At 56.4% G+C, this 56,627-nt stretch carries 56 protein-coding genes (2 of these 56 cut by a window edge); 41 read left to right on the plus strand and 15 right to left on the minus strand.

All coding sequences use genetic code 11. The annotated features are described in order from the left end of the window. The 7 genes from ACR0D8_RS21075 to urtE form a co-directional block, all read left to right on the plus strand. Positions 1-33, plus strand: partial view of a peroxiredoxin family protein gene (locus ACR0D8_RS21075; protein WP_480649498.1) — the final stretch only. The gene continues 846 nt to the left of window position 1, outside the view; only the last 33 of its 879 coding nucleotides appear in the window; the start codon falls outside the window, past its left edge; it ends in the stop codon at positions 31-33. Between the two features lie 653 nt (positions 34-686). After that, positions 687-1,073: a hypothetical protein gene (locus ACR0D8_RS21080; RefSeq protein WP_480649499.1), complete on the plus strand. Its 387-nt coding sequence runs from the start codon at positions 687-689 to the stop codon at positions 1,071-1,073. 286 nt (positions 1,074-1,359) lie between these two features. Beyond that, on the plus strand, positions 1,360-2,634 hold the full coding sequence (gene urtA, locus ACR0D8_RS21085; RefSeq protein ID WP_480649500.1) for an urea ABC transporter substrate-binding protein: 1,275 nt from the start codon (positions 1,360-1,362) through the stop codon (positions 2,632-2,634). Between the two features lie 67 nt (positions 2,635-2,701). Then, complete coding sequence (gene urtB / locus ACR0D8_RS21090; protein ID WP_480649501.1) at positions 2,702-4,657, plus strand: urea ABC transporter permease subunit UrtB; 1,956 nt, start codon at positions 2,702-2,704, stop codon at positions 4,655-4,657. A gap of 10 nt (positions 4,658-4,667) precedes the next feature. After that, positions 4,668-5,921: an urea ABC transporter permease subunit UrtC gene (urtC, locus tag ACR0D8_RS21095; protein ID WP_480649502.1), complete on the plus strand. Its 1,254-nt coding sequence runs from the start codon at positions 4,668-4,670 to the stop codon at positions 5,919-5,921. Then, complete coding sequence (gene urtD, locus ACR0D8_RS21100; protein WP_480649503.1) at positions 5,918-6,658, plus strand: urea ABC transporter ATP-binding protein UrtD; 741 nt, start codon at positions 5,918-5,920, stop codon at positions 6,656-6,658. The genes urtC and urtD overlap by 4 nt, the downstream gene beginning before the upstream one ends. Beyond that, entirely contained in the window at positions 6,648-7,355 is a 708-nt protein-coding gene (urtE, locus tag ACR0D8_RS21105) for an urea ABC transporter ATP-binding subunit UrtE (protein ID WP_480649504.1), read from the plus strand. Before urtD ends, urtE begins: the two co-directional genes overlap by 11 nt. 91 nt (positions 7,356-7,446) lie before the next feature. Here urtE and ACR0D8_RS21110 read toward each other — a convergent pair whose 3' ends face one another. Continuing rightward, the gene (locus ACR0D8_RS21110) at positions 7,447-7,641 is read right to left on the minus strand and encodes a hypothetical protein (RefSeq protein ID WP_480649505.1); all 195 of its coding nucleotides are present in this window, start codon (positions 7,639-7,641) and stop codon (positions 7,447-7,449) included. A gap of 923 nt (positions 7,642-8,564) precedes the next feature. Here ACR0D8_RS21110 and ACR0D8_RS21115 point away from each other — a divergent pair. Next, positions 8,565-9,002, plus strand: coding sequence for a DMT family transporter (locus ACR0D8_RS21115; RefSeq protein ID WP_480649506.1), 438 nt, complete (start codon positions 8,565-8,567; stop codon positions 9,000-9,002). A gap of 132 nt (positions 9,003-9,134) precedes the next feature. Beyond that, complete coding sequence (locus ACR0D8_RS21120; protein WP_093037018.1) at positions 9,135-9,767, plus strand: tyrosine-type recombinase/integrase; 633 nt, start codon at positions 9,135-9,137, stop codon at positions 9,765-9,767. Between the two features lie 171 nt (positions 9,768-9,938). Here ACR0D8_RS21120 and ACR0D8_RS21125 read toward each other — a convergent pair whose 3' ends face one another. The 3 genes from ACR0D8_RS21125 to ACR0D8_RS21135 form a co-directional block, all read right to left on the minus strand. Further along, positions 9,939-10,697 (minus strand): hypothetical protein, encoded by a 759-nt coding sequence (locus tag ACR0D8_RS21125; RefSeq protein WP_480649507.1) that lies wholly within the window; start codon positions 10,695-10,697, stop codon positions 9,939-9,941. Then, the gene (locus tag ACR0D8_RS21130; protein WP_480649508.1) at positions 10,697-11,383 is read right to left on the minus strand and encodes a hypothetical protein; all 687 of its coding nucleotides are present in this window, start codon (positions 11,381-11,383) and stop codon (positions 10,697-10,699) included. Before ACR0D8_RS21130 ends, ACR0D8_RS21125 begins: the two co-directional genes overlap by 1 nt. Before the next feature lie 961 nt (positions 11,384-12,344). Further along, positions 12,345-13,220, minus strand: coding sequence for a LysR family transcriptional regulator (locus ACR0D8_RS21135; protein ID WP_480649509.1), 876 nt, complete (start codon positions 13,218-13,220; stop codon positions 12,345-12,347). A gap of 151 nt (positions 13,221-13,371) precedes the next feature. Between ACR0D8_RS21135 and ACR0D8_RS21140 the strand changes: the two genes are divergently transcribed. The 6 genes from ACR0D8_RS21140 to ACR0D8_RS21165 all read left to right on the plus strand — a co-directional run bounded on the left by ACR0D8_RS21140 (position 13,372) and on the right by ACR0D8_RS21165 (position 22,488). After that, positions 13,372-14,262: an NmrA family NAD(P)-binding protein gene (locus tag ACR0D8_RS21140; RefSeq protein ID WP_480649510.1), complete on the plus strand. Its 891-nt coding sequence runs from the start codon at positions 13,372-13,374 to the stop codon at positions 14,260-14,262. Positions 14,263-14,305: 43 nt separating this feature from the next. Further along, a complete protein-coding gene (locus ACR0D8_RS21145; protein WP_480649511.1) occupies positions 14,306-15,334 on the plus strand; it encodes an alpha/beta fold hydrolase in 1,029 nt (342 codons plus the stop codon). Positions 15,335-15,466: 132 nt separating this feature from the next. After that, positions 15,467-15,967, plus strand: coding sequence for a VOC family protein (locus tag ACR0D8_RS21150; protein WP_480649512.1), 501 nt, complete (start codon positions 15,467-15,469; stop codon positions 15,965-15,967). A gap of 1,067 nt (positions 15,968-17,034) precedes the next feature. Beyond that, complete coding sequence (locus ACR0D8_RS21155) at positions 17,035-17,931, plus strand: LysR family transcriptional regulator (RefSeq protein ID WP_480649513.1); 897 nt, start codon at positions 17,035-17,037, stop codon at positions 17,929-17,931. Positions 17,932-18,076: 145 nt separating this feature from the next. Further along, positions 18,077-19,276 (plus strand): efflux RND transporter periplasmic adaptor subunit, encoded by a 1,200-nt coding sequence (locus ACR0D8_RS21160; protein ID WP_480649514.1) that lies wholly within the window; start codon positions 18,077-18,079, stop codon positions 19,274-19,276. 32 nt (positions 19,277-19,308) lie between these two features. After that, complete coding sequence (locus ACR0D8_RS21165; RefSeq protein ID WP_480649515.1) at positions 19,309-22,488, plus strand: efflux RND transporter permease subunit; 3,180 nt, start codon at positions 19,309-19,311, stop codon at positions 22,486-22,488. Between the two features lie 242 nt (positions 22,489-22,730). Here ACR0D8_RS21165 and ACR0D8_RS21170 read toward each other — a convergent pair whose 3' ends face one another. After that, positions 22,731-23,234, minus strand: coding sequence for an Lrp/AsnC family transcriptional regulator (locus ACR0D8_RS21170; protein ID WP_480649516.1), 504 nt, complete (start codon positions 23,232-23,234; stop codon positions 22,731-22,733). 107 nt (positions 23,235-23,341) lie between these two features. Between ACR0D8_RS21170 and ACR0D8_RS21175 the strand changes: the two genes are divergently transcribed. Further along, positions 23,342-23,686 (plus strand): DMT family transporter, encoded by a 345-nt coding sequence (locus ACR0D8_RS21175; RefSeq protein WP_480649517.1) that lies wholly within the window; start codon positions 23,342-23,344, stop codon positions 23,684-23,686. Next, positions 23,686-24,885 (plus strand): SulP family inorganic anion transporter, encoded by a 1,200-nt coding sequence (locus ACR0D8_RS21180; RefSeq protein WP_480649518.1) that lies wholly within the window; start codon positions 23,686-23,688, stop codon positions 24,883-24,885. Before ACR0D8_RS21175 ends, ACR0D8_RS21180 begins: the two co-directional genes overlap by 1 nt. 166 nt (positions 24,886-25,051) lie before the next feature. Here the strand turns inward: ACR0D8_RS21180 and ACR0D8_RS21185 are convergent, their stop codons facing one another. From ACR0D8_RS21185 to repA, 4 genes are all read right to left on the minus strand, one after another. Then, positions 25,052-26,161 carry a DUF4172 domain-containing protein gene (locus ACR0D8_RS21185; protein WP_480649519.1) on the minus strand — a complete coding sequence of 370 codons (1,110 nt, stop codon included), beginning with the start codon at positions 26,159-26,161 and terminating at the stop codon, positions 25,052-25,054. Between the two features lie 153 nt (positions 26,162-26,314). After that, a complete protein-coding gene (locus tag ACR0D8_RS21190) occupies positions 26,315-27,370 on the minus strand; it encodes a helix-turn-helix domain-containing protein (RefSeq protein ID WP_480649520.1) in 1,056 nt (351 codons plus the stop codon). Positions 27,371-27,575: 205 nt separating this feature from the next. Continuing rightward, the gene (gene repB / locus ACR0D8_RS21195) at positions 27,576-28,550 is read right to left on the minus strand and encodes a plasmid partitioning protein RepB (protein ID WP_480649521.1); all 975 of its coding nucleotides are present in this window, start codon (positions 28,548-28,550) and stop codon (positions 27,576-27,578) included. Position 28,551: 1 nt separating this feature from the next. Further along, positions 28,552-29,733, minus strand: coding sequence for a plasmid partitioning protein RepA (gene repA, locus ACR0D8_RS21200; RefSeq protein ID WP_480649522.1), 1,182 nt, complete (start codon positions 29,731-29,733; stop codon positions 28,552-28,554). 958 nt (positions 29,734-30,691) lie between these two features. Here repA and ACR0D8_RS21205 point away from each other — a divergent pair. Both ACR0D8_RS21205 and ACR0D8_RS21210 read left to right on the plus strand, forming a co-directional pair. Then, positions 30,692-30,949 (plus strand): type II toxin-antitoxin system ParD family antitoxin, encoded by a 258-nt coding sequence (locus tag ACR0D8_RS21205; protein WP_480649523.1) that lies wholly within the window; start codon positions 30,692-30,694, stop codon positions 30,947-30,949. Next, positions 30,946-31,290 carry a type II toxin-antitoxin system RelE/ParE family toxin gene (locus ACR0D8_RS21210; protein WP_480649524.1) on the plus strand — a complete coding sequence of 115 codons (345 nt, stop codon included), beginning with the start codon at positions 30,946-30,948 and terminating at the stop codon, positions 31,288-31,290. Before ACR0D8_RS21205 ends, ACR0D8_RS21210 begins: the two co-directional genes overlap by 4 nt. Before the next feature lie 56 nt (positions 31,291-31,346). Here the strand turns inward: ACR0D8_RS21210 and ACR0D8_RS21215 are convergent, their stop codons facing one another. After that, a complete protein-coding gene (locus tag ACR0D8_RS21215) occupies positions 31,347-32,402 on the minus strand; it encodes a tyrosine-type recombinase/integrase (RefSeq protein WP_480649525.1) in 1,056 nt (351 codons plus the stop codon). Between the two features lie 208 nt (positions 32,403-32,610). On the opposite strand from ACR0D8_RS21215, the gene ACR0D8_RS21220 reads away from it, so the two are divergent. The 13 genes from ACR0D8_RS21220 (at position 32,611) to ACR0D8_RS21280 (ending at position 44,877) form a co-directional block, all read left to right on the plus strand. Further along, positions 32,611-33,537: a hypothetical protein gene (locus tag ACR0D8_RS21220; RefSeq protein ID WP_480649526.1), complete on the plus strand. Its 927-nt coding sequence runs from the start codon at positions 32,611-32,613 to the stop codon at positions 33,535-33,537. A gap of 84 nt (positions 33,538-33,621) precedes the next feature. Next, positions 33,622-34,578, plus strand: coding sequence for an AAA family ATPase (locus ACR0D8_RS21225; RefSeq protein ID WP_480649527.1), 957 nt, complete (start codon positions 33,622-33,624; stop codon positions 34,576-34,578). After that, the gene (locus tag ACR0D8_RS21230; protein ID WP_480649528.1) at positions 34,575-35,480 is read left to right on the plus strand and encodes a DUF58 domain-containing protein; all 906 of its coding nucleotides are present in this window, start codon (positions 34,575-34,577) and stop codon (positions 35,478-35,480) included. The genes ACR0D8_RS21225 and ACR0D8_RS21230 overlap by 4 nt, the downstream gene beginning before the upstream one ends. Further along, on the plus strand, positions 35,477-35,839 hold the full coding sequence (locus ACR0D8_RS21235) for a hypothetical protein (RefSeq protein ID WP_480649529.1): 363 nt from the start codon (positions 35,477-35,479) through the stop codon (positions 35,837-35,839). Before ACR0D8_RS21230 ends, ACR0D8_RS21235 begins: the two co-directional genes overlap by 4 nt. Next, entirely contained in the window at positions 35,832-36,794 is a 963-nt protein-coding gene (locus ACR0D8_RS21240; RefSeq protein ID WP_480649530.1) for a VWA domain-containing protein, read from the plus strand. Before ACR0D8_RS21235 ends, ACR0D8_RS21240 begins: the two co-directional genes overlap by 8 nt. Further along, positions 36,791-37,690 (plus strand): VWA domain-containing protein, encoded by a 900-nt coding sequence (locus ACR0D8_RS21245; protein WP_480649531.1) that lies wholly within the window; start codon positions 36,791-36,793, stop codon positions 37,688-37,690. Before ACR0D8_RS21240 ends, ACR0D8_RS21245 begins: the two co-directional genes overlap by 4 nt. Next, positions 37,687-38,361, plus strand: coding sequence for a hypothetical protein (locus ACR0D8_RS21250; protein WP_480649532.1), 675 nt, complete (start codon positions 37,687-37,689; stop codon positions 38,359-38,361). The genes ACR0D8_RS21245 and ACR0D8_RS21250 overlap by 4 nt, the downstream gene beginning before the upstream one ends. After that, positions 38,358-39,539 (plus strand): hypothetical protein, encoded by a 1,182-nt coding sequence (locus ACR0D8_RS21255; protein ID WP_480649533.1) that lies wholly within the window; start codon positions 38,358-38,360, stop codon positions 39,537-39,539. Before ACR0D8_RS21250 ends, ACR0D8_RS21255 begins: the two co-directional genes overlap by 4 nt. Before the next feature lie 109 nt (positions 39,540-39,648). Next, the gene (locus tag ACR0D8_RS21260) at positions 39,649-40,368 is read left to right on the plus strand and encodes a response regulator (RefSeq protein ID WP_480649534.1); all 720 of its coding nucleotides are present in this window, start codon (positions 39,649-39,651) and stop codon (positions 40,366-40,368) included. Positions 40,369-40,377: 9 nt separating this feature from the next. Beyond that, complete coding sequence (locus ACR0D8_RS21265) at positions 40,378-41,535, plus strand: FIST N-terminal domain-containing protein (protein WP_480649535.1); 1,158 nt, start codon at positions 40,378-40,380, stop codon at positions 41,533-41,535. 2 nt (positions 41,536-41,537) lie between these two features. Continuing rightward, positions 41,538-43,793 (plus strand): PAS domain-containing hybrid sensor histidine kinase/response regulator, encoded by a 2,256-nt coding sequence (locus ACR0D8_RS21270; RefSeq protein WP_480649536.1) that lies wholly within the window; start codon positions 41,538-41,540, stop codon positions 43,791-43,793. Between the two features lie 47 nt (positions 43,794-43,840). Continuing rightward, positions 43,841-44,515, plus strand: coding sequence for a hypothetical protein (locus ACR0D8_RS21275; protein ID WP_480649537.1), 675 nt, complete (start codon positions 43,841-43,843; stop codon positions 44,513-44,515). Then, positions 44,512-44,877 carry a hypothetical protein gene (locus ACR0D8_RS21280; RefSeq protein ID WP_480649538.1) on the plus strand — a complete coding sequence of 122 codons (366 nt, stop codon included), beginning with the start codon at positions 44,512-44,514 and terminating at the stop codon, positions 44,875-44,877. The genes ACR0D8_RS21275 and ACR0D8_RS21280 overlap by 4 nt, the downstream gene beginning before the upstream one ends. Before the next feature lie 18 nt (positions 44,878-44,895). On the opposite strand, the gene ACR0D8_RS21285 is transcribed toward ACR0D8_RS21280, so the two are convergent. Beyond that, positions 44,896-45,708: a quinoprotein dehydrogenase-associated SoxYZ-like carrier gene (locus tag ACR0D8_RS21285; protein ID WP_480649539.1), complete on the minus strand. Its 813-nt coding sequence runs from the start codon at positions 45,706-45,708 to the stop codon at positions 44,896-44,898. 122 nt (positions 45,709-45,830) lie between these two features. On the opposite strand from ACR0D8_RS21285, the gene ACR0D8_RS21290 reads away from it, so the two are divergent. Further along, the gene (locus ACR0D8_RS21290; RefSeq protein WP_480649540.1) at positions 45,831-46,862 is read left to right on the plus strand and encodes a quinoprotein relay system zinc metallohydrolase 2; all 1,032 of its coding nucleotides are present in this window, start codon (positions 45,831-45,833) and stop codon (positions 46,860-46,862) included. Between the two features lie 6 nt (positions 46,863-46,868). On the opposite strand, the gene ACR0D8_RS21295 is transcribed toward ACR0D8_RS21290, so the two are convergent. Continuing rightward, a complete protein-coding gene (locus tag ACR0D8_RS21295) occupies positions 46,869-47,477 on the minus strand; it encodes a hypothetical protein (RefSeq protein WP_480649541.1) in 609 nt (202 codons plus the stop codon). A gap of 164 nt (positions 47,478-47,641) precedes the next feature. On the opposite strand from ACR0D8_RS21295, the gene ACR0D8_RS21300 reads away from it, so the two are divergent. From ACR0D8_RS21300 to ACR0D8_RS21330, 7 genes are all read left to right on the plus strand, one after another. Further along, a complete protein-coding gene (locus ACR0D8_RS21300) occupies positions 47,642-48,754 on the plus strand; it encodes an S-(hydroxymethyl)glutathione dehydrogenase/class III alcohol dehydrogenase (protein WP_480649542.1) in 1,113 nt (370 codons plus the stop codon). 1 nt (position 48,755) lies between these two features. Beyond that, the gene (gene fghA, locus ACR0D8_RS21305) at positions 48,756-49,589 is read left to right on the plus strand and encodes an S-formylglutathione hydrolase (protein WP_480649543.1); all 834 of its coding nucleotides are present in this window, start codon (positions 48,756-48,758) and stop codon (positions 49,587-49,589) included. 55 nt (positions 49,590-49,644) lie between these two features. Continuing rightward, a complete protein-coding gene (locus ACR0D8_RS21310; protein ID WP_480649544.1) occupies positions 49,645-50,001 on the plus strand; it encodes a c-type cytochrome in 357 nt (118 codons plus the stop codon). Positions 50,002-50,133: 132 nt separating this feature from the next. Then, positions 50,134-51,936 (plus strand): lanthanide-dependent methanol dehydrogenase XoxF5, encoded by a 1,803-nt coding sequence (gene xoxF5, locus ACR0D8_RS21315; protein ID WP_480649545.1) that lies wholly within the window; start codon positions 50,134-50,136, stop codon positions 51,934-51,936. A gap of 64 nt (positions 51,937-52,000) precedes the next feature. Continuing rightward, the gene (locus tag ACR0D8_RS21320; RefSeq protein ID WP_480649546.1) at positions 52,001-52,504 is read left to right on the plus strand and encodes a c-type cytochrome, methanol metabolism-related; all 504 of its coding nucleotides are present in this window, start codon (positions 52,001-52,003) and stop codon (positions 52,502-52,504) included. Beyond that, positions 52,488-53,330, plus strand: coding sequence for a substrate-binding domain-containing protein (locus tag ACR0D8_RS21325; RefSeq protein WP_480649547.1), 843 nt, complete (start codon positions 52,488-52,490; stop codon positions 53,328-53,330). Before ACR0D8_RS21320 ends, ACR0D8_RS21325 begins: the two co-directional genes overlap by 17 nt. Further along, entirely contained in the window at positions 53,327-53,881 is a 555-nt protein-coding gene (locus ACR0D8_RS21330; RefSeq protein WP_480649548.1) for a PQQ-dependent catabolism-associated CXXCW motif protein, read from the plus strand. The genes ACR0D8_RS21325 and ACR0D8_RS21330 overlap by 4 nt, the downstream gene beginning before the upstream one ends. A 1-nt stretch (position 53,882) precedes the next feature. Here the strand turns inward: ACR0D8_RS21330 and ACR0D8_RS21335 are convergent, their stop codons facing one another. Genes ACR0D8_RS21335 through ACR0D8_RS21345 form a run of 3 tightly spaced genes read right to left on the minus strand, consistent with a single transcriptional unit; the run spans position 53,883 to position 56,168 of the window. Continuing rightward, positions 53,883-54,701, minus strand: a complete 819-nt coding sequence (locus tag ACR0D8_RS21335; protein WP_480649549.1) for a quinoprotein dehydrogenase-associated SoxYZ-like carrier — start codon at positions 54,699-54,701, stop codon at positions 53,883-53,885. Continuing rightward, on the minus strand, positions 54,698-55,663 hold the full coding sequence (locus ACR0D8_RS21340) for a beta-propeller fold lactonase family protein (protein ID WP_480649550.1): 966 nt from the start codon (positions 55,661-55,663) through the stop codon (positions 54,698-54,700). Before ACR0D8_RS21340 ends, ACR0D8_RS21335 begins: the two co-directional genes overlap by 4 nt. Continuing rightward, positions 55,629-56,168 carry an SRPBCC family protein gene (locus ACR0D8_RS21345; RefSeq protein WP_480649551.1) on the minus strand — a complete coding sequence of 180 codons (540 nt, stop codon included), beginning with the start codon at positions 56,166-56,168 and terminating at the stop codon, positions 55,629-55,631. Before ACR0D8_RS21345 ends, ACR0D8_RS21340 begins: the two co-directional genes overlap by 35 nt. A 306-nt stretch (positions 56,169-56,474) precedes the next feature. Between ACR0D8_RS21345 and ACR0D8_RS21350 the strand changes: the two genes are divergently transcribed. Next, positions 56,475-56,627, plus strand: the beginning of a protein-coding gene (locus ACR0D8_RS21350; protein ID WP_480649552.1) for an ABC transporter substrate-binding protein. 1,029 nt of this gene lie beyond the right edge of the window; the window shows 153 of its 1,182 coding nt (coding positions 1-153); it begins with the start codon at positions 56,475-56,477; its stop codon lies off the right edge, out of view.

Raw genomic sequence — 56,627 nt, forward strand, 5'->3', positions numbered from 1 at the left:
CAGGGCAGCGTCCGGGCCTTTTCAGCAGCGTAATTGTCACAATCTGTCGAAACCAAGTACCGCGCTCTCGTGCGGTACTTCAATCGTCCTCGACGACCCGAAGCAATGGTCCGTATTGGCAGACGTTCCCCCAACTTGCAGCAATGGTAAAAGGGGGCTCAATACTGACGTAGGCGCGATTGAGGCGTCTCTTTGACTGCCCCACTTCGCTCAGTTCTGGACGGCCCATTCCTGCCTTTCACCAACCGGTTAAATTGCTGCGGTCGCAGCCCGCTTAGCGGTCATTAGCTGCAAGCGCGAATTCCGAGCCTCGCCGAACTCACACATCGCGGGACAGAGCCGTCGTTAACTGCATTGCAGCACGCTTGGTTTGAGTGAACGACTGCTTGAACGTGCTCAATCTTGGTCTTGGTTAGCGGATAGAGAGTATCAAGCGGGTCTCAGTTCAGACTTTGAAACTTCGAACCAATGCGACGCTTTAGCTATTTGAAGCCGATAGTAAGCGTCAGCTCGTCCTCTTTAGCAGTTTGGGGCGAGCTCGGCCGTACATTGCGGAACCGGTATGATTAATCAAATCTGAGCTCGAAAAAGGCGGGAAATACTATTTCAAGTAAGCCCAAAACTGAACACAGTTAATTTCAGAGTGCTGCCTTGACGGGCATAATTCCATTGATGATGGTTAGTTTATGAGCGCTTTGAGAATAATTTTGCTTTCAAATCTGTGCATCCTGGCGACTTCTGGGTTGCTATATGCGGAAAGTGGCATCGTAAAGTCCTTTGCAGGTTGTGCAGGGCGCTTCTCGGCTGAAATGGAACATGCGTGGCTTTTGAACGATGCAAAAGCTCAGGACTATGAACTGCGGCGCGGCGGGTTTGTGTCTTTGCTGGAAGCGACGACCACAGCAGAAAATGCCGAATTTGTCCTAAGCCACAGGGTGAATTCCAAACTTGCGCATGCACGTTTGCTACAAACCGCGACCTTCGGTTCAGATGAAACGAAGGCAAGTGCGGCGCGCCGTACCGCCAAGCAGTATTTGGATCAGTGTAACCTGTTGATCCTGGGCGGTGCATAAGAGCCGCTTCGCTGCGCTGCCGCATTATTAAGCGAGGCATGCTGCGCTGCCGCAAAATTAGGCAATACCCTCAATCTGTCCAGGAACTCGGGTCATGAGACTCTGAGTGCTGCGGAGAACTGTCCTAGCACTATGGAGTGCCGCAAGACGGCTTGGAACATGTGCGAAGGTGCCCGGCCTAGGAACCTGAAGACGCCCTCGCACACCGCAATAATGCGTGGGGGGTATATGGGACGTTTCGGCGCCCCAAACAACCCTGCTGCGCATCGCATAAAAGGAAATGCTGATGCACACCAAACTTCTTACAACAACCGCCGCAGCCCTGTTGGCCAGTTCATTGCCTGCACTCGCCGATTGCCCGATCAAGGTTGGCGTTCTTCATTCGTTGTCCGGCACCATGGCGATTTCGGAAACCACGCTGAAAGACACGATGGAAATGCTGGTCGAACAGCAAAACGAAGCCGGTGGTCTTCTGGGGTGCGAGCTTGAAGCTGTCGTTGTAGACCCGGCCTCGGACTGGCCGCTGTTTGCCGAAAAGGCGCGTGAGTTGCTGACAGTGCACGAAGTTGACGTGATCTTTGGCAACTGGACATCGGTTTCCCGCAAATCCGTCCTGCCGGTGATCGAAGAACTGAACGGCCTGCTGTTCTATCCGGTTCAATACGAGGGCGAAGAAAGCTCGAAAAACGTATTCTACACAGGTGCTGCGCCGAACCAGCAGGCGATCCCGGCCACGGATTACTTCCTGGATGAGCTGGAAGTTGAGAAATTCGCGCTGCTGGGAACCGACTACGTCTATCCGCGGACCACGAACAATATCCTAGAAAGCTACCTGAAGCAGAAGGGCATCGCGGAAGAGGACATTTTCGTCAACTACACGCCGTTCGGTCATTCGGACTGGTCCAAGATCGTGGCCGACGTGGTCGCGCTTGGCGCGGATGGCAAGAAAGTCGGCGTGATTTCGACCATCAATGGCGACGCGAACGTCGGCTTCTACAAGGAACTTGCTGCCGCGGGCATCTCGGCTGATGACATTCCGGTTGTCGCCTTCTCGGTCGGTGAGGAAGAGCTTGCCGGTCTGGATACCACCAACCTTGTCGGTCACCTGGCGGCATGGAACTATTTCCAATCGGCCGAAAGCGATGCGAACGAGGCATGGGTCGAAGCGTGGAAAGTCCGCATGGGTGAAGACCGTGTGACCAATGACCCGATGGAGGCCCACTATATCGGCTTCAACATGTGGGTGAACGCGGCGACGGCTGCCGACACCACAGATGTCGATGCCGTTCGGACCGCCATGTACGGTCAGGAATTCCCGAACCTGACAGGCGGCACCGCTGTGATGCTGCCCAACCACCATCTGGCCAAGCCGGTCCTGATCGGTGAAATCCAGGAAGACGGTCAGTTCGACATCATCAGTCAGACCGAAGAAGTTCCGGGCGACGCCTGGACCGACTATCTGCCTGAATCCGCTGTTCTCGTGTCGGATTGGAAAGAGCTGGGTTGCGGTATGTACAACACCGAAACCGAGAGCTGCGTACAGATCAAGTCCAACTACTAAGGTCTTAACCTGAATTCCTCGGGGCGCTCGACTTGTGCCCCGAGGCTCAATACAAAGGTCTTCTTAAATGACGCTTCCGTTCAGGCGGGCAGTACTTGCCCTGCTGGTCCTTGTGGCCCCTACCCTTTTGCAAGCGCAATCCGCAGACACCCCGGTGCAGCAGGTTTTGCAGTCCCACGCGGAGGTGATCCAGAAATCCTCTCGCAAGACGATTGGCCCTGCGATCGACGCGCTGGCGCAAAGTAGGCTGCCGGAAGCGCAGACCGTTCTGGAGCGTTGGCAGGCCAAGGACATGTGGTTCAACAAAGAAACCGGTCTGTTTGTCTTTGCCTCAAAGGCAGACGGTGGGTTGCAGATTTTTGATGTATCTGACGGGACCGAGATCGGGGTTGTCGACAAAAAGGCATACAAACAACTCAAACCTAATTCTGGTATTCGCGGGTTGATCGCGTCTGCTCTGGTGCAGTTTCAGCTGAACGACCCCAATCCCAGAACCCGCGACGCTGCTTTGACAGCGATTGAGCGAGACGCCGAAGCGTCGCACCTGTCTGCCCTGCGGGGTTCCATCGAGGCTGAACAAGACGCCGACCTCAAGGCGCGCAAAGACCGGTTGGAACGCTTGCTCACCATTCGCTTTGATGAGGATGAGGCCGTGAGGCTTGCTGCAATCGAAAGCTTTGCCGGCGATCTCGGTGTTGATGTCAGGGCAACGCTCAATCCTCTGGTTTCATCCGAAATCAAGGCCGCAGATGAAATCCCGGACGGTGCGGTTGGCATTGAGGTCGGATCAGACGAGTTGACACAGGACCAGGCTTACAACCTTCTTGTCGCAAATGGGTTGGCCCCAGAACCGGTGGATGCCGCAGCGGTAAAGCAAACCCTGATCGCCAACATAAACGGCGATACCGTTGCGGGTGTACAAGTAGCCAGCCTTGACGAGGACGCCGTCCGAGAGGCCGCGTATCAGGTGTTGGCCCAGCAAGGTCTTGCGACCCCGCTGGTGACACAGGAAGATATTGCCGAAGCCGTTCAAAAGCATAAGTTTTTCAAGGTTTACGTCTCAGCCCCCTTGCCCATCGCTCTTGCTGCGCAGGCGGCTTTGGACAACATCGAAACGCAGGTTGCTTTGAACCAGACAGCGGATCTGGTGCTGGACGCGCTGTCTTTGGCCTCGATCTATTTCCTTGCGGCGATCGGTCTTGCGATCACCTTCGGGGTCATGGGCGTGATCAATATGGCGCATGGTGAGTTCATCATGATGGGCGCCTACACCGGCTATGTGGTGCAGTTGTTCATTCCTGACCTGACGCTTTCGATCCTTGTGGCCATTCCCTGCGCGTTTCTCGTGACCTTCGGGGCCGGTGTTCTGCTGGAGCGACTGGTCATTCGGTGGCTGTATCACCGCCCGCTAGAGACATTGCTGGCAACCTTCGGTGTTTCCATTGCCTTTCAGCAACTGGCCAAGAATATATTCGGCACGCAGGCGCGTCCTCTGACCGCTCCGGCTTGGTTGGACGGGTCGATGGTTCTGAACGACATCGTGTCGATCAGCTATATCCGCATTGCGATCTTCGTTCTGGCGCTGCTGTTTCTGGCACTGTTCCTTATCGTCATGAACCGAACCCGGCTGGGGCTTGAGGTGCGGGCTGTGACACAGAACCCGCGCATGGCGTCCTCGATGGGCATCAACCCGGACCGGATCAACATGCTGACATTTGGCCTGGGTTCGGGCATTGCTGGCATCGCCGGCGTGGCCATCGGGCTTTATGCCAAAGTCACGTCCGAGATGGGCTCTGACTACATCGTGCAAAGCTTTATGACGGTGGTCGTCGGCGGCGTTGGCAACATCTGGGGCACGCTGCTGGGCGCGACGATGGTCGGAACGCTGCAAAAGGGGATCGAGTGGTTCAACCCGTCCAATACGCTGGCGGCGCAGACCTACATGATCCTTTTCATCATCCTGTTCATTCAATTCCGACCGCGCGGCATCATCGCGCTCAAAGGTCGGGCGGCGGAAGCGTGATATGGTTTACATGACTTCTACAGCCGAGCCGATACGCAAGCCGCTGGTGCTGCGTTATCCCTCTGTCGCGATCTTTCTGGTCATCCTGTCCCTGTTTACGGCGATCATCACTGTTTTGGGCGAAGGGTTTGGCATCGGGCTGATTTCCACCAGCTTTATCAAAACCTTGGGCAAGACGTTGTGCCTGTGTCTTGCTGCGCTGGCGATGGATCTGGTGTGGGGATACACAGGTATCCTGTCGCTGGGGCATATGGCGTTCTTTGGCATTGGCGGCTACGCCATCGGCATGTGGCTGATGTACGCCCGTACCGAGATTATCGTGGTCGACAGCCTCGCGGCCTCTGCCTTGCCACCGACGGTTCAGGAAATCTCGGATGGCATTGCCACCCAGATTTTCGGCGTTGTCGGCGCGTCCGAGTTTCCCCCGATCTGGGCTTTTGCACATTCCCTGCCGCTGCAACTGGCGGCTGTCGTAATGGTGCCCGGTCTACTGGCGCTTATCTTTGGGTGGCTGGCGTTTCGCAGTCGGGTAACAGGTGTTTACCTGTCGATCTTGACGCAGGCGATGACGCTGGCGCTGTCCCTGTACCTTTTCCAGAACGACAGCGGGTTGCGCGGGAACAATGGTTTGTCGGGGCTGCAGAACCTGCCGGAACTTGACTCGGTGCCGCAATCAACAGTTTCGATCCTGTTCTTCTGGGCGTCCGCCTTAGCGCTTGGCCTTGGCTACCTTGTCTGCGCATGGGTGGTGTCCGGCAAATTCGGATCGGTCATTCGCGCCATCCGCGATGACGAAAGCCGGGTTCGGTTCCTTGGCTACTCGGTCGAGGCCTACAAGCTTTTCATCTTCACCTTCACCGCCGTAATCTGTGGTATCGCGGGCGCTTTGTACTATCCGCAGGCGGGCATCATTAACCCGGCCGAAATTGCGCCCATAGCGTCAATCTATCTAGCCGTTTGGGTGGCGATAGGCGGGCGAGGAAGGCTGTACGGAGCAGTGATTGGTGCAGCGTTTGTCTCATTGCTGTCGACATGGTTCACAGGAGGCCAGGCCCCAGACATCTCGCTAGGTTTCTACACGATCCAATGGGTCGACTGGTGGACCATCCTGCTTGGGTTCTCGTTTGTTGCGGTCACGCTGTTCGCGCCCCGTGGCATGGGGGGACTTATCGACAAGCTTACAGAACGCCGCGCACCGGATCGACACGGGGCCGACCTGGGACCAGACCTGGGATCGCTGCGCGAAAAGGAGGCGAATGAATGAGCACACTTCTGGAAGTCTCGGGCGTCTCCGTATCCTTTGACGGGTTCAAGGCGATCAACAACCTGACATTCCAAATCGGCCCGGCCGAAATGCGCGCTGTTATCGGCCCGAACGGGGCGGGAAAGACGACGTTCATGGACATTATCACGGGCAAGACCAAGCCGGATGATGGTCATGTTCTGTGGGGCACAAAGTCGGTCTCATTACTGTCAATGAGCGAAAGTCAGATCGCACAGGCCGGAGTCGGGCGAAAGTTCCAGAGACCAACTGTGTTCGAAGACCAAAGTGTCCGCGAAAACCTGATGCTTGCCCTGAAAAACAAACGCGGGCCGTTGGCCGTACTGCGGTTCCGGGCGCGTCAGCAAGATCACGAAAAAGTCGCATCGCTGGCCGACGAAATCGGTCTGCAGAGCGCCTTGGACCGCAAAGCCGGTGAACTTAGCCACGGGCAAAAGCAATGGCTCGAGATCGGGATGCTGTTGGCCCAGGATCCGCAATTGCTGCTGGTGGATGAGCCCGCGGCAGGGATGACCCCAGCAGAGCGCGAACATACGACCGACATCCTTGTTGAAGCGGCCAAAACCCGAGCCGTGGTCGTCGTAGAACACGATATGGAGTTCGTCAGCCGCCTCAACTGCAAAGTAACCGTTCTGCATGAGGGGTCGGTTCTGGCCGAAGGATCGTTGGACCATGTCACCCAGAACGAAAAAGTAATCGAGGTTTATCTTGGCCGCTGACCTTCTGAACATCTCCGATCTGACCCTGCACTATGGAGGCAGCCAAATCTTGAACGGTGTCGACATCACCGCGTGTCAAGGTCAGGTAACATGTGTCATGGGCACCAATGGCGTTGGAAAAACAAGCCTGTTGAAAGCTATATCCGGCACGCATCCCCGCAGCGGTGGCGACTATGAGCTGAACGGCGAAAAAATCGGCAATGTCACTTCCTTTGAGCTCGCCAGAAAAGGAGTGGCTTATGTTCCGCAAGGGCGCGAGATCTTTCCGTTTTTAACGGTTCGCGAAAACCTCGAAACAGGCTTCGCCTGCCTGCCCCGCAGCGATCACGCGATCCCCGGCTATATTTTCGAGCTTTTTCCGATTTTAAAAGAGTTCCTTTCTCGGCGTGGGGGCGACTTATCTGGAGGTCAGCAGCAACAGCTTGCAATTGCGCGTGCGTTGATTACGAAGCCAAAGATACTACTTTTGGACGAGCCGACCGAAGGTATTCAACCGAATATTATCAAACAGATCGGGGAAGTTGTTGGCCTGCTGCGCGATCAAGGCGAAATGGCCATAATTTTGGTCGAGCAGTTTTTTGAGTTTGCTTATTCGTTAGGCGATGAATTCTTGGTTCTCGAGCGGGGCACCCCTCTTCTATGCGGATCCAAATGCCAAATTGGCAAAGAACAACTATTGTCCGCGGTATCTGTTTAACGGCATTTTAGTGGTCCCCTTCTGCTCTGAGATGATTGACGCACCGCATTCAACACCTCCGATCGATGCATATACCGTCTCTTAACTCACTTTAGGTAACAAGTAGGATCTCGAGATCATCGGCCGCAATCATCTGATCTACGACTGCATCAATAAGATCGTCATTCTCGACCTCCACAGTCTCATGCTCCGCCTCAGTTTCTTGCGCACCGGCGGGAAAAGCAGTCGAAAATGCCGTGAACCAAAGGAATGACCAAATCGTCAACGCTCTCAGTGCTAGTCTCATCTGTCTCTCCCCTACTTCCTTAACGGATGAAGAAAGCACACACAGACGCGATAAATCCAGAATTATGTTGATGTTTGAATGTTTCTTTGTGACGTCGAACAAGAAACTCTGGAAATCCCGAAATAAGCGACATTGCCCAAGGCGAGTCGCATATCTCTTCTGACTATTAAATCGCTTCTTTTACAGTTTCCCTGTCGCGACCCGCTTGATGTACCAGCAGCCTCCTGGCGACGCCACTCACTTACGTCTCCAGGAGGCGACCAGAAAAGTCTGGCGAATGCGTAAGCAACAGAGGTAATTCAGTTTTGCCACGCGCGGGGATACTTGATTCCAAAATGCAACAAATCAACTATTTTTACGCGCGCAAAGAAGAATAGTCTCGTTGGATTGCAGTTAACTTGCGTATTCAAACCCAAAGGCGAGACACCAGAACGCGGCGACATATCTGCTTGGGTGTTTGGTCACCAGATTTAGCGCCGGTATCAAGAACTAGCATTCACACCACACTATTTGAATAAGTGTGCTTCTAGGCACGATCCAGATAGTCTGGGCAGTCCTGTATCCAGACTGTTGCCCGCGTCGTCAGCCATCCCAGACAAAGGTGGCGCGGGCATCAACAAATAGAAAGTGTTTCGACGAGTATTTACCGATTGACTATTTTGGGCTCACTGTAGACATCGGAACCGGCGCAGCAACTGGTCTCTGGTTTCGCCCGGCTCTGGTGAGGACGGCCCTGAGCTGCCTTTGGCCAGTAGGTGTCGATGCTGCGATGCAGCCCGTCAGAGGAGACATTCGCCGCGAGCGCGAAGACAAGTGCTAGTCGAACTCACGGTGTGCGGGACAGAGCCGCCATCGGGATTTGCGCTCGAACATCTGATCGAAGGTAAATAAGGTTGCCTCAACTCCAAAAATTTGAGGTGCTCATGTTCGAAACTCTCCTGATTGTTGGAATTGGTCTTGCAGGCGGCTTCGCTGTTGGCGCGCAGGCTCAAATCGCAGGCTCCATGGGCAATCGAATTGGTGGCGCTGCCGGAAGCTTCATAGTCCACCTCGGAGGGGTTGTTGCGTCGCTTGCGCTGTTGATTGCCCGTGGCGGAGAAAACATTAGCGAATGGAGGCACTTACCTTTGTATATGTTGGGAAGTGGCCTTTTCGGTTTGGTTCTTTACCTAACCCTCAGTCAAACAGTTCCAAAACTGGGGGCAACATCGGCGATTGCATTGGTTGTTGTCGGCCAACTTCTAGTAGGGCTGCTTATCGATCACTTCGGCTTATTTGATGCATCCGTCAGAAGCATCGATTTATCACGGATTGCGGCTGCCATCCTGCTACTAGCGGGTGCTTATCTGATGCTTCGCTAAATTGCAGTCGATCATCAGGGTTCAAATTGGGCTCAATCCGGACCTCAGAGGCAGCGCAGCAATCCTGTGATATGGTGCCTCGTCAACGTTGGGTTGTCGTTGTGGAGGGCATGGCGGATCGGAGGATCGGTCATGGAAACACCAAATCTACCAGCCATTCGCGCACTTCGCCCAGCGTGGAACAAGGGCCGGATTGTTGGCCAGAAACGCCCGTTGAAGCCTAAACACGTTTGGGCGATCCGAGTTCGACTGGAACTGGCCGAGAACCATCGCGACCTCGCGTTGTTCAACATGGCAATCGACAGCAAGCTGCGCGGCTGTGACCTAGTGAAGATGAAAGTCGTCGATGTCATGGCGTCTGGTCAGATCAAAGAACGGGCATCGGTGCTACAAAGCAAGACACAGAAACCTGTGCGATTTGAGATATCCGAAGGCACACGTGCCTCGGTCGAAAAGTGGATGGAAGACGAGCTTATGGTCGGCTCGGAGTACCTATGGCCGGGTCGGTTCCATGAACGTCTGCACATCTCGACACGCCAGTACGCCCGGATCGTCCGGGATTGGGTCACGTCGATCGGTCTGGAGGCCAGCGCGTACGGAACGCATTCGATGCGGAGGACCAAAGTCACTCAGATCTACAAGAAGACTGGCAACCTGAGGGCGGTCCAGCTGCTACTTGGGCACACCAAAATGGACAGCACCGTCAGATATCTGGGTGTTGAACTCGAAGACGCGCTGGCAATCGCCGAGGCCATTGAAATCTAACAACTAGGGCCGTCTTCGCAGGCGGCCCAGAGCCGACCTTGATCATGGTCAGAAGACGCTGCGGTTGCAGCACGCATTTCGGGCATTTGCCGCAAGTGCATCATTTTACGTTGGAGGAGTTCACGCGAAGCGCATCATGGCCAGATTTCTGGTTAAGGTGTCGGTCCTTGTCTATTTTCCAAGGAGGCCTTTCAGAATGCGTGGCGACGCCAAGCCGAAAATGACACTCGGAATAAATGTTGTCCAAGGCGACGCAATAAACCCAAATCCTTTGAAATTAGGAATTAGTTCGATACCAGAAAAAATGGACGCGATAGCAAGCACGACCAAGACAAAATTGATTAAAGCCAGCCTCCATGGCAGCCAACCTAAGTTCATCCAATCCCGCACATCACTTATCGCATCCGCATACGCGTAGTATGTGCGGCGAAAAAGTACCGCAACTGCAAACCCAAAGAGCCCCCAACTTGTTGCCGCGATAGAGTTTTCGACTTGGGTCCAGAAAAAGCCTGTATCGAGGTCGGACCCCCATTCCAGCTTGCGAAACATCACAAAGCCAATCGCGGTAACAACTGCCGTCAACAGTGTCCATGCCGCTTCCTGCACACCAAGCCAGAATGCTCTATTTCTTAGAGGTTTTTCATTCATCGCTTGTAGCTCGCTGCGGAGTTTTTCGAGTTTTGAAATTCCGTCAACCAACTCTGTGGTTCCATGTGAAATTGAATTCAGGATTTCACATGCGCTGCTCAGCTTCTCATCCGTCGACGCGTTGGCTGATTGTGGTGGGACAATCGCCATCATGTCTTTTGCAACATCCCAAGCCAACACGAGTTGAGCGCTCGGGGCAATCTGCCGGCCGTCCTCGTCTGGCGTCGTCGGAAAAGGAACATCCAGCGGCTTAATTTGATGGTTGGTGTATTCGAATGACATCAGAGATCCGGTGGTGTACCAATCACTTCCAAGTAAAACTGCGCAACCGGCGCCTCGTTAAGAAGCAAGACTATCGGCAGGTCACCTCGCGACAAAGGTCTTTCGTCCTGCGAAAACTCACCAAGGCTGCCCAGTTGTATAGTTTGTGAAACACCAATAAAGCCGGCCCCGATTGATGAAAGTTCTCCTTCAAAGGGCAAATTTGTCGACGCAATGTCCTCGAAGCCGAATTCGGCAAAGCCTGCTTCGCCGAACGAAACACCAAGCGCCGGAAAGAAAACCTCCGGAACTGGAGGACTGAAAGCCTGTGCAAAACCAACGTATCTTGAAACCGAAACATCCAGAGTGACCGGGTCGTAGCGAAGTACAACGTCCGCACGCACGCGCGCGCTATCGACTTCACCTTCCTTGCCGCCCTCAATAAAGTCGTTCCATTCCTCATCATTGGCTGGCATGTCGAACACAACTCCGGCAGACAAAACCAAGGGTTCGCCGAGTTCGCCAAGCTTCTCCGCAAAAGCTTGGCCGCTGGACAAGTCCAAAGTGGCGACAACCTGAGCCGGCACAACGCGTGGACCCCCGTGTTCAACGGCCTCAATAATCGTATTAACCTCAAAACCCTCATAACTGTCATATTCGCTTAGACGAAGATGGAGTGTACGCAATATGGGATCGTCAGCTGGCAATCCGATTGTGTCCCGGTGGCCCTTTACCTTGCCAGTTCTTCCGTCACTCGGTGGCCTGCCGAGCTTGTTTTCTAACAGCTTGTTCGGCTTTGGCCCATCCCACTTGAATTGCACAGACGAACCTCGCAGGTTCTCCAAGCAATAGTAAAACCTGCGAGTGTTCCCAAGTCTTGTGAAGCCTGATGTAACCCGTACATCGAAGTGCCCCTCGTCAACTCGATCATTTTCATGTCGCTCAAACCTAATGTCCCGACGTTCGGAACCATCTCGACCGATGCAATGGTGTTCTTGTGCGTAGCTACCAGAACCAACCAGAAGAACTCCCACGATAAATACAATTCTGAGCATAACTTAAATCCACTTCCAACAATGCAAACATTCCAAGGCGTATTTCTCCTGCTAACGCCGAGAAACCTCGCGATGCTCAACCTCGGCAGTCGGTGCATGTTTGAACGTTCTGAAAGCCCAACCTCACGTCGCCATAGTCGATTGGTTTGGCGCGCCCTTAGCCCTTGCCGACATAGCTCGATATGATTATGCCACAAACCATTGGGAAAATTCATATTTTTTTGCACGTCCTTTTGAACGTCCGGTTTCTCGGTTTTGCAATTTCATTGAAACTGGAATTCAGGCGCAGAAGCCTGAGCGGATGTATTCGTTTTTACCAGCCCAAAGCTGCCGTCCAATGGAATGCCCGAATGTTGCGCTTAAGTCCGTCGAACCTGCTGTTCGCTGCGAGAGCAAAGTCATCAATCAGGCGAATCCACAGTTCTCGCGACATTGCAGACATTTTTCATTCGCGCTTCGCTGTTGCGGCATTTGTTTTCCATTACAACACGGGTCTTTTCACGACATTGCACAGTTATCACTTGAGTCATTTGCATAGAGATTTTTTGAGGCAGAAGTCGCTACTCTTACGCCCCTATTTGGATTGTGCTTTCAATGAATGAGAAATCCAGTTTCAATGGATTACTTTTTTTAGCACCTCTCTCAACCATTGTTGCGCCGGATGCCGGTCAACGCGCGGGTGCCAGAGCATTTCGTGAGCCGTCACGAAGCTTTCAAAGGGCAACGACCGAACAACCAAACCGTGCTGCTCTGCAAACCTGTTCGCGATCCTCTTTGGCAGTGCCGCCACGAGATCCGAATGTGCCAAAACCATCGGTGCGGCCGCGAAGTGCGGAATGGTCATGGCAACACGCCTAGAAAGACCTTTCTCTCTCAGGATATCGTCGACGGCACCCGATGTGTCTCCAATGAGAGTGATCAAAAGGTGCGCGGCGTTTGCATAGCCTTCTAAAGACATAAGATCGTCAGACAACGGGTGCCCGCGGCGCATGACGCAGACAAAGCTCTCTTCGATCAACAGTTGCCGATGCAGCCTCTGAGGTGCGCGCGGAAACCATCCCAATGCCACATCAACCTGAGCCGTATCGACCATGCCGATCGCATCCACGTTGGAGTGGGGAAGGACGCGCAAATCTATTCCGGGCGCATCACGCGAAAAGAGCTGTGCAAGCCGCGGAACGTGCAGCGCAACGTCATAGTCGCTTGCCGCAATGGTGAAGGTGCGAACGGCGGTCGCAGGGTCGAATGCCGCCCCATCAAGGGCGGACCTCACATCTGACAAAGCCCGACGCACCGGCTCTGCTAATTCAAGCGCGCGCGGTGTAGGCAACATACCATCGGCCGAGCGGACAAAAAGCTCGTCATTCGTCGCTTCGCGCAGCCGTCTCAAGGCGCTGCTGGTTGCAGACTGACTCAGGTGCAGACGCTGCCCGGCCTGGGTGACGTTTCTCTCAATCAAGAGTGCTTCAAACACAAGAAGCAGGTTCATATCAAAGCGAGCTAAATTCACAGCATGGATTTAACTTATTCATAACTTGCGTTTCAAGAATAATCGTCAGCTCGCTACGTTTAGGCAAGGCAGCACGGAGCCGATGCGAATGCATTGTGCCGGTGCGCTGACAAAGAAAAGGAGAACCAAAATGTCCAATACACGTAACATCCTCGTAATCGGCGCAACTGGTCAGGTCGGCTCGGAAATCGTCCGCCTCCTGAGTGGGTCTGACGGCATTCACACTCTCGCAGCAGTGCGTCGCGACGATCAAAAGCAAAAGATGGAAGCTTTGGGTGCAGTGCCCGTCCATCTGGATCTCGACAATGTTCAAACGATTGAGCGCGCCGTCGTAGGTGTAAATGGTCTTGTTCTTATGACCGGATACACGGTCGACATGCTCAAGCAATCCAAGCGCGTGATTGATGCCGCAAAGCGAGCAGGCGTCGATCACATCGTCCACATCGGCGCTTCAGGATCAGACACTGCCGAGGTTGCCCATTGGGGTTGGCACCGGATGATCGAGGCTTACATCGAAGCCACAGGCATCCGCCACACGCACCTGCAACCAGAAGCCTACATGCAGAACCTTACCGGGTTTGGCTGGTTGAGCAAAGGCGCGTTGGTCAATCTGATTGGAGACGCGCGCTGGAGCTGGGTTGACGCCAAAGACGTGGCCGCCCTGGCTGCGGCAGCATTGATGAACCCAGACGCACATGCCGGACGCACATGGCGGCTAGGCTACGATGCAGCCACCATGGCTAACGTTGCTGCAAAGTTAAGCGAAGCGACCGGCGATGATATCGTTCTGGCCCCGCTTGATCCGCAGGTCATGTACGAAGGTGCAGTCGGTGCCGGCGCAGATCCGGCGTATATGGCCTGTATACGCGACCAGTTCCGGCTGAACGCCGCAGGTGCGATCCCAAATGCAGACCAAACCTTTGATGCAGCAGCCTTCGAACGAGCCACCGGTAGAAAGCCTACAACCTGGGCGGCGTTTATCGAGCGCGAAGCGCCCAAGCTGGCGACCGCTGTGACGTAATCTGCCGCGTAACGTCCCGCATACAGACCACAGGAGAAGCCTCATGCAACCCGCCTTTCATTCACAGCTTTCGACCATCGTTCGCACCACATTCATAGTGGCAGCGCTCGCCATCGCGCCCTTCACAGTGTCCGCACAAGTCACTGCCGAAACCGATACGCGGCCCCTGCCAAGACTGAACGTTCCATTCGACGAACAGGCCTTCGACGCAGAGTTCCAGTCTCACTTCACGCGTATTGACGGGTTGCGTATCCACTATGTCGTGGGCGGAGAAGGCCCCCCTTTGGTCTTACTGCACGGATGGCCTGAATCGTCCTATTCGTTCCGACAGATCATGCCCGAACTGGGCAAGCACTTCACGGTGATCGCCCCTGATTTGCGCGGGTTCGGCGACAGCGATCGACCACCGTCAAACGCAATGTCCAAAGCGGAGATCGCCGCGGATGTAACCGAGTTGGTGCAACGATTGGGCCACGATGAGGTGTCTATCGTTGGCCATGATTGGGGCGGTGTCATTGCGTATGAAATCGCTTGGAGAAATCCGGGTCTTGTGGATCAGCTGGTCTTTTTTGAGATGGTTTTGCCCGGGTTCAAGCTGGACGATCCCGCCTTTGTCGCAGGGTACTGGCAGTTCGGCTTCCACACATCACGCGACTTCCCCGAGATGCTGCTTGATGGCAAGGAGGCCGAATACATGCGTGCCATCATGCATTCGCCTAACATCTACAACCCGAATGCGTTCACGGCGGAAGACATAGCGGAGTATGAACGCATCTACACGAAACCCGGTTCGACACGGTCGTGGCTGCAGATCTATCGCCAAGCCGCCGCAGACGGTGAGCGTTACAAAGCCTGGGCGGCGGAACGCAAACTCGACATGCCCGTTCTCGCCCTGGGCGGAGAAACGTCCATGCGGTCCTGGACCGAAGAGGACATGCGGCAGGTCGCAACAGATGTGACCGGTGGCATCATTCCACAATTTGGCCACTTCATCGAAGAGAACCCTCAAGGAGCCCTGGATGCTCTGCTGCCCTTCCTTCTCGAAGGGATCGACGGCGCAACTTCAAAATAGCGCAAAGTCCGTGCTGCAACCTCGAAAGCCGCTTGGGCGCTTCACTCAAAGCATTCAAAAAAAAGGACCAAAGACATGAAACACACATTCATTGCAACCGCTCTGTCCCTTCTCACTCTCGGAGGCCCAGCTATGGCCCAGACCCCTGTGACCGTCACACCACCGACTACGTCGGGACCCGCAACACCATTGCCTTCAAAGCTTGGGCTCAACTACCACGCTCATCACGTCGCGTTGCGCGTTGCAGACTTGGAAGCCAGTGTGGATTGGTGGAAACGTGTGATGGGTGCTGTCGAAGTCCGACGCACAGACATGAGCGTCGTTAACGAAGGTGCGGAGATCGTGTTCCTGCATATCTCAGGAGGGTTCCATATCGAATTGGTTGGATCCGGTGATGTAGAAACGCCTCAGGGTTTACCACCGCAAGACATTATTGCGGACTATGGATTGTCCGGATGGAAGCATGTAGGGTTTTACGTCTCTGATTATGACGCAACAAAAGCTCACATGGCGGAGCAAGGGGTGGAAATCTATTCGGAGAATACCGTTCCCGCCTACGGTGTGCGCCTGTTCCTGGTAAAAGATCCGTCAGGCTATTTTGTAGAATTTTACGCCCCATTGGATGGAAACTAGGGCCGGACCGAACAGTCAGTCGCACGATCTCTGGACGATCTATGGAACGAAGGGGCCATTTCATCAGTTTTTAGTTTGAAACGAATGGTCTTTACGTGTGGCGGCTCCCTTTTGCCTAGTGCTAGGTGCCGCCACCTTAAGCGTATCGCGGCAACGCCAGTTCTTAGCGTGTCAACCGGCATCGCTGGCGTCCCAAAGCAGTCGCTAGATCGGCTATAAGCATGCTTCTTACTCAGCCTTTGTTTCCCGACATTATCGGCAGGTGCGAAATTCACAGGTCCTCGAATTCAAACAAGCGGCACCAAGCATCTTTTCGCTGGAGGTGAAACAGACTTCCTCTTCGAAGATACTTTTGGATGCGTCTCTTTGCACAGTCGAGATTGGCCACGCGAGTTACAGAGAACGTGAATCGGATCAGGCTAGCCAACATGAAACCCGCACTACGTCCTGTCAGGACGCAGTGTTAGTCCAAACGTATAGCTACTCAGAGCGACTGGCGGCCCCATATCTGGCTCAATAAGTAAGCAAGCAAGTAGTCATCGCTTAGGGTGAGGAAAATGAAACTCAAAAACCAATTCGTTCTAAAAAATTGGTATTGGCGCAGCCAATTTCGTCGTCGCTTGTCATCAATCCAAGCAGCGAGCACTCCCTATTGACGCCAATAGAGGACGAACAGCCCCATCACCTGAGACGCGATCTCTCAAAGCAGAAAGGCACATCATGTTCATACATTCAGGTTACCTAACAGAAGTTTCTGACCATGAAAAACGCGCGGCGCGGGCTTTGACCCACTTTGTACCTGTGCGCGACAACACCGCGCCCAATGCCGGTTCATGGCTACTAAACATGACGTTTGCCCGGAAAATTCTCGGCCTTAGGCTGAGGAGTTTCGCATCGCACTCGCTTTGCACAACATAAACATTTTTTGTTGCAGGTCTCGTGATCAGAATGCGCCCATTGACTTGTGCGAAAAGCTCAAATTGCATCTACGTTCCTCACTCGTTTCAACAAATGGCTACATCATCAAGCATTGACAAAGCTCGTGCTTTGCACGGCAACTACTGAGTATGGATAATCTATCGGACCTTAAGCTGTTTGTGCGGGTCGCTTTAACTGAGAGCTTCGCAGCAGCGGCGCGCGTTGAGGGTATGACGAGCTCTGCCGTCTCAAAAGCAGTGCAGCGTGTTGAAGCAGAAGTCGGCGCAAAACTGTTTTCCCGGACAACCCGTTCTGTGGCGCTGACAGTCGAGGGCGAAAGACTCTTGGACGGCGCGCGCAAACTGCTGGACGATGCGGAAAGCTTGAAAACCGAGTTTACAGACAGCTTGGAAGAGCCGAGAGGAAAACTGGTTGTTTCCGCATCCGCTGTGTTTGGGCGGATGTGGCTGACACAACGTGTCTTGTCCTTTATGTGCCGCTACAAAAATGTTGAGGTGGAACTCAGGTTTGAGGATCGGATTGTCGATCTCGCGTCAGAAGGAATTGATGTCGCCATACGCATCGGTGCACTGGGTGACAGTGCCAATCTGGTCGCACGGAAACTGTTCGATGATGTCATACACACTGTCGCGGCGCCGTCTTATGTAGAACGCTACGGGCATCCTCAGAGAATACCTGAACTGGACGCCCACCGAGGCATCCACTACCGCGCTCGCAATACAGGGCGGCTCTTTCCATTCATGTTTGAATGTGAGGGTAACGTCGTCCGACGCACACTTGACCCGGTCCTTATTGGGAACGACATCGATGCAATCCACCAAGCTGCAGAGGCCGGTCTGGGGATTGCACAACTCCCGACCTATCTGATCTTGGAATCAATGGAACGAGGGCGCCTGGTTGAGGTTATGGAAAACGTCCGATTGGACAAACTACCCTATTCCATCGTGTATCTCGATCGAAGGCTGGTCGCCCCGCGTGTCAGGGCGTTCGTGGATTTCCTGGTTTCAAACCCGCCAAGCTTCTGAATTACAATATTTATCAAGCGCCGCACTCGTATTGCGTCCCACCAGGAAAGAGTGATCGTCCCACCGGCGGGCTACAAGGTTGGGCCTGAAACGAGACATTCTACCCATAACCCCGGGCCTATTGCCCATTGGTGAGGATAGAATGATGCTCAATAAAGGTTCCCTGTTTTCCGGTGTCGCGATCGGCGCAGCTGTTGCTGGCGGTCTCTGGTACACGGTAAACAAAGTTGAAATTCCCAGTTTTGTTGGTGCAGCAGAGGCGTCAGCTCCGGCTGCAGCGCCAGTCGCCCCGACGGTCGAGGTCTTCCCTGCGGAGCAACGCAATGTCACAGATTGGGATGAATTCACCGGACGCTTCGAAGCGGTCGATGAGGTTCTGGTGCGTGCCCGTGTGTCAGGACACCTTGACGACGTCCACTTTACATCGGGTCAGATTGTCCAGAAAGGTGATCTGCTTTTCTCGATTGACCCGCGCCCCTATCAGGCGCTTCTGGCCGAAGCCGAAGCCCATCTGACTGAAGCACAGGCGGCGGCTGAGCTCAGCCAGTTTGAACTTGAACGTGCGGAAGCGCTGAGGGAGCAAGGCCATATAAGCCAGTCTGTTCTGGACACAAGGAGGCAGAACGCAGCGATTGCCGCGGCAAGTATCGCTTCGGCCCAGGCCGCGATTGATCGTGCCCGTCTGGACCTTGAGTTCACCCAAATTCACGCCCCGGTCACCGGACGGATTTCCGACGACTTTGTGAGTGAAGGCAATTTGGTTTCTGCCGGATCGGGTTCAGCACCCTTGACGACGATTGTCTCGATCGACCCGATCAACTTTGTGTTCGACGTGACCGAGCAGCAGTATCTCGAATACATGCGTCTGCACGACGAAACAGGGTTTCGCGGCGTCGCAGGTGACCTGCCAGTCGAGATCAAATTGACGGGTGGGTTGGACTTCGAACATCTCGGCAAAATTGACTTTGTCGATAACCGCCTGGATGTCGGCACAGGCACCCTCAGAGGTCACGCAATTCTGGACAATGACGACGGCCTGCTTGTGCCCGGAATGTTTGGAAGCATGCGTTTGGCCGCTGAGACAAACGAACAAGGCATCGTCATTCCGGAACGGGCAATCAACTCGGATCAGGCAACCAAATTTGTCTGGATCGTTGACACGGACAACACGATCACCCGTCGCGATGTCACCCTGCACGATCGCCATGACGGCCTGCGGGTGGTCGATGGGTTGAACGCTGGCGAGCAGGTCGTTGTTAGCGGGCTACATCTGGTGGCTGCCGGTGCACAAGTTCAGGTCCACAATACACAGAGTTCTGAAGCGACCGAAGTCGCGCTGCGGTAAGTGCAGCATTTATTTTAGGTGAGGAAAATCCAATGAAACTTCCCCATTTCTTTATTGATCGACCGATATTTGCGATCGTGATTTCCGCATTTATCACAATTGTCGGCGCACTGAGCTATTTCACATTGCCTGTCGCGCAATACCCAGAGGTCGCGCCCCCTACAGTGCAGGTAACTGCGCAATATCCAGGTGCCTCAGCCGAGACAATCGCACAGACTGTGGCGACGCCACTGGAGCAACAGATCAACGGTGTTGAAGGAATGCTGTACCTGTCGTCCCAAGCAACAGGGGACGGCAATCTGACAATCACTGTCACGTTTGAGCTGGGCACTGATCTGGATGCGGCTCAGGTTCTGGTTCAGAACCGAGTTGCCATTGCTGAACCCCGCCTGCCGGAAACGGTAAGGCGTCTCGGTGTTGTTACTCAAAAGGCGTCTCCTGATCTGCTGCTGGTGGTCCATATGTTCTCGCCGGACGCATCTCGCGACGCGCTTTACATCACCAACGCGGCGCAGCGGGTGCGTGACGAACTGACACGTCTTGGTGGTGTCGGCGACGTGACCCTTTTTGGCGCGCGGGACTATTCAATGCGTATTTGGTTGAACCCTGAACGTATTGCATCGCTTGATATGACCCCTGGTGAGGTGATCTCGGCTCTGCGCAGCCAGAACGCACAGGTTGCGTCTGGACTTTTGAACCAACAGCCTACCCCTGAAGCCACCGATTTCGAGATTTCGGTACAGACGGCAGGTCGTTTGACGGACGTGTCCGAGTTCGAGCGGATCATCGTGAAACGCGGTGACGACGGGAGGATCGTGCGTTTGTCCGACATCGCACGGGTCGAGCTGGGAGCCGCAATCTATACAACACGCGCCTATCTCAACAAAGATGCTGCCGTAGCGATGGTCGTGAACCAGCGTCCTGGAACCAATGCGCTGGAAACGGCTGGAAACGTTCTTGAGACGGTCGAGCGCTTGAGCAAGGATTTCCCTGAAGGTTTGGCTTATGACGTGATCTACAACCCGACCGAGTACATTCAGGCGTCGATTGATGCCGTGGTCAAAACCATGATCGAAGCCGTAGTTCTGGTGGTCGCGGTAATCTTGCTGTTCCTTGGCACATGGCGTGCCGCCGTGACACCAATTCTTGCAATCCCGGTTTCGCTTGTCGGCACGTTCGCAGTCATGTCCGCATTGGGGTATTCGATCAACAACCTGTCGCTGTTCGGCCTTGTCCTTGCGGTTGGCATCGTTGTCGATGACGCCATCATCGTGGTCGAAGGGATCGAGAAACACATCCGCAACGGCGCGTCGCCGCGCGACGCAGCACGTAAGACGATGACGGAAGTCTCGGGTGCACTGATTGCCACCTCTCTGGTTTTGGCAGCAGTGTTTATCCCTACGGCGGCCGTTGCCGGTATTTCGGGTGAGTTCTATCGCCAGTTCGCCGTCACCATCACCGCTGCCACTGCGATTTCACTGTTGGTTTCACTTACACTTTCGCCGTCACTGGCCGCGATGCTGCTAAAACCGCATGGCGAACAAAAGCCCGGCCTTCTGATGCGCCCGGTAACTTTTGCATTGTCAAAATTTGATGCTGGCTTTGATCGCGCGTCAAACAGCTATGCCTGGGCCACCCGCCGCCTGGTTCGTGTTCCGGCCATCATGCTGAGCTTGTTTGCAGGCCTGCTGCTGCTGACGGATGCCCAATTCTCGAAAGTTCCGGGTGGCTTCGTTCCTGAGCAGGACCAGGGGTACTACATCACTGTCGTGCAACTGCCTCCCGGTGCATCTTTGGAACGTACAGACAAGGTGGTTCGTCATGCTGTTGATGAATTGCTTGAGATCAAGGGCGTCGAAAACGCCGCCGTCTTCTCGGGCTTCAACGGTGCTACGTTTACAACCGAGTCCAACACCGGCGTGATCTTCTTTACCACGACACCGTTCGAGGATCGAAAGGCGAAGGGTGTCAAGGCCGATGAGGTTTTGGCTGAAGCACGCCAGCGTATGGCTACTATCGACGATGCCGCGATCTTTGTTATCGCGCCCCCGCCAGTGCGCGGAATCGGGACCGGTGGCGGATTCAAGATGATGCTGCAAGACACGGGCAATGTTGGTCCGGTTGCGCTGGAACAAGCCGCGCGTGCCTTGTCTGCTGAGGCCAACGCCGACCCCGGACTGGTTGCTGTTTTCTCGCTCTACTCCACCGGCACCCCGCGTGTCTGGGCCGAGATTGACCGTGAACGCGCCGAGATGCTCAACGTACCGGTTGCCAATATCAACGAAGCGCTGGAGGCCTATCTTGGGTCGTCCTATGTGAATGACTTCAACCTGTTCGGCCGCACCTACACCGTGGTTGCGCAGGCGGATGCACAGTTCCGCGAAACCGCCGAAGATGTCGCGCGCTTACGTACCCGGTCCGATGATGGTGCAATGGTACCCCTCGGCGCGGTGGCAAGCTTCGAAGACACCACAGGTCCATTGCGTCAGCCGCGGTACAACCTCTATCCCGCCGCTGCAGTGCAAGGCCAAACCATGCCAGGTGTGTCTTCTGCCGAAGCTCTGGAGCGTATGGAGAAACTGGCCGACCAGATTCTGCCCGCAGGCATCAGTTATGAGTGGACCGAACTAAGCTATCAAGAAAAGAACACCGCCGACACTGCGCTGCTTGTGTTTGGCTTTGCCGTGCTCTTTGTGTTCCTCGTTCTGGCAGCACAATACGAAAGCTGGGCCTTGCCGGCCGCCGTTATCCTGATCGTGCCAATGGTACTTCTGTCAGCGATCACGGGGGTCTGGATAGCAGGTCTGGACAACAACATTCTGGTCCAGATCGGGTTTGTGGTGCTGGTCGCATTGGCCTCAAAGAACGCGATCCTGATTGTCGAGTTCGCGCGCCAGGCCGAGGATCAGGGTTTGGATCGCTGGCAAGCAGCCGTCCAGGCGGCTCAAACCCGGCTGCGTCCGATCGTCATGACCTCGCTTGCCTTCATCCTGGGTGTGGTTCCCCTGATGATCGCCACCGGTGCAGGTGCCGAAATGCGTCAGGCGCTTGGTGTATCCGTTTTCTCGGGGATGCTTGGCGTGACCGTGTTCGGTCTGTTGTTCACACCTTTGTTCTACGTGGTTCTGCGCTCGATCGAGGAACGTGTTTTGCCAAAAAAAAGCGCTGGAACCGAAAAGGCGAATGACATCACGGAATACCAAAGCGTCTGATCCCTCACCTTCAGTAGCTTTGGTCAGGCCCGCCACATGTCGTGACGGGCCTATTTTTTTGTCCAGCTGAATTCCTTGACGCCATTAGTGAGTTAACAGCTCCTTGCGGACGCTGGCCGACGCAACGAAATACTGTGTTGAAACTCACCAAAGCGAATCAAGCGCTTAGTATTTCGTTACCACGAATAACCAAGCCGCAACCAAAACGCTGTTTGACAAAGGCCCGCCCTTAGTCCGTGGGTTTAGAGTTCTACCAATCTCTCTTCGACCGGTGAAGATTGAACGATAGAAGAGTTCGTCGCGCCGAATGGCACGATCCGGTCGATCACGGCCTCCATCTCAGCGACATCGCGGACATGCGCGCGGGCGACAAAGCAGTCCTCGCCGGACACGCGGTCACAAGTGACAATCTGCGGCGTCTCCTGGATCGCCTCGATCATGTTCTTCATTTCGCCTGGTAGCGGACGGGCGCGGATCAGGACCGTCAGGCCGTAACCAAGACGGGCCGGGTCGATACGAGCACCATATCCCTTGATGATCCCCACATCCTCAAGACGCCGCACACGGTCCGCCACACTCGGAGCTGAAAGGCCAACGCGGCGCGACAACTCGACGCGCGGAATGCGGGCATCTGCACAAAGCTCGCGCAGAATCGCGACGTCAATGCTGTCCAGACCCGTTTCTTCGAATCGAAGGCTGTAGGGTGCACCTTTTTTCCTTCCAGCTTGCGATACCGCGTCTGACATAGCTAATCTCCATATAAAGCTCCGCCTCGACCTTGCATTATTGATGCATGGCAGATCAAGCTCCCGCACACCCCACCTTCGCCAACGCCCCAGGTGCCATGTCGCGCATGTCCAAGGCAGCGCCTCCTCACGCATGGTTCGGTGTCTCCGCCGTTTTCCACTATCTCGGCCCGGCTTTCGCCGTTCTACTCTTCCCGGTCGTCGGCGTGCTTGGTGTCGCATGGTTCCGAATCGCATCCGCCGCGCTCATCTTCGCTCCCATCACGAAGCCATGGCGCACCTTCAGGAAATCGACGCCGCGCGAGCGCCTTCTTCTACTCGCGCTCGGGGGCTGTCTCGCCGTGATGAACAGCTCTTTCTACCTTGCTCTCGACCGGCTGCCGATCTCACTGGTCGCTGCCATCGAGTTCGTTGGTACTATCGGGATCGCCCTCTGGGGTCTGCTGCGCTAGTGTCACTTGCTACAATTTCCGCGATTGTTGTTGCGTCACGTATCGACAAGCGAATACCTGTTTACATTGTCGCACTAATTGTCGGGAGTGTTGCTGCTTGGGCGCTTGGTGGCAACGAAACAGGCATTCGTTTCTTTGAACCATTGTCCGGGGTTGTTCCTAGTCCGACGACACCAATGTTCTCGATTTCGGTGATCGGGGATTTATTACCCGGCGCATTGGCGGTCGCATTCGTTGGGCTACTCGAAGCGATCTCGATTGGAAAGTCCTTCGCTCTAAGGCGTGGTGAACGCTACGACTCAAACCAGGAGATCATCGGGCAAGGACTGTCAAACATTGCCGGCTCGTTTCTTCAATCCTACGCTGGTTCGGGATCATTCACGCGCTCTGGGTTGAATGCAGAAAGTGGTGCGCGCACGCCAATGGCCGCACTGTTCGCAGCAGCGATACTTTTTGCTGCGCTGTTTGTGATAGCTCCGCTTGTCAAGTTTGTTCCCGTTCCCGCAATGGCCGCAATAATCCTCTACGTCGCTTGGAAACTAGTGAACGTAGAAGAGATTCAACACATTGTTCGCGCAAGCCGTAGTGAAACCTTTATCCTGCTTGCGACGTTTCTAACCGGCATACTGTCTGAGCTCGATTTCGCAATTCTGGTCGGTGTTCTTATCTCTCTCATCGTCTTTATTAGCAAAAGCGCCAGGCCATCGATTGGGGTCGGCGCACCCATGGAAATCGATGGGCGTCGCGTTTTTCGGAATGCACATTCCAATAATCTCAAGGAATGCCCAGCTATAGCCAATCTACGCATCGAAGGGCCCCTTTTCTTTGGCTCAGTCGAACATGTCGACGAAGCCTTCAGAGACGTGGAAGCCCGGTTTGGGCGCAAGCGAGGAACAATCCTGAATCTCAAGGGTGTCGGAAAGATAGACTTGACGGGAGCTGATTTCATTCTGAATGAGTACCGAGCGGCTAAAGCCCGTGGCCAGGACTATCACCTCATTGCATCGCACAAATCTGCTCGCGATGCACTCAGGCGGCTTCATGTGATCGAAGTCATCGGGGAAGACCATATCCACTATACCAAATCCGATGCGATCAGGGCCGCTGTTTCAAACATGAACAACGAAATCTGCCGAGATTGCACAGCACGAATCTTTCATGAATGCAAAACTAAACCAGGCCCTGAAGATAAGTCGTAAAAGATATTGCGTAGCGCTGTGAGCAGCCTCGTCGGGCTTGTTCAGTTTGCTCGTTAGCCTAAAAACTAGGTCAAATAGTGTTTCGGAGTGTCCGCTCTTCCATCCTGATTTGAGCACTCTGCAAACGCAGCGAATGACTGCTTTCCGCCATTCGTGCCCCAGCCCCCTACCCTTCTCGGTCCAACTTTAGCCAATAGCGTGTGTACCGGAGTTCACCCGTTCGGGTCAAAGCGCCTTTCTCTACCAGATCCTGGAGATCCCGCGTCGCCGTGGCGCGGGACGTTCCCGTGATCGAGATATAGTTCTCGGCGCTTAATCCGCCTTTGAATCCATCCGGCCCAGCCTTGAACAACCGGGCGATTACCTTGCCTTGTCGGGAGTTGAACTGATCGCGATGCCGGTCATAGAAATGCGTCTTGGATATAAAGAAGCTGACCCGCTCAAGCGTCACCTGCTGCGCTGTAAGAACGGTCTCGGCAAACCAAACGAGCCATGGTGTGACGTCCAGTGTCTTTTGGTGGCGTTCGAGTTGGTCGTAGTAAGCCTTACGCTCTCGCTCAATCGTAAAAGCGAGTGCAATCAGACTCGGCTGACCAATGTTTTGTGCCAGGGATTTTTCCGCCAGCGCCCTGCCCAACCGACCATTGCCGTCTTCAAAGGGGTGAATGCTCTCGAAATACAGATGGCTCAATCCAGCCCGGATCAGTGCGCGCAATGGTTCGGGACCATCCGGTGCGGTCCGGTTGAACCAGGTCACGAACTGGTCCATTTCAGCAGGAACCTGGTGCGAAGGAGGCGCTTCGAAATGGACAGTTGGGCGGTCGAGCCTGCCTGAGACGATTTGCATCGCATCTTCATGGCTCCGGTATGATCCAATCGTTTCCAGATGCCTGTCATGGGACAGTAGCATATCATGCCACCGAAACAGGTTGTCGTGTGACAGTGGCTCCGAATAGTTCGAATAAACATCCACCATCATTTGAGAAACGCCCTGTTCGCGCGGTTTGGATGGATAGCTGTCGGTAGCCAGTCCAAGATGTCGGCGCAAGGAGGATTGCACGCTTAGACGATCCAGCATCTCACCTTCGATCGCGCTTGTCTTCATCGCTTCTTCGCTTAACAGGTCGATACGCAATTGATCTCGATCCGATGTGTTCACATGATGGACAGCTCCAAGAACTTCTCCTGAGGACAACAGGAACTGTTGCTCGTATGGTTCGAGTCTTGCGGCGTCGTAACGAAAGGTCGGCCAGTCAGGGTTCTGCCAGTTCCACATCGTGAGGTATAAGATTCCTTTCTATAGCTCACTATTTATGGTTACGTGATTTATAGAGGTCAATCCTATTGCTCACCTTTTTCAAATTCTTCAATCCGATCATCGGTTGGAGGTGTGATCTGAAAACGGTAAATCTCGTCTTGTTTCGCAAATTTACGTAGCATTGGAGGTCCGCGACAGCATTGCCTTTGGCGACAGTTCTCCCTTTTCGATCTTAGCCAGCAACGAAATCAGGTAAGCACCTGGAGATTGTATGTTCTCAGCACGTTGAAAAATGTATCCGAGAACAATGAAGCGAATAGCTGGGCCAAAAGTTGATTTCATTGCATACCAGGTTTGGCCAAGCCGTAGATACTCGGCGATATCATCCATAAGCCTATCACAGTGGTGCTGATCTTTTGCAAAGCGTAGTTCTAAGCATAGCCGTGGAAAACTGCGCTCCATTTGGTCTGGAGAAACCTGAATCTGAGAAAGTTTTTCTTTCTTAACTTCCGGATTCAAAGAGTCCTCTTTGTGCCCCTCAATTTCACTGTCACTGGCCCTCAAATTTTCTGTATCAGTCTGTGTTATCTCGGAGATTTCCACAGAGATTTCTACCAACAGCTCGCTGAGTATATTCGCATCTGGTTTGCGACGCAGAGCATTGCGTACGGTGGTCATCAAATCAGAGATCGCGGTGTCATTTGCTACGAGTTCCCTAAGGCGCGCCAGAGCGGCGGAAACCTTGTCACGGAGTACAGTGAACTCGAGAACGCGATCAGCATGCCTCTGGGCTTCCTGGATGAACTCAGCGTGCCGTTCAGACAGTGGCATCAAGGAGAGCCCAGAGGCGGTGATCACCCTGCCCTGTCGATCTCGGCGCGCCCATCGCTTGCCGTTTGCGCTCATTACGCGACGGATAAGTCCAAGGTCAGCCAGCGTCGAGATATGACGCTCAACCGTCTGCACGCTGACATGCGTTCGTTTGGCGATCGCTGCGTTGGAAGCGAAGCAGATGTGATGATCATCCTGGTCCGCAGCAATGTGATCACCGCCCACAAAAGAAATCATCGCTCTCAGGACATTGAGAGTGGTGGACTTTAGACCAAGAGGTTCTCTGGCCCCTTCTACGGCGCGAAGAAGTATCCATTTTTTGGGCATACTACTCCCCTGCCCTGTCGTTCCCGACAAGGTTGCTCCATTTGGAGCCAATGCTGTCAGTGTTTTCATGAGATTTTGTCAGCAGACAAAGAAAACCTGTTCACCCAGAGGCGTTTTTTATTGTGTCGTGATTCGCGGACTGTTAGGGTTTAGGTGTCTAATCTATAACCACTAGTTGGTTCTCAGCCCTCGGAGCCTCAGGTTTCGGGGGTTTCTTTTTGCTTTTCTCCTTTTTGCTCGTTGCCTCATGTAGAGTTAACAGATGTTAACTCGCTCACTCCTCGGCGCTTTTTTTGAAACGCTCGTAGGAATCTTGAATGATCTGTCCAAGGTTGTCCGAAAGCCAACGGGTGTAGGCTTCATTGTCCCCTGCCCTTTTGATCGTCATGTTCACCGCCGAATTGCTTGTCTTGATAACAACGTCGGGCGCCGGTCGGACTTCTTGTGCTTCTTTCTTGGGTTTCAAATTGCTTAGAAGCCCGTTTAACCGATCGTCTGAATTAGCAACGCTGAGCGTCTCCAAGAGCTTCTTAGCCTTGTCCGCTGTTATCACCCCTTTCCGCAAGGCATCGGCGAGTGCTGTCCACTTAGGTCGTCCGGATTTCGGTGCCGGGCCAATCATATCCCCGAGATCGTCCGGAATATCGTTTGTGACTCGCTCCAACTGTGACAGCGTGTTCTTGGAAATTGCCAGCGCTGTAATCGCTTCCGAGCGGTCATATCCCTGGTTTAGAATTTCGCGTGCGAACCGGGCTCTCTCGTAATAACTCAGGTCAACCCGGGAAGAGTTCTCAAGGCCTTTTGCCTGAAGCGCTTCCTTATCATCAAGTGTCCTAACCAGCGCGCGAACAGGCTGGTTTAGATACTGACAAGCTAAGATGCGACGACGACCGTAGATAACCTCGAAGTGACCGTCGACTTCTTCGGAAGGGCGTAACAGGACGGGAACCTGTTGGCCTCCTGCGTCCTTGATACTTTCAGCAAGTTCCAGAACTGCTGAATCGACATTCGTTTCGGCATCAGAGTTAACAGGTGTTAACTCGATTCCAAGCCTATCTTTTGGGCCCCAGGGCAAAATGAGTGAGGTATCGATATCTTGGATGCCCCCGGCTCCAACACGGACCGATGCAATCGTACCGCGTGGAAGCGCCGCATTGGCGCGTTCCGTCTTTGTAGGTGGAATTGGCGGATTTCCGGCTGCTGCAGCAATCGCTGCAGCCATGCTGGTTTTGTTTTGTTTAAGTGCCATTTCAACGGCCCCACGCGGTTTGAATCATGTTTGAAACTTCGTGCCCAACGGCATCCATGCTTGATCTGGCGCGGTCATAGGTCGACCGCGTCATTTCTGATCGAACAACTTCGTACATTGTCATTTTCAGCATCGCGGCATCAGCAATGGCAGTACTTCGTAGCGCAGTTGCACCGATCACTCGATCCTGAAACAACGCTCGCATCAGGCTGACAATTTGCTGAGACGGAGTATCTGAGGGGTCGTCCCGTGTAATGAGAAACCGGAAATTGTCGTGGACGATCGGAATCCCAGAGTTCTCAAATTCTTCAAGATACGCCGAAGTCATTTCAAGAAACTGCTGTGTGGAGGCTACGTCCAGCATGCTCGGTGTTAGCGGCACAATTACAGACGTTGCCGCGAATAACCCCGCCAGCGTTAGAAAGCCCAAAGACGGTGGGCTATCGACAATGATCACATCATAGTCTGTCTCTACCGTCTCGATTGCATTGGCGAGCCGATTATAAAAGGGGACACCTTTTCGGGCGTAGACAGCGGTTTCCGTTTCAAATTCTGACAGGATCAACTGGGCAGGGGAAAGATCCAAACCAGGGAAGTAGGTGGCACGAATACACTCGGACATTGGGACCGGATCCTCGTAGCGCAAAGCATCGTAGATTGAATTTCCCTCGAACTCGATCTCAGGCTGTATTCCGCAGAACCCAGTCAGGCTGCCTTGTGGGTCAAGGTCGATAGCCAGAACGCGATAACCTTGAAGCGCAAGATAGTGACATAGGTGAATGGCCGAGGTGGACTTTGCACTACCACCCTTGAAGTTCATGAGTTGAATGACTTGAAGCCGGTCGTTGTCACGACGGCCGGGGAGGTATTTGCCGGGTTTTCTCGAGCTGCCTTCAAGAATCTGACGCATCGTTTTGATTTCGGCTCCGGAATAAAAACGTCGGCCGTTCTTGTTCACTTCCGGCTCTGGAAGAGAGCCCTCAGCATGGCCTTTTCGCAAGTATTGTCCGGTTGTGCCAAATAAGTCGGCCACCTCTGTCGCACTGAAGAGGCGAAGGGTCTTTGACAACTCTGGAGAATAGGCCTGAGTTAAGTGGGTCGTCAGTGCAACTTGTAGACGATCAGAAATTTCACGTGTAACGTGAGACTGCGTCGTCGCAGCAATGGGTGTGGTCTGTAGCATAGTTGCAGTTTTCCTGCTCATTTTTGTTTGGTTGCGCAACTTGAGTACATTTAGGCACTCGTATTCCGATTCATGTCAAGAGAAAAATCAATAACTTGTGGGTCGCTGCGAGACCTGCACAAGCGTTCTGAAGTTAACAGCTGTTAACTCACGTCTCTGTTGAGCGCGTGAGAAGCGCTTAGAGGTTGCATAGAGCCAATTAGAATTCAGATTCCGGGCCGGTATTTTGAAGGAGCTTGACCTCCGGTGCGTTGTTGCTTCATTGAGCCCAGCAAAGCCTGGTTGCAAGTCCAGCAAAGCGCTCAAATCTTACCTACTCTTCAGAAAAGCAACTAATCGAAAGCAGTGCTTCGCGTCGCTCCAAAACTGAATGCGCGGATATTCCTGATAACCGTCGACTATTTTATTGACGTGATAGGGTAGGACGGATGGCGTTCGAAGAACAGGTTCTCTGCGCCAACGAGATACCGATGTGGTTCTGTTTTCGCTGGAGTTGGTCTTTGAGGTATTATGCCGTGGCAGTACAAAAACTGATGCTGCAGATCAATTGAACCAATGCTTCTTCCCCCCCTTTTTAAGGCGTTCGCTCGGCCTTTGGCGATACAGTAGTCGTCATGGTGTTTCTGCCCTTGTGCCATGGAGCGGTGCGGTGACAATCGCATGGCGGTTTGGATCAAGGACCTTCAGAGGCAACTGGGTGAAACTCTGACCGCAGTCCATGGATTGATACGTGTAACCTGATGAATCGCATCCGGATTGAGGCACCGTTTCAAAACACGTTCGTCCATCCTTGGAGGCGCGGTGGAACAAAACTCATCTTATTCCCAATCAAGAGAAACCATTTTACCAAAGTACTACTCAGAAATGAGACCAGCCCGATTAAACTACTTGGGCTATGTCCTCAATTGTTGAACCGACAGTCTCGTTGGCATATATTGCCAAAGAGGAGGCTTAAGCCATGGTAACCCGCAATGTCGTACTTACAGAATCGCAGGATCAATTGGTGCAGAATCTGGTTGCATCCGGTCGCTATCAGAACGCTAGTGAGGCGTTGCGTGCGGGCCTTCGTCTTCTGGAGCGGGAAGAAGCGGGGCTGGTATCTCTCAAACATGGCCTGCAGGAGGGTGTGGCCCAGGCTCAGGCTGGAGATCTAGCAGAGGGCAGCGGTTCGGATGCGATCCGTCGTGCCTTTGCAAGGACACGAACCAAAGCGTGACCAGACCCTTTCGACTGACACGCCGCGCCGAAGCCAGCCTGGTGGAAATTGCCCGATGGACCATCGACAAGTTTGGACCGCATCAAGCCGATCTTTATGAACAAGAACTGATAGCGCGCTGCCAGGCCATCGCCGAGGGTAGGGTGGCCAGCCGCAGCTGTTCTCAATTGGTCGAGGAGTCGGTAGATATCAGATATGTGCGGGCAGGGGAGCATTTCCTCGTCTACCTGGACCAGCCGGAAAGTGTGATCATAGTCGATATCCTGCATTCCCGTTGTGATCTGCCGCGACATGTTTCCGCACTGGCCACGTTAACGGATGCGGCAGGGGGCAAGACATAGCTGCGAAAGCCAGTGTATCTGTCAGGCTGGGATTTCTTTGATCACTCTGTAAATACTCACCCCAACAGGTCCGCCGCCGGGTTTTCGGCGATGTCCACGTCATCGTAGTATTTCTGCGCCTGGGCCATAGAGCGGTGCAGGGAGAGGCGCATGGCGGCCTGGATCGGGGCGCCGTCAAGTGCGGCCTGGGTGAGAAAGCCCGAGCGCAACCCGTGCGGCGAGGCAAAGTCTTCTGGCAATCCGGCCAGCCTCAGCCGGTGTTTTATGATCTGATAAATCGCATCCGGGCTGAGGCGGCGTTTCAAAACGCGATCTGCCTTGGAAATGGGCCGGAACAACGGCCCGTTGGTGATCTCGCCAACCTCGATCCAATGCATCAGTGCCTGGGCGGCGCGTCCCTTCAGTACCAGCCACGGGGTGTCGCCCTTGGCGGTTGTTTTGGTTTCCAGCAGGGAAATCCAAACACGATCTTTTTTCTCAAATTCCTTCAGCGAGACATCCTCGCGCATCAGCCCGGTGATTTCGGACCGCCGCCGACCCCCCGACGCCCAGCCCAGCATCAGGATTGCCCGGTCGCGGCAATCCCGTCGGCTTCCCCTGCAGGTGGCCAGCAGCTGCTCGAGAACCTCACGAGTGATCGGATGCTGCGATTTCGGGGCAGGGGGGCGGGCAGCTGCACGGCGGGCTTTGGACCGAGCCTGTTTGACTTGCGGGGTGTCAAAAGGTGAGGTGAGGTTCTTCATCCGATGAAAGGCCAGCCAGGACGCAATGCGCCGGTCCAGGGTCGACGGCGCCGGGCAGGTCAGTGACCTACGCAGCCCTTGTCTGATGAGCACTTCTGCCGTTTGACGCGCGATGTCGTCTTCTGTTGCGTCGCTTAGATCCCGCGCGTGATCAAGGATGAAGGCGAGGGCGATGGCCTCGGCTTCCGGCCAGTCAAGCACTGCGCCAAACCGTGCTGATTTCCAGGCGGTGATGTAGAGCAGGTCGCGCTCATAAGCCCTGAGCGTGTTCGTAGGTGTCCCACGCACGTAAAGGTCGGTCAGCGCGTCTTGGTCCGCTTGCGACAGGGCGGCGGAGGCAGCGGGAAGGTATGGCGCAGGTAGCTTCATAAGCCCCATTCTGCGCCAAAATAGGGTGGAGATCAAACACAACTGATAAGCGATACTTATCGAGGATAATAAGGTCTTAATGAAACCTGAAAGGTAGTATGCAAAAACACCACTTAATGCGCACTGCGGGCGCACCGGCTCGCATATCCGGCACACTTGGATATATGCAGAACTCCGGTTACGCTGAATAAAAATTCAGAGGTACAGCGTGCGGCGTTTAATCCTTCAGATCGCAGCGATCCTGGTTTTCGCTGGGGAGCTTCATGCCGAGAAACAGGATTATCTTGAGCTTGCCCGGCGCGGCTGGGGGTACGAGCTTCGGGCCACGATGCTGGGCCGCGACATGGCCATTCCGGTGCATATCAATGGCCGGAACCTTGCCGGAGCCTCTCTGTGCCTGGTTGGGGAACGGCCGCATCCGCTGACGCTAGCGGTACTGAACACCTTTCGGGACCTGCTGAAGCACAGCTATGGCCATCCAACGCCGATGCGTTATGCGGGGCGGTCCGCCAGCAATTGCGGCACTGGGCGGACCGTGGTGCTGCGCCTTTACTCGGGATACCCCCCGGAACAGGAACTGTCTTCGGATCTGGACTGGCTCAGTGAAACCCATCAGCTTGGCCTGCCTTCCGGGCGCAGATATTTGGTGACATCGCCGGCGATGGCGCAAACCTTCTTTGGCCGTCGCGGACAAGGGACACATCTTGTGGTCAAGCAACCGGCGCATGGCCGGCCCGACTTGTTGGAGGCGGCGTTTCACAAATCGATCCTGCTGGAAGAGCTTTTCCAGACTTACACGTTCGGAATGGACATTTTGCTGAGCGACAGGACAGCCGGGTTTTTGTCGAAGCTGCAAGAAACGCCGGTGAACCTGCACCGATTTCCGTGGAACTCGCACGCTTTCATGCGAGCACTGCTGAATTCCAACCCTGGCGGGCTATGTGCCTTTGACGTGTTCATGCTGCACGCGGTTGCCCAGTCGCCGGTAGATCAGACCATTGACCCGGGTTTCATCGACTATATCGACGACGAGTATGATCACCTTTGGGCGCAAACCGATGAAACGCTGACGGACCCGCAGTTTGCGTCGCTGTTCGATGAGGGCTGCACCCGCGCGGTTCAGGTTTCAAGGTAATACCATCGGGTGTATTTTGCGGGGCATGGGACTCCGGTTAGCCTGTATTCGGGTCCCGTACCATCGGAACCCAGGGGAGGTCATATGGACACTCGGCCAGAAAACCCGCCGCGCGCGATTGCGGGGGTGTCGCGTTATCTGTCGCAAGGGCTTGTCGGGCACGAGCATCTGGTCGAAAGCCTGCTGATCGCGCTGCTCGAAGGGGGCCACCTGCTGGTCGAGGGCGCACCCGGTCTGGCCAAGACCCGCGCGGTCAAATGGTTGGCGAAAGCTGTCGAAGGCAGCTTTGCCCGCATACAATGCACTCCCGACCTGATGCCATCCGACGTGACCGGGACACCGGTCTATCAGCCGCAGAAGGGCCGGTTCGAATTTGTTCCCGGGCCGGTTTTTCACACTCTGGTGCTGGTCGATGAGATCAACCGGGCCCCGCCCAAGGTCCAGTCCGCTTTGCTGGAGTCGATGGCAGAACATCAGGTGACCGTCGGGAATGAGACCCACGCTTTGCCCGATCCGTTTCTGGTCATAGCCACCCAGAACCCGATCGAACATGATGGGACTTTTCCCTTGCCCGAGGCGCAGTTGGACAGGTTCCTGCTGCATGTGGTCCTGTCGCATCCGGATGTGGAGACCGAGCGGCAGATACTTGATCTGGTCATCTCCGAAACGCAGGACGGCCCGCCCGGCGTGCAGCGCATGACGCTTAAGGAATTGCGGGCCGCGCGGGCCGAGGCGCGCGCGGTGCACGTGGCCCCGGAATTGCGCGACTACATCGTGCGCCTTGTATCCGCAACACGCCAGGGGCCACTGGCCGAACGCATAGAACATGCGGTCTCGCCGCGCGGCTCGCTGGCGCTGGCGTCGGCGGCACGGGCGCGCGCCTATCTGCGCGGCCGTGACTTTGCCTTGCCCGAGGACGTGGCGGCAGTGGCCCCTGACGCGCTGGCCCATCGGATGGTTCTGACCTGGCGCGCGGTCGCGGATGGTCGCAAGCCGCGCGGATTGGTTGCGGATATTCTGAACACGGTCGAACCGTTGTGACCGCCGTTCTGTCTCATGCCGGTGTGACTTTGACCTCGGACGCGTTGATCGCATTGCGGCGCGTGGCTTTGACGACCCAGGCCGATCCACCTGTGGTTGCCTTGCCCGGAGGGTTCCTGACACGAAAGCGCGGGCAGGGCGTTGAGGTGGCTGATGCGCGGGAATACGTGGCCGGTGACGACATCCGCCATCTGGACCGGGGCACAACCGCGCGCACCGGGCGGCTGCATGTGCGCCAGTTTCAGGAAGAACGCGACCGGGTCTCACTGCTGGTGGCCGATTTTCGGGCGCCGATGTTCTGGGGGTTGCGACGGGCCTTTCTATCTGTTGCCGCCGCCGAGGCGCTGGTTCTGATCGGCTGGCACCTGATTGAAAGCGGCGGGCGCGTTGGTCTGTTGGCCATTACGGCCGGGGCGCCGGTCATCATTCCGCCGCGCGGCAGAACCCGCGGCATGCTGGATGTGATCGGCGGACTGGTGCAGGCCCATGGGCGCAGCCTGACAGCGCTACAAATCGGTCGGGATGACGCGCGATCACTGGAACAGGCGCTGGAAGGTGTGGAACGCCTGACACGATCAGGGTCAGAGGTCATTATCGCCTCGGGCTTTGATACGCCGGTTGCCGCTTTGGCGGATCGGCTGGACCGGATCGCCCATCGGCGCAGCCTGCGGCTTATTCTGATCACCGAAAGCAAGACCCATGACATGCCGCGCGGCTGGTATCCCATGCGCCTGCCCGACGGGCGACAGAAACGCGTCTATCTGACCGGAACCGAAACCGGGGGTGATCTGCTGTATCAGAACATCGGCACCCATCAGGCGCTTGTTCTGAACGCAAGCGATCCGGTGGAAGAGACCGGTCAACGCATTGCGCTTGCGTTTTCGGAAAGGTTTGCCGCATGAGCGAAACGATGATGTCGGACAGCACAATGCTGGCCAGCCTGCGGGACATACGTTTACCTGCCGAAGCCGCAGGTGGCGTTTGGGCGGACTATGCGGTGGTCATCGGCCTGTCGACCCTTACTGCCATCTGCGTCGTGTTTGTGTTGCGGGTGTTAAGCACTCGGCGGCCCGCGACCCGGGCAGGCCGCGAGGTTGAAGACGTTACAGGCTGGTCGGATGACCGGCTCAGGGTGGCGCTGCTGCACCAGCTTCGCGAGCAGAACCCGCAACGGTATTCGGAACTCTCAAAAGGTCTCTATCGCCTGGACGGCGGGCCAAGTCTTGCGACCCTGAAAGATGAGGTGGCGCGTTGTGTTTGAGCTTGCCGATCCCTGGGTGTTGCTTCTTCTGCCTGCCCCGCTGCTGATCGCACGCGTTCTCAACTCACAGCCCATGCTGGATGGCGGTTTCCCGGTTCCCGAGCGCATCGGCGCGATGCTTGACGCCGCAAGCGCTGGCGGTGATCCCGGCAGGCGCAGGTTCGCAGATCAGGCGGTGTTGTGGGCCATCTGGATCCTGCTGATTTTTGGGCTATCCGGCCCGCGTGAACTGACGCCGGTGAGCGCGCTGAAAGTCTCGGGCCGTGATCTTGCGATTGTTCTGGATCTGTCCGGATCAATGGTGCGAGACGATTTCTATCTGGACGACCGCCAGATCACACGGCTCGAGGCCGTCACGACCGTGGGTGCCGATTTCGCCCGACGCCGGGCAGGGGACCGGGTCGCGCTGATTGTCTTTGGGTCCGAGGCCTATTTCGCCACCCCGTTCACCTTCGATACCGAAGCGGTGGCCAAGCGGATCGAAGACGCCAGCATCGGCATTTCGGGCCGCGCAACGAATATCTCAGACGGTCTTGGATTGGCGTTGAAACGGCTGGCAGACAGTCAGGCGGCGTCCCGGGTCGTCATTCTGCTGTCGGACGGGGTGAACAATGCCGGTGCCACCAATCCGCGCGGGGTTGCGGAACTGGCCGCCGGGATGGGGGTGCGCGTCCACACCATTGCCCTGGGGCCGAAAGATCTGGAAAGCGCAAAGATCGGTGAGCGCGGCGTGGTCGACGCCGCAACCCTGCGCGCCATTGCGCAGGTGTCGGGCGGTGAAAGCTTCCGCGTCAAAACCACCGATGATCTGATCGAGGTCACACAGGCGCTGGATCGTCTGGAAGCCAATGACAGTGCGGGTCTGACCGCCGAGGTCTATCGCGACCACTGGACCTGGCCCGCCGCGCTGGCCGCAGCCCTGGCGCTTTTGGCAGCGTGGAGGCATTCGGGATGATGGAAACGGATTTCAGCCTGCTCAGACCCTATTGGATGCTGGCTGTTCCGGTTGTTGCAGGCCTGGCCTGCTGGGTGCTGTCAAACGCCCGTGGATTTGGTACGTGGGACAAGGTCGCTGACGCCGCATTGATGCAGGCGATGGCGGCAATTGGCCGGATCGAAGGGGCGTCCATGCCCCTGACGCGGATTGCGCAGCTCTCGGTCGCCGGGCTCTGCGTGATTGCCCTGACCGGTCCGGCGATCGAACGGCGGGGTGCCGAGACCTATCGAAATTTGGATGGGGTTTTGTTTCTGGTCGATGCGTCGGCAAGTGTGTCCGACAGCGAGCGCTGGCCGCAAATGCTGACCATGGGGCGATTTGGTGTCAGTGCGCTGGGGTCACGGCCCGGCGGGATCATCGTGTTTGCGGGCGACGCCTATGTCGCGACTGACATGACAACCGATCACCGGCAATTGGGCCAGACCTTTTCTCTGATTGATGTCGATACCGTACCGGACAAGGGCTCGCGTCCCGAGCGCGCACTGGCATTGGCTGCGCGACGGATGGATGAGGCCGGGATTCTGGCCGGTGATGTCGTTCTGTTCACCGATGGCGAAGGTCTGGGGGTGGCTTCGCTGCAGGCCGCCGCCGCGCTGGCTGATCGCGGTGTCAGAGTGTCCGTGGTTTCGCTGGACGCGCCCTCTGCGCAGATCCAGACCCATGCCAGCGTCGGCAGCGGCGCGGTTTTCACATTGGATCAGACCGATGATTTGGGGGGGTGGTTGTCCGAAGACGCCACGACGCGGCTTGAGAAGTCGGATTTCCCGGTGCTCTTCTGGCACGATCTTGGGCGATATCTGCTGTTCCTCGCTCTGTTCCCGATGCTGCTGCTGTTCCGGAGGGAGCGGGCATGAAGTGGCTCGCGGTCTTCAGTGTTGCCCTGATTGCCTTTGCGATTGCACTGGGGGGTGCAGCCCCGTTTGGCCGGATCGCTTTGGCGCTTGGGATGAATACGATTGCCGCCCGGCTGTTTGAAGACCCGGATTGGCAGGGTGTGGCCCTATACCGGGCGGGCCAATTCGACGAAGCAGCGCAGGCGTTTGAGAATGCGGGGTCGCTGTACAACCTCGGGAATGCTCAGGTTCATGGCGGTCGTATTGCCGCCGCGCTAGAGGCTTATGATCAGGCGATTGTGACGGGTGACGCGGACGCGCAGGCCAATTTCGATGTTGTCGCCGCCTTTTATGCAGGTCTGCAGATCGATCCCGAAGCGCTTGGCCTGTTCCCCGAGCGAAAAACCGGGCCTCAGGCCGACAGCTTTATAGCGCGCGGTGATGCGCGTGCGGCGGGCACGGGCAGCGAGGTCACCAATTCCAACACGATGCTCGGGCTGGCGGAACTGGACAGTCGCGGGCGTCTAGGGGTGCGGCGTATTTTTGACGACAAATTCATGGTGGCGGATGAACGATGGCTCAACCAGTTGTCCGACGTGCCGGGGGAATTCATGGCCGCCCGGATCGCGCAGGAACACAAACGCCGCGAAAAACTGGGGCTTTCACCGCCGGAACCGGAGGACCCGCAATGAAGTGGTTGGCTCTTGCTTGGCTGTTTTTCCCTTTGCAGGTCCTGGCGCAATCTAAAACCGTCTTGCCGTCGGAACTGTCGATTGAGGTGACGGTCGAGGACAGCAGCGTTGTGCCGTTTACACGCGAAATGATCCTGATCACCATTCGGGGTGTGTATCGGCGTCATATTACGCGGGAAAAGCTGATACAGCCGGATTTCGATGGTTTCAGCTGGGCGCAGCTTGGGCCGGATCACTGGACTGAGGAAAGGATCAGCGGGCGGAACTTCAAGGTTTTCACCCGGCGCATGGCGGTCTACCCGGTCAGGTCCGGGGAACTGACTATTGACCGGTTCACCCATAACCTGACGCTGACCGATGAAAGTGACGACTGGTTCGAGCATAACATCCAGTCCGAACCGCTGACCATCGAGGTCGCCGAAGCACCGGCCTCGGCGGACTGGTGGTTTCCCGTGCGTGACCTGCAAATCTCGGACCAGTGGTCGAACGCACCGGATCAGCTGTCGCCGGGTGAGGGCGTTCTGCGTGTGATCCGGATTGAGGCGCTGGGGGCGACGCCCGAGATGGTTCCCCCGATGCCCGATCTGCGCTCACCTTCCGCGATGATCTTTGCCCATCCGGAAAAACGGTTGGTGGAATTGACACCGGAAGGTCCGGTGACCTATGCATTCTGGCGCTGGACCATTCGGCCCGGCAATGACACGTCGGGCATCGTGGAGCCCCTGCAACTCAGTTACTTTGACACCATCGCGCGCGAGGCGCGCGAGGTCACAATCTCGGCGCAGCGGGTGGCCTATGGGGCCGTCGCAAACAGTGAAATCGCCAAGGCATCCCCACCTATTCCCACCGCCGCAAGGTTACCAGGCTGGCCGGCGTTTGTGCTGGCTGTAATCGTTTTCGCAGCCGCTGTGGGGTTGGGCATGTCGGGTCGCAAGCTGACCGGTATCCAGGCGTTGCAGCGTTTTGCGGCCTTTGATCCTCTGGCGCGGGATCTCAGAGCGTGTGCCAGAAACGGAAGTGCCCGTGGTGTGCGTCAGGCCGCGGCTTCAATCTTGCGACGCGATGGGCCATCACCGGCGCGCGTTGCGCAGTTGCAGGACTTTGACCGATGCTGTTTCGATCCAAAATCTCCGGCACCCAATTTGCGACGGTTTGCCGGGAAATTCCTGCGCAACTGACCCTTCATGAACGGCAAGGTTCTGTTTATTGGCGCATTTTTTCCGGTTTCATCCTGAAACAGTTGAACTGATCCCGATTTGCTGTACCTTTCCCAGCAGAGGAGAAATAATGCATACGGTGGGGTACCCCAAAGCGGTGGACCAGGTGTCCAACGTTTTGATTGTGGATGATCATCCGCTTTTCAGCGATGCGCTGGCTGCAGCATTGCAGCTAAGTTTCGACGACTGCTGTATCAAAAAAGCAAGCACGCTGAAACAGACGTTCGAAGTGCTCGGCGGCGGTTTCAAAGCTGACCTGATCATGTTCGACCTGAAGCTGCCCGATGTAACCGGTATTTCGGGGTTCCAGCAGTTGCGCGACCGGTGGCCCTCGACTCCGGTTCTGGTGATCTCGGCGCTTGCGTCGGGTGAGCTTGTCCGGTCTCTGCTCGACTATGGCGCCATGGGGTTTCTGCCCAAGGACACTTCGGCTCAGAAGCTGAAATTCGCCATTCAGGAAGTGGTCGCAGGGCGCAGGTATATTCCGGCAGAGTACAGCCATGCGGAAGAACCGAAATCGCCGGAAAACACGGTGTATCAGTCAAGCCCCGAGCTTTCGACGCTGACACCGCAACAGGTGCGCATTCTCAAGCTTATCTGCGTGGGAATGTCGAACAAGCAGATCGCATATGAACTGACTTTGGCCGAAGCCACCGTCAAAGCGCATATCACCGCATTGCTGCGCCGTCTGGGGGTTCGCAACCGAACGCAGGCCGCTGTTCTGGTCGACTCTGTCATGGCCCGGCAAACACGGCATGAGCCGGAGGTCAAATCCTTTCTGCAACACTGAGGATGGCAAATGCGGGATCTGAAGCTGGGACCAAACTTCATAGCGATTGGCAGGTCGCTTGCCTCGGACCCACATGCCGCCGTCGAACAGGCATGTGCGGATATCGACAGCCAGAAATCCTGCTTTGTGCTGGCATTCATTCCAAACAGGCTGGACCCGTTAGAGGTATCGCGCGGCCTGAACCGCAAACTGTCCGGCGTGCCGGTTTTTGGGTGCACCACTGCCGGGCAGATCACCGAGCTTGGGTATGAATCCGACGCTCTGCTTCTGCTGTCCTTTCCAAAATCGAACTTCCGCTGCTCGTCCATCCTGTTCGAAGGACTCAGACCGCTGAATTCCACGGAAATCGCCGCTGTTGCACAACGCCAGGCCGAGCGTTTCCGGCACACCGCAGGCTGGAACAGGCTGGCGCTGGTGTTTTCAGACGGGCTGTCGAAACAGGAGGACCTGCTGGTCTCGACGCTCGAGGCCGTTCTGGATGGCCTGCCGATTTTTGGCGGATCGGCAGGCGACGGTCTGCAATATGAAGAGACGTTTGTTCTGCACAGCGGCAGGGCCTACAGCAATGCCGCAGTCTTGCTGCTGATTGAAACCAACCTGAGATTCCAGGGCATTGGGTTTGATCACTTCCTGCCCATCGGATCCGAGATCATTATTACCGACGCCGACCCGGACGAGCGCATGGTCTATGAGATAAACGGCGCGCCTGCGGCGCAGGAATATGCCCGGCTGGTCGGATGTGCGGCCTCGGATCTGTCGCCGCTGGTTTTCGCCGAAAACCCGCTTTTGCTGCGGCAGGACCTAAACTACTATGTCCGCGCCATACGCGAGGCGACGGATACGCAAGCCCTGTCATTTCTGGCGGCGATTGACGATGGCCTTATCATGACCCTGGGACGCGGCAAAGAGATCATCAAGACGCTGGAAGCCGGGTTGGACATTCGCGACAACGCGGGAAACGCTCCGGATTTCATCCTTGGTTTCGATTGCGTCCTGCGCAAGCTGGAAATCGAACAAAAACAACTGGGCAAACAGGTCTCGGACGTGTTGCAAACCCGTCGGGTGGTTGGTTTCAACACCTATGGAGAGCAACAGTCAGGCGTACATATGAATCAGACCTTCGTGGGTGTGGCCTTTTTCAAACCCGAGAAACGTGAACTGAGTTGACCATGCTGAACCCCGACGATCCGCTGGAACTTCAGGTCGTCAAACAGGCGAAAATCATCGATGCGCTGATGCGCCGCGCCAATCGCCAGAAGGATGTGGGCCCATCCGCATTCCGCGCCTTTCAGTCCGCAATCGAGCTTCAGCAACGTGTGGTCGAGCAAAGCCGGGATCTGGAACGTGCAACCACCGAACTGGAAAGCGCCCGGTACGAGCGTGAACAGACGCGAAAAACACTGGTCAAAGCCCTGTCTTCGATGGAGGAAGGATTTGCCCTGTTCACCGATGGTGAGTTGAACTTGTGTAACGAGCTGTTTCAGGCTGTGTTTCTAGATGTGTCCGAACTTGTCAGGCCGGGACTTCGCCTGAGGCGGTTCTTTTCGCTGGTGAAGGACAGCGGGCAGTTTGTTTCCTCGGACCGGGGCGTGTCGAACATGATGGATACGCTGGAGCGAAATTCCCATTCCGGGATGGTATCGAGCGAGGTGATCGAACTGCGCGGCGACCGCTGGTACAAGCTGAGCGCGCAATATACCTCACCCGAGAATGTGGTCATTCTGCTGACCGACATCACGTCGGTTGTGCGCCGAAATCGCGACGAAAAAGAAACCCTCATCGACCGGCAGGAGGACTATCTTCAGGCGGTTTTTCAGAACATGAGTTCGGGCGTGTGCACATTTTCCGCGGATGGCGACATCATGATGCACAACGCGCGGTTTAGGGACCTTCTGAATGTGCCCAGATCGTTGCTGCAGGGCAATGTGCCGGTACAGACACTTTTGGATTTGTTGCGCGCGCGCGGGCTGATCAGAGCCGATGATCAACTGAAGATCGCAAAATGGCAGCTTGAGCTGAACAGCCGGGGCTGGCTGCGCAAACGCGTGCGCGACGGGGCGGACCGGGTTCTAGACATTCAGGCCAACCAGTTGCCGGATGGCGGGTTTCTGGTCGAACTCAAGGACGTGACACTTGAGGCGCGCGCGACAGAGACGCTGGAAAACCGCGTCATGGAACGCACCGCTGAACTGACCCGCGCCAATGAAAAACTGACCCGCGAATATGAGGAAAAGGCCAACGTAGAAGAGGCGCTGCGGATCGCCAAAGAACGCGCCGAGGCTGCGGTGTCGTCCAAGACCCGTTTTCTGGCGGCCGCCAGCCATGACCTTCTGCAGCCGATCAATGCCGCCAAGCTGATGATTTCGACCCTGACCGAGATTTCACGCAACACCGAGCTTTACGAGATGGTCGAGCGTCTGGATGGCGCCTTTGGATCAGCTGAGCAACTGCTGCACTCGCTGCTCGATATCTCGCGGCTGGAAACGGCTGATCCGGACACGGTTTCGCCGACCAACGTCAGTCTGGCTTCGGTCATTGCCGGTATTCAGGGCGATCAGTCACTGGTGGCCGAGAACAAGAACATCCGGCTGGACGTGGTTACATGTTCGGGCTTTGTGCATTCTGATCCGGTTTATTTGCTGCGGTCGATCCAGAACTTGGTCGTAAATGCCATTCAGTACACAGAACCCGGCGGCAGGGTTCTGGTGGGGTGCCGCAACCGTGGTGACAAAATCGTGCTGCAGGTGTGGGACACCGGAATAGGCATCGCGCGAAAAGATCAGGCGCGCGTGTTCGAGGAATTCGCCCGGGCGGACAACGTACCTTTGGGCTCGGGCATGGGGCTGGGGCTTTCCGTGGTCGACCGTGCCTGCCGCCTGTTGGGGCACAAATTATCCGTGCGGTCTAAGCCGGGCGTCGGTTCCGTGTTCAGCATCGAAATGGACCGGGTCGAGTCGGAGCGCGGCACAAGCGAGCCCCTTGATTTGCTGCCAAATACCGGGGACGTTCCGCTGGATTACATCGCGCTTGTCATCGAGAATGATCGCGATGTTCTTTTTGGCACAACGCAGTGGCTGGAACAGAATGGCGCCAGCGTCCTGCCCGCCGGATCCCCGCAAGAGGCCATTCGGTTTGTGACCGATATCGGGATGCCGCCGGACATCATACTGGCGGATTACCAGCTTGATGACGGAGACACCGGAGTGGATGCGATCCGTCAGATCCGCGAAATGACCCAAACGCGCGTTCCGGCCATTCTGATTACTGCGGATCGCAGCGAAGCGGTGCGCAAAGCCGGTCTGCGGCATGAGATTTCTGTTATGACGAAACCGGTGAAACTGTCGCGATTGCGGCCATTGATAATCTGGAAAATCCAGCGCAGCGTGGCGGCCCAAGCGCTGGACACCGACAAAAGTCGGCAATGACACGACCGCTGAAGGCCATACTCTCAACTGTGGGAGGAGATTGACTCATGAGGATGATTTTATTCGGCCTGGCGATGGTCGGCCTAAGCTTCAATCCGGCCCATGCGGCACCGGTTGAGGCGGAGCAGGCTTATGATCTTCTGTTTCAAGGGGGTGTTCTGGATACGATTGATCGGGACAAGGAACTTGTTTACCAGCGCACTGTGACAAACCGGCTGAAACCCGAAGCCGCCGCGCGCGATACCGGGGACATCGCGCTTAGCTTCACCGAGGACGGGACAGAGATGGCACAGTTGGAGTTCCGTCAGGATGAAAAACACCGTGCGATGGGTGTCTTTCCGGCCAGTGTCGGCAACCCGATGATCATGGTGTTCTATGAAAGCACCATCCGCGATATGGCGGAATCCGCCGGTGGAAGCCCGTTCTACATTCGCAACCGGGTCAAGGACGCATTGGTGCAACCCGCCGAAATGGTTGAGGGCGAGGCTATTGTCGACGGCAAAACCGTGACTGTGCAGACCATTCGAATGCGCCCCTTTGCAGAAGACCCGAACAGGGATCGGATGCAGGGGTTTGGGGATCTGGTTCTCAGCGTCACTGTTTCAGAGGAAGTGCCGGGGTGGTATCTGCGACTTGTCGCCGAGACCGAACCCGCAGACGGCAGCAACGCGGTTTACCGGTCGGAAATGCAGTTCGAAGAGGTGCAGGAGGGGCGGCAATGACCACAACGGCCCGGCTGGCAGCTTTTGCCGTTGCGCTCTGCGCAGCGATCCCATCCGTATCCGGGGCGCAAAGCATTGCGGAGCGGTTGAACGACTATCCTACTGCTGCGCGGGCCGATTACGTGTTCGCCTGTATGGTCACGAATGGTCAGTCCCGCGAAATGCTGGACCGTTGTTCGTGTTCGATTGATTTGATTGCGTCGATTCTGCCCTATGAAAGATATGAACAGGCCGAAACGGTCTTGTCGATGCGCCGGGTTGGCGGCGAGCGTATGGCGTTTTTCAAAAGCGCGGTCATGGCGGAAACGATGGTGGCCGACCTGCGCAGGGCACAGGCCGAAGCTGAAGTAGTCTGTTTCTGAACCCGAACAGCGCGCTGATTAACTGGACGTTGATTTCGGAAGGTCGGCTTGGAAACTGTTGCCTTCGGTATCGGTTGCTTTGACCGTCAGCGTGGTTGTTCCGTTGTCGTTATACGCAAAACGGAAGGCCGGGTTTTCTGAAATGGAAATACCGCCTTCCATGGTGAACAGCAATTCGTCGCCTTGCCAGACCTCAAGATGGTCAATGAAATGCGCCGGGATAAACAGCTGGGTGATCTGATCCCGCTGCAGCCCTGAATAGTTCGGATGCCGGATCATGATCTGGGCTTCGCGGCGCGGGGTCGAGATTTGCGCCTGTTCCCCAAAGCTGCGGAGCTTCATCTTACCCATCGACGCCAACGCCACCTCGGGGTCGCGGCTGGCCGGGGCGGAACATCCACCAGACGCTTTTACAAAGCGGCCCGCCATATGCAGCCCCTCTTGCGTCTCGGCAATCACGCGGATGTTCGAGTACTGGTCGACGCGCACCCGCATTTCGAAATCAAGTTCCCCCATGGCCGGGGAAAAGGTGAAAACGCCAGCAATCGGGGCCGGGTTTTCGTCAATCACGACGGTCGCGGATTTGACTTGCACGTTTGGATCAAGCTGCTTCAACAGGATTGGAACCGTCGCCGCATCATGGGCGCGGTAGGGCGCGTCCACGGACAAAAACGTTTCTGCACTGCCAAGCTCGGCATCACCGACAACATCGTAGCGCAAATCCTGCCAGGTCTCGCTTTCGACCAGCGGATTCTTGGCGGATTGGTCTGCCCAAACAGGCAGCGACAGTGCAAGTGAAAGGACCATTGAGGGTCCGATGAGTCTGGCCATGTTGTCTCCTCCGGTAACCGGTGGCGCAAAATATGCCATAAAATCCCAATAAAAAATACGCCGACAAAAGGCTGTGTGGCTTCCACGGCGAGTTATGCCAAAGTTCCAGGCGGAGGATTGCGATGTTTGAAGCCGTTTTCATGTTGTGTCTGGAAGCGTCAGACGGGCTGTGCCGAAATCAGCTTTTGCCGGGATACGAGGCCACATCTCAGGAAGCGTGCGAGCAAATGCTGGCCGTAGACCCCCCATTTGACGATCCCGAACAGACTGCGGACGCCTTTTGCCAACCCGTTGGCATTTCGCTGGAATTTGACGAGATCGCGCCCGGTCTGTTTGTCCATCGCGGCCGGATCGAAGAGCCGAACGCCGACAATCGTGGGGACGTGTCTAATATCGGGTTTGTTATCGGTGAGGACAGTGTCGCAGTGGTGGACACCGGCACCGCCCCATGGATGGGAGAAGCCATCTGGCGCGCCATTCGGCAGCGAACGGATAAACCCGTCAGTCACGTAATTTTGACCCATATGCACCCGGATCACGTCCTTGGAACCGCGCCCCTGGCGCGATCGGGCGCGCAAGTGGTAGCCCATTCGGGGCTGGAAAGGGCGCTGCTGGACAGGCAAGCCAACTATGTCGAAAGCCTGAGCGGCCTGATCGGCCACACGGAATACCTTGGGGCTGATCTGGTAGTGGTCGATTTGCCGGTCAGCGGGGATGACGAGATTGATTTGGGCAACCGCAGGTTGGCCCTGCGCGCCTGGCCGTCTGCGCATACCAGCAACGATCTGACCGTTTTGGATCGGGACACGGGCATTCTGTTCACTGGTGATCTGGTTTTCCACATGCACACGCCAGCACTGGATGGTCGGCTGGTCGGCTGGCGGCGTGTGTTGAATGAGATGTCAGATATGGAGGTCACCCGGATTGTGCCGGGGCATGGCGGTCCGGTGCTGGCATGGCCCGAGGGCGGGGAAGATATGCAACGGTATCTGGACGTGCTGGAAATCGACACGCGGGCGGCAATTGACAGCGGCCAGCGGCTTGGCGACGCCGTGGAAACCATCGCGCAGGGCGAGGCCGGAAAATGGGAGTTGTTCGAGGCCTATAACCCCCGCAACGCGACCGTCGCCTTTACCGAGCTTGAATGGGAATAAGCCCGCTCAGCCCTGATCCGACGCGAGTTGTTGCAGCATCTGCGAAATGGCGAACAGGCGGCGCTCGATGATCTGCGGGGTTTCGCACAGATAGGTGATCGAGCGCTGGCGGTCGGAATAGATCAACTGATCCCAATCCAACTGCTCTTCCAGCGCATCGACCCTGTCATAATCCGGGGGATCGGCGGTCAGGGCCTGATCCATATCGGCGCGGGCCAGGTCGATCTTGTCTGCCAGATCAATCTGTTTCAGCGAAAACTCTCCGATGCCGCCGATAATACGGGCACGCCGTTTGGACAGCGTGTCGAACACTCGCTGAAAGACCCGGCCCAGCACATCCGTATCACCGTTGTGGCGTGCTGCGAAGGCTGCGACGCTGGGTTGAAGCTCTTCCAGTTCGATGCGGCGCAGCGCCAGAAGGCCTGCCATTTCGTCGATCTCGGGCTGCAGGTCGGTTGCCGCGTCGTCAATCTGATGCGGCCACATCAGGCCCAGTGACAGGTTTTCGACCTTGCGTTGAATGCAGGGCCAGGTCGGGTCGGAAAAATCCGCCGCAAAACCGGGGCCCGCCAAACTGATCAAGGCCAGGGCCGCTATGGTCTGCTTGTTCAACATCGCAGGTCTCCTTCCCCCGGACACTATGCCCGAAGCCTGCGCGCTGAGTCCACCAAACCCAATACACACCATTGTCTTAATTGTTTGAGTGACATGCCAGCCGTCATACTCAAACCAAGCACGCGGTGTCTGAATGATTCCGGTGCAAGGGAGGACAGACACATATGAGAACGCGCGCGGCAGTTGCTTTGGCGGCAGGTCAGCCTTTGGAGATTATGGAGGTTGAGCTTGCTGGCCCCAAGGCGGGCGAAGTTCTGATCGAGGTCAAGGCAACAGGGCTTTGCCATACGGACGAATTCACCCGGTCCGGTGACGATCCCGAAGGCATCTTTCCGGCCATCCTGGGTCATGAGGGCGCGGGTGTTGTTCTTGAAGTGGGCGAAGGCGTCACCAGCCTGGAGGTTGGTGATCACGTGATCCCGCTTTACACGCCCGAATGTCGTGAATGCGAATATTGCCTAAACCCTAAAACAAACCTCTGCCAGAAAGTGCGCGCCACGCAGGGGGCGGGCTTGCTGCCGGATGGCACCACGCGGTTCAGCATGTTGGATGGAACGCCGATCCATCACTACATGGGCTGCTCGACCTTCGCCAATCACACGGTGGTGCCCGAGATTGCGTTGGCCAAGGTCCGCAAGGACGCCCCGTTCGACAAGATTTGCTATATCGGCTGCGGCGTCACCACCGGCATCGGCGCGGTGATCAACACTGCCAAGGTCGAGATCGGCTCGCGCGGGGTTGTGTTCGGCCTGGGCGGCATTGGGCTGAACGTGATCCAGGGATTGCGTATGGCGGGTGCGGATCAGATCGTTGGCGTCGATCTGAATGACGGCAAGGCTGAAATGGCGACCCATTTCGGCATGACCGATTTCGTGAACCCATCGAAAGTCAGCGGCGATCTGGTTGCCCATCTGGTCGAGCTGACCGGCGGCGGCGCGGATTACACCTTTGACGCAACAGGCAATGTGGGCGTGATGCGGACCGCGCTGGAATGCGCGCATAAAGGATGGGGCGAAAGCATCATCATCGGCGTGGCCCCTGCGGGGGCCGAAATCTCGACCCGCCCGTTCCAACTGGTCACAGGCCGGTCGTGGCGCGGGACGGCGTTCGGAGGCGCAAAGGGCCGCACGGATGTCCCGAAAATCGTCGACTGGTACATGGACGGAAAGATCGAGATCGACCCGATGATTACCCACAAGCTGAAGCTTGAAGAGATCAATCACGGGTTTGATCTGATGCACGAAGGCAAATCGATCCGGGCGGTAGTGGAGTACTGACATGGATCTCAAGGTCATCTCACAAAACCGCAGTTTTGGAGGGGAACAGACAGTTTGCTCCCACCAGTCCGAAACCTGCGACTGTGAGATGACCTTTGCGGTTTATCTGCCACCTCAGTCCAGAACGGGTCCGGTCCCGGTTTTGTGGTACCTGTCCGGACTGACCTGCACCCACGAAAACGCTATGACCAAAGGTGGGTTCCAGGAAGCCGCAGCGGATTTCGGGGTCGCGGTGATCTTCCCCGACACGTCCCCACGAGGGGAGAACGTTGCTGACGACGATGCTTATGATCTTGGGCAGGGGGCTGGCTTTTATGTCAACGCAACACGCGATCCATGGCGGTCGCATTTCCGGATGTATGACTACATTGTCGAAGAGTTGCGCGACATCGTGCTGAGGAACTTCCCGGTTCAGGACGTGCACGGAATTACCGGCCACTCCATGGGGGGGCACGGCGCGCTGACGATCGCGATCCGCAACGCTGAGAAATTCGAAGCGCTGTCGGCCTTTGCGCCAATTGCCCATCCGACCCGATCCGATTGGGGCCGCAAGCAACTCAGCAGTTATCTGGGCGATGACGAAAACACCTGGGCCGAACACGATTCAACGCTTCTTCTGGAAGAATACGGGTGGAAAGGCGACTTGCTGATCGATCAGGGCGCGGATGACCAGTTCCTTGACCTGCTCAAGCCTGAAGCTCTGGCCAACATGATGGCAAAGCGTCGCCAGCCCGGACAGATCAGAATTCAGCAGGGGTATGACCATTCGTACTTCTTCGTGAACAGCTTTGCGCGGGACCATGTGGAATGGCATGCCGAGCGGCTCAGCCAATGAAAACAGCAAGGAAAGATCAATAGTGTTCAGAACAGTGATACCAGCGGCCTGCCTCATGATTGTGCCGATTGTTGCAAGCGCCGAGGGCGACCCGGATGCAGGGGCTAAAGTGTTCCGTAAGTGCAAGGCCTGCCATGCGGTCGGCGAGGGGGCGGAAAACAAGGTCGGTCCGGCGTTGAACGGCATTGTTGGTCGACAGGCGGCCACGGTCGCGGATTTCGGCTATTCACCCGCCCTGATCGAACTGTCCGAGGGCGGTTTGGTCTGGACGCCCGAGGAGCTGGACGCGTTCCTGACCAAGCCGCGTGACTATGCCAAGGGCATCAAGATGACATTTGCCGGTCTGCGCAAGGAAGAGGACCGGGTCAACATCATCGCTTATCTTGCGACCTTCCCCGACGAAGGATCGTAAGACGCGAAATCGCTCGCCCCCGAACTTGGCCAGAGGAGAGGCCGCCCGGGTGAGCAAACTACGGCACCGTAGTCCAACCTGGCTGAGGTGTTTCATTGCAGCGGCATCGCTGCACTCAAGGGAGGAGATTGAATGAAAAAGTTATCGCTTTGGACCTCCGGGATCGCCATTGCCATGGCCAGCACGGCATATGCCAATGACGACCTGATTGCCCAGATGGATAACCCGAAACAATGGGCGATCCAGACGGGTGACTACAAGAACCAGCGCTATTCGGAACTGGATCAGATTACTGCGGACAACGTAGGTGATCTGCAGGTTGCGTGGACATTCTCGACCGGCGTTCTGCGCGGGCACGAAGGTTCGCCGCTGGTGATCGGCGACATGATGTATGTCCACACGCCGTTCCCCAATATCGTTTACGCGCTTGATCTGGCCAACGAGGGCAAGATCGTCTGGAAGTATGAGCCCAAGCAGGACCCGGACGTCATTCCGGTGATGTGCTGTGACACCGTGAACCGCGGTGTGGCCTATGCGGACGGCAAGATCTTCCTGCATCAGGCAGACACCAAGGTTGTCGCGCTGGACGCCAAATCCGGTGACGTGGTCTGGGAAGTGCAGAACGGCGACCCGGCGATTGGTGAAACCAACACGGCCACTGTGCTGCCGGTCAAGGACAAGGTCATTGTCGGCATTTCTGGTGGCGAGTTCGGTGTGCGCGGGTCGGTCACGGCCTATGACATGAACTCGGGCGAGCAGGTCTGGCGCGCCTATTCCATGGGACCGGATTCTGACATCCTGGCCGATCCGGAAAAGACCACCCATCTGGGTAAACCGGTTGGCGCGGACTCGGGCACCAATACCTGGGAAGGCGATCAGTGGAAGATCGGTGGCGGCACCACATGGGGCTGGTACTCGGTCGATCTGGACGAGAACCTGATGTACTACGGCACCGGGAACCCGTCGACATGGAACCCGGCGCAGCGTCCGGGCGACAACCGCTGGTCGATGACCATCATGGCGCGTGACATCGACACTGGTATGGCACGCTGGTTCTACCAGATGACGCCGCATGACGAATGGGACTACGACGGCATCAATGAAATGATCCTGACGGAACAGGACATTGATGGCACCGAGCGCAAGCTGCTGACCCATTTCGACCGCAACGGTCTGGCCTATACGATGGACCGCGTGACGGGTGAGTTGCTGGTGGCCGAAAAGTATGACCCGGTTGTGAACTGGACAACAGGCGTCGACATGGACCCCAACAGCGACACCTATGGTCGTCCGGCTGTGGTTGCTCAATATTCGACGGAACAGAACGGCGAGGACGTGAACTCGACCGGTATCTGCCCGGCGGCTCTGGGCACCAAGGACCAGCAGCCTGCAGCCTATTCGCCGAAGACCCAAGTGTTCTACGTGCCGACAAACCACGTCTGCATGGATTATGAACCCTTCCGTGTCTCCTACACAGCGGGTCAGCCCTATGTGGGTGCGACTCTGGCGATGTATCCGGCCCCCGACAGCCACGGTGGCATGGGCAACTTCATCGCGTGGGACAACATCAACGGTGAGATCAAGTGGTCGCTGCCCGAGCAGTTCTCGGTCTGGTCCGGTGCTCTGGCAACTGCTGGTGACGTCGTGTTCTACGGTACGCTCGAAGGGTATCTGAAGGCCGTTCATGCCGAAACCGGTGAGGAACTTTACAAGTTCAAGACACCGTCGGGTATCATCGGTAACGTGATGACCTATGAACAGGGCGGCAAGCAGTACATCGGCATCCTGTCGGGTGTTGGTGGCTGGGCCGGTATCGGTCTGGCGGCTGGTCTGACCAACCCGAATGACGGTCTGGGTGCTGTGGGTGGCTATGCCGCGCTCAGCGACTATACCGCGCTGGGTGGCCAACTGACCGTGTTCGCTCTGCCGAACTAAGCAAAACCCCGGCGCGGCCCTCGATGGTCGCGCCGGATTTCCACTTGCAGCAAACGAGACATCCATGACGCATCTAAAACGTCTTTCGGCAGCTTTACTTTTGTCCGGCCTTCCGCTTGCTGCGGCGGCCGACAATCTGACGGTCGCGTATTCCGAGGATGGGCGGTACTACACCGAAGACGATATCCCGACGTTCAACATCGCCGAAGACGGAACGGTGGACTGGATGACATTCTCGGGCTTTCGCCGCTATCACGCGGAATGCCACGTCTGTCACGGCCCGGATGGCGAGGGATCGACCTATGCCCCGGCTTTGAAGCAATCCGCGCTGGACATGGACTATTACGATTTCGTCGATGTTGTCACCAATGGACGCCAGGTGGTCAACGCCGCCGAAAACTCGGTCATGCCGGGCTTTGGCGACAACCCGAATGTGATGTGCTTTCTGGACGACATCTATGTTTATCTGAAGGCGCACGGATCTGAGGCGATCCCGCGCGGACGCCCGCCGAAGAAAGAAGCGAAATCGGAAGTAATCCGAGAGGATGAAGATGCCTGCATGGGCTAAGACCTGCCTTGCCGTTCTGGGGTTTGCCGCCTGTTTTTCGCAGGCGGCGCCTGCTGTTGCGCAGACGTCGGATTTGGTTTCGAACACGGCTTTTCGTGTCTGCGCTGACCCGGCCAATTACCCTGTCTCGTCCGAGGACGGATCGGGATACGAAAACAAACTGGCCGAGTTGATGGCGGGGAAGCTGGAACTGCCGGTTCAATATGTCTGGTTTCCACAGGCGACCGGGTTCATTCGCAACACGCTGACCGCCAAGCGCTGCGATGTCGTGATCGGCTATGCACAGGGTCACGAGCTGGTGCAGAACACCAATCACTACTACACCTCAGCCTATGCGCTGATAGTGCCCGATGACAGTGACCTGGCACAGGTCGATACGCTGGCCGACCCGGCGCTTCAGGGGCGGAAGATCGGCGTCGTGGCCGGCACGCCGCCGGCGGCCCATATGGCGCGTAATGGCCTGATCGGAAAAGCCAAGCCTTACAACCTTTTTGTTGACCGCCGCGTGGAAAGCCCCGCCATCGATATGCTGGACGACCTGCAATCCGGCGAGATCGACGCCGCGATCCTGTGGGGTCCGCTGGGCGGTCCTTTGGTCAAGGCGGATTATCCTGGCTTCAAGGTGATCCCTCTGGTCAAGGAAGACCTGCCACCGCGCCTGTTCTACCGCATCACCATGGGTGTGCGACAGGGCGAGAAAGTTTGGCAGCGGAGACTAAACTCTCTGATCCGGCGCAATCAGGATGAGATCAACGCGGTTTTGGCCGAAGCAGGTGTGCCGCTGGTTAACGATCTGGGAACCGAGGTGCTGGAGCTGTCGCAATGATCCGCGCCCTCGTGGCGTTTGCGATCTGCGCAGGCGCTGCGGCGGCCCAAACCGTTCCGGAGCCTTCCGACTATCGCATGGATCGTTACCGGGCACCAGTGCCGGACCGGGTTACCGGCGGCATCACCATAGGCCCGGAAGAGGCGCACGCGCTGTGGCAGGACAAGAGCGCAGCTTTCATTGATGTGCTCCCCCAGGCCCCCAAGCCCGCCAATCTGCCCAAGGGCACGATCTGGCGCGACAAGCCGCGCAACAGCATTCCCGGCGCGGTCTGGCTGCCCAATGTGGGCTACGGTGCCATTGCCAATGTCACCGCCGATTACTTTCGCAGCGGGCTTGAAACGGCCACGTCGGGTGATGCCGATCAGGCCGTTGTTTTCTTCTGCCTCGAAGATTGCTGGATGAGCTGGAACGCCGCCCGCCGTGCTATCGAGTGGGGCTATTCCAACGTCTATTGGTTTCCCGAAGGCACAGATGGCTGGGCGCTCTGGGACTATCCGATGGAACGGGTCAAACCGGCCCCCGGTCAGCCCGTTACCGGCGACGGGTAAGCTAGAAGCCCGCCAGTTTCTTGTGCAGATGACTGACCGTGCCGTCGGTATCCGTCATGGTCACATCAACCGCCTGCGCGCGGCTGGGGACTGAAATGCCGACCCTCGGATTCTCGGACAGGGAAATCGAGCCGGTCATTTGAATGTAACCTGCACCGTCAAGGTCGATATCCACGGTTTCCACGTAACGCATCGGGATGAAAAGAAGCGAAATCTGATCCATCTGCATCCCGGAATGCGACGGGTGGTCGATGTTCAGATCCATCTTGTTCGCGCGACCCGTACTCAGTTGGGACAACCGGGTCAGCGTGTTCAGCGCCGGAACGCGACCGACCAGTTCGGCCTCCATCGTTCCCAGGTTTTCAAGGGCCAGTTTCGGGTCGGTTCCCGGTGGCGCAGCGCACGCGCCGAGGCCGGATGTTTTGACATAGGTCTCTGAAACCCAAAGGCGTCCGTCCGTCATTTCCGCGATCACATGCATGGGTGTGGGCCCGTTCACCCGCATGGTCACATCGAAATAGAAACTGGGTAGCGGTTCCTCCAGTTCGAACACGGCGGAAACCGGCATCGGGTTTTCATCCAGCACCAACGTCACTTTTGCGACTTCGGTTCCCTGTGGCGCAACCACCTGCGCGGCCAGTTCCGCCCGTGCATCGTCAGGGGTCCGATAAGGGGCCTCAATCGCGATCAGCGCGTCCCCGTTCTGCATGGGGCGATCACCGTACAGCAGCGCGCGCACGTTTTCCCAGGCTTCTCCAGCCGCCACGGCAGGGGCCGCAGACACCCAGATCAAAGCTGCCACCAGATGAGAAGACTTCATTGCATTCCTCCTCCCAGAAAACTGCCGAAGGCGCGAGGACCGTCACAGGTTTCCAAAATTTCTACCACAGTCAAAGCCTCGGGGTCCACGATGCTGACTGTGTTGTCGAACCAGTTTGCGACAACCAGCAGGTCCTGTTCTGCGGTCGCGTCGATGCCTTCCGGGTATTCCCCAACGTCGATCAGGCCCTCTGGTTCGAGTGTCTCAAGCGAAATTACACTGAGCGTATTGGCATATTGGTTTGTCACAAATGCCCGGCCTTGGGCAAAAGCAATACCGTAAGGGCGCTCGCCGACCTGAACGGTTGCGATGACGGCTGCAGCGTCAAGGTCCACAACGCTGACATCATTGCTTCCGACATTGCCGACAAACAGCCGCCCGTCCGGCGCGAAGCGCAGTCCAAAGGGGCGTATGCCAACCGGAATCTGGTGCAGGGGTTGCAGGGTTTCGGCGTCAAATACCGAGACCTGATTGGCATCCTTGTCCGCCGACGCCACAAATCGCCCATCATCTGATACCGAAATGCCTGCCGGGGCCAGCCCGGTCGGCAGGTCGGCCTGAACCGACAGGGTTTCGCTATCCAGAACCCAAATCCGGGCATTGTACCAATCGCTCACAAACACCCGCCTGCGCTGCGGGTCCAGGGCAATCCCGATCGGACCGCCATCCAGCGTGGCCTGGGCAATCGTTTCCCCAGTCTCTGCTGAAATGCGCCGCACGTGTTTGCTGTCGGGGGAGACTGTGAACACAACGCCGTCTTGCCCCACCGCCACGCCAGCGGGTTTGCCGGGCAGGGGCCAGCGTGCGGTTTCGCGCAGGTCCGCAAGCTCGATTCGGCTGAGTTCTTCGCCATTCTGACAGGTGACAAAGGCCGTTTCAGCCGAACCGGGATCAGCAAGCAGCGGCATCAGCAGGATCAGGCCGCAATCAGCTCGCCGCACCGAAACGCTCGACCAGTGCATCCAAACCTGCCTGATACACGCCGGTCACAGCCGCAATCGCGGCTTCGTCGTTCAGTTCGGGCGGCGGATCATTGTTCGGATAGCCGCGATAGAACGCACCGCGCCATTCGACAATCGACCCGCCCCCATCGCGCGGCTTGACCGTCAGGTGGGACGAGTAGTTGGTGACCGGCAGAACCTCGACCGCGACCTCGGTGATCCGGTAGGAATAGCTCATCTTTTCGTCGCTGAACTTATAGAGGACCTCGGCAATGGTCGGCCCGCCCTCTTGCCCAAGAGTCAGCAGGCGGGTGGCGTCGATTGCATTGCCGCCATTTCCTTCGGTCGAGAACACCGCAGGGTGCCAGGACATGTCGTCGAAATTGCCGATGGCGGCCCAGATCTCGTCCGGTGGGGCGGCAACTTCGGTGGTCAGGGTGACTTTTTGCCGGGTCGGGCCGTGGGCCCAGACGGCGACCGGAGCCACAGCGGCGGCGGTTGCCGCAAGAAAGGTTCGTCGCTTCATTCGGTATCCTCCCTAGCTGCGCCGATGGCTGGCCCAAGCGGGTTGCACTGCCAGCACGGATCGGCACGCGACCAAGCAAGCCCTGTCCTTCCCGAACACCTGTCATTTTGACGGGCACGGCGGGAAACAGAAGCAAGTTCAATCGCATACGTGCATTCTTAAAAAATAAGAATCGAGGTTAATGATGAAGCTGTTAGGCTTGAGATCACAACACGGCCAAAAGTATTGGTTCCGTTTTGCAGCGCATTGCGCTGAAGAATAAGAGCCTGCCGAAAAACTGGCAGGGACCGGGAGGACATCTTGAACATGAACGCGCTGCCGCTTTTTGCGGCACTCTTTTGGTGTGTTTCTGCGATAGACGCAGTGGCGATTGATGTGAAAGCAGCGGTCCTGAGGATCGACTATCCCAGCCTGCTGCCGATCTCTCGCTACGATTTGAAACCCGATGATCTGGGCTTT

The sequence above is a fragment of the Ruegeria sp. BG10 genome (genome assembly GCF_056538575.1).

Coding starts and splice junctions, on each gene's coding strand:
- ACR0D8_RS21215 (WP_480649525.1), bottom strand. CDS start 32,402: ATGAAGCTACCTGCGCCATACCTTCCCGCTGCCTCCGCCGCCCTGTCG.
- ACR0D8_RS21120 (WP_093037018.1), top strand. CDS start 9,135: ATGGAAACACCAAATCTACCAGCCATTCGCGCACTTCGCCCAGCGTGG.
- ACR0D8_RS21190 (WP_480649520.1), bottom strand. CDS start 27,370: ATGAAAACACTGACAGCATTGGCTCCAAATGGAGCAACCTTGTCGGGA.
- ACR0D8_RS21110 (WP_480649505.1), bottom strand. CDS start 7,641: ATGAGACTAGCACTGAGAGCGTTGACGATTTGGTCATTCCTTTGGTTC.
- ACR0D8_RS21150 (WP_480649512.1), top strand. CDS start 15,467: ATGGCCCAGACCCCTGTGACCGTCACACCACCGACTACGTCGGGACCC.
- urtD (WP_480649503.1), top strand. CDS start 5,918: ATGAGCACACTTCTGGAAGTCTCGGGCGTCTCCGTATCCTTTGACGGG.
- ACR0D8_RS21260 (WP_480649534.1), top strand. CDS start 39,649: ATGCATACGGTGGGGTACCCCAAAGCGGTGGACCAGGTGTCCAACGTT.
- ACR0D8_RS21245 (WP_480649531.1), top strand. CDS start 36,791: ATGATGGAAACGGATTTCAGCCTGCTCAGACCCTATTGGATGCTGGCT.
- ACR0D8_RS21330 (WP_480649548.1), top strand. CDS start 53,327: ATGATCCGCGCCCTCGTGGCGTTTGCGATCTGCGCAGGCGCTGCGGCG.
- ACR0D8_RS21140 (WP_480649510.1), top strand. CDS start 13,372: ATGTCCAATACACGTAACATCCTCGTAATCGGCGCAACTGGTCAGGTC.
- ACR0D8_RS21205 (WP_480649523.1), top strand. CDS start 30,692: ATGGTAACCCGCAATGTCGTACTTACAGAATCGCAGGATCAATTGGTG.
- ACR0D8_RS21340 (WP_480649550.1), bottom strand. CDS start 55,663: ATGCACTGGTCGAGCGTTTCGGTGCGGCGAGCTGATTGCGGCCTGATC.
- ACR0D8_RS21280 (WP_480649538.1), top strand. CDS start 44,512: ATGACCACAACGGCCCGGCTGGCAGCTTTTGCCGTTGCGCTCTGCGCA.
- ACR0D8_RS21185 (WP_480649519.1), bottom strand. CDS start 26,161: ATGTGGAACTGGCAGAACCCTGACTGGCCGACCTTTCGTTACGACGCC.
- ACR0D8_RS21325 (WP_480649547.1), top strand. CDS start 52,488: ATGCCTGCATGGGCTAAGACCTGCCTTGCCGTTCTGGGGTTTGCCGCC.
- xoxF5 (WP_480649545.1), top strand. CDS start 50,134: ATGAAAAAGTTATCGCTTTGGACCTCCGGGATCGCCATTGCCATGGCC.
- ACR0D8_RS21265 (WP_480649535.1), top strand. CDS start 40,378: ATGCGGGATCTGAAGCTGGGACCAAACTTCATAGCGATTGGCAGGTCG.
- fghA (WP_480649543.1), top strand. CDS start 48,756: ATGGATCTCAAGGTCATCTCACAAAACCGCAGTTTTGGAGGGGAACAG.
- repA (WP_480649522.1), bottom strand. CDS start 29,733: ATGCTACAGACCACACCCATTGCTGCGACGACGCAGTCTCACGTTACA.
- ACR0D8_RS21250 (WP_480649532.1), top strand. CDS start 37,687: ATGAAGTGGCTCGCGGTCTTCAGTGTTGCCCTGATTGCCTTTGCGATT.
- ACR0D8_RS21290 (WP_480649540.1), top strand. CDS start 45,831: ATGTTTGAAGCCGTTTTCATGTTGTGTCTGGAAGCGTCAGACGGGCTG.
- ACR0D8_RS21135 (WP_480649509.1), bottom strand. CDS start 13,220: ATGAACCTGCTTCTTGTGTTTGAAGCACTCTTGATTGAGAGAAACGTC.
- ACR0D8_RS21345 (WP_480649551.1), bottom strand. CDS start 56,168: ATGAAGCGACGAACCTTTCTTGCGGCAACCGCCGCCGCTGTGGCTCCG.
- urtC (WP_480649502.1), top strand. CDS start 4,668: ATGACTTCTACAGCCGAGCCGATACGCAAGCCGCTGGTGCTGCGTTAT.
- ACR0D8_RS21295 (WP_480649541.1), bottom strand. CDS start 47,477: ATGTTGAACAAGCAGACCATAGCGGCCCTGGCCTTGATCAGTTTGGCG.
- ACR0D8_RS21175 (WP_480649517.1), top strand. CDS start 23,342: ATGTCCAAGGCAGCGCCTCCTCACGCATGGTTCGGTGTCTCCGCCGTT.
- ACR0D8_RS21275 (WP_480649537.1), top strand. CDS start 43,841: ATGAGGATGATTTTATTCGGCCTGGCGATGGTCGGCCTAAGCTTCAAT.
- ACR0D8_RS21225 (WP_480649527.1), top strand. CDS start 33,622: ATGGACACTCGGCCAGAAAACCCGCCGCGCGCGATTGCGGGGGTGTCG.
- urtA (WP_480649500.1), top strand. CDS start 1,360: ATGCACACCAAACTTCTTACAACAACCGCCGCAGCCCTGTTGGCCAGT.
- ACR0D8_RS21255 (WP_480649533.1), top strand. CDS start 38,358: ATGAAGTGGTTGGCTCTTGCTTGGCTGTTTTTCCCTTTGCAGGTCCTG.
- ACR0D8_RS21080 (WP_480649499.1), top strand. CDS start 687: ATGAGCGCTTTGAGAATAATTTTGCTTTCAAATCTGTGCATCCTGGCG.
- repB (WP_480649521.1), bottom strand. CDS start 28,550: ATGGCACTTAAACAAAACAAAACCAGCATGGCTGCAGCGATTGCTGCA.
- ACR0D8_RS21125 (WP_480649507.1), bottom strand. CDS start 10,697: ATGTCATTCGAATACACCAACCATCAAATTAAGCCGCTGGATGTTCCT.
- ACR0D8_RS21235 (WP_480649529.1), top strand. CDS start 35,477: ATGAGCGAAACGATGATGTCGGACAGCACAATGCTGGCCAGCCTGCGG.
- ACR0D8_RS21285 (WP_480649539.1), bottom strand. CDS start 45,708: ATGGCCAGACTCATCGGACCCTCAATGGTCCTTTCACTTGCACTGTCG.
- ACR0D8_RS21300 (WP_480649542.1), top strand. CDS start 47,642: ATGAGAACGCGCGCGGCAGTTGCTTTGGCGGCAGGTCAGCCTTTGGAG.
- ACR0D8_RS21145 (WP_480649511.1), top strand. CDS start 14,306: ATGCAACCCGCCTTTCATTCACAGCTTTCGACCATCGTTCGCACCACA.
- ACR0D8_RS21170 (WP_480649516.1), bottom strand. CDS start 23,234: ATGTCAGACGCGGTATCGCAAGCTGGAAGGAAAAAAGGTGCACCCTAC.
- ACR0D8_RS21310 (WP_480649544.1), top strand. CDS start 49,645: ATGATTGTGCCGATTGTTGCAAGCGCCGAGGGCGACCCGGATGCAGGG.
- ACR0D8_RS21155 (WP_480649513.1), top strand. CDS start 17,035: ATGGATAATCTATCGGACCTTAAGCTGTTTGTGCGGGTCGCTTTAACT.
- urtB (WP_480649501.1), top strand. CDS start 2,702: ATGACGCTTCCGTTCAGGCGGGCAGTACTTGCCCTGCTGGTCCTTGTG.
- ACR0D8_RS21335 (WP_480649549.1), bottom strand. CDS start 54,701: ATGAAGTCTTCTCATCTGGTGGCAGCTTTGATCTGGGTGTCTGCGGCC.
- ACR0D8_RS21115 (WP_480649506.1), top strand. CDS start 8,565: ATGTTCGAAACTCTCCTGATTGTTGGAATTGGTCTTGCAGGCGGCTTC.
- ACR0D8_RS21165 (WP_480649515.1), top strand. CDS start 19,309: ATGAAACTTCCCCATTTCTTTATTGATCGACCGATATTTGCGATCGTG.
- ACR0D8_RS21320 (WP_480649546.1), top strand. CDS start 52,001: ATGACGCATCTAAAACGTCTTTCGGCAGCTTTACTTTTGTCCGGCCTT.
- ACR0D8_RS21160 (WP_480649514.1), top strand. CDS start 18,077: ATGCTCAATAAAGGTTCCCTGTTTTCCGGTGTCGCGATCGGCGCAGCT.
- ACR0D8_RS21270 (WP_480649536.1), top strand. CDS start 41,538: ATGCTGAACCCCGACGATCCGCTGGAACTTCAGGTCGTCAAACAGGCG.